This window comes from Amycolatopsis sp. NPDC047767 (assembly GCF_040704195.1).
Lineage (GTDB): Bacteria > Actinomycetota > Actinomycetes > Mycobacteriales > Pseudonocardiaceae > Amycolatopsis.
The window spans coordinates 1-56765 of the sequence record NZ_JBEYSJ010000006.1 but is presented as its reverse complement, the minus strand read 5'-3'; the positions used below and the strand labels follow the sequence as shown (position 1 = coordinate 56765).

Annotated in this window: 56 protein-coding genes, 3 tRNA genes and 1 pseudogene (1 of these 60 running past the window's edge); 40 read left to right on the top strand and 20 right to left on the bottom strand. The window is 70.8% G+C overall.

Going from position 1 to position 56765, the window contains the following annotated elements; translation table 11 throughout:
* Nucleotides 1-1031: the 5' portion of an alpha/beta fold hydrolase gene (locus tag AB0878_RS13165; RefSeq protein ID WP_366579466.1), read on the bottom strand. It extends 430 nt beyond the left edge of the window; 1031 of the gene's 1461 nt are visible here — the first part of the coding sequence; it begins with the start codon at nt 1029-1031; its stop codon lies off the left edge, out of view.
* Between the two features lie 123 nt (nt 1032-1154).
* Here AB0878_RS13165 and AB0878_RS13160 point away from each other — a divergent pair, with 123 nt between their 5' ends.
* The 5 genes from AB0878_RS13160 (at nt 1155) to AB0878_RS13140 (ending at nt 6122) form a co-directional block, all read left to right on the top strand.
* Nucleotides 1155-2303, top strand: coding sequence for a CaiB/BaiF CoA-transferase family protein (locus AB0878_RS13160; protein WP_366579464.1), 1149 nt, complete (start codon nt 1155-1157; stop codon nt 2301-2303).
* 47 nt (nt 2304-2350) lie between these two features.
* Nucleotides 2351-2860, top strand: coding sequence for an isochorismatase family protein (locus AB0878_RS13155; protein ID WP_366579462.1), 510 nt, complete (start codon nt 2351-2353; stop codon nt 2858-2860).
* 641 nt (nt 2861-3501) lie between these two features.
* Nucleotides 3502-4938: an MFS transporter gene (locus AB0878_RS13150; RefSeq protein WP_366579460.1), complete on the top strand. Its 1437-nt coding sequence runs from the start codon at nt 3502-3504 to the stop codon at nt 4936-4938.
* A complete protein-coding gene (locus AB0878_RS13145; protein ID WP_366579458.1) occupies nt 4935-5495 on the top strand; it encodes a TetR family transcriptional regulator in 561 nt (186 codons plus the stop codon). The genes AB0878_RS13150 and AB0878_RS13145 overlap by 4 nt, the downstream gene beginning before the upstream one ends.
* A gap of 69 nt (nt 5496-5564) precedes the next feature.
* Nucleotides 5565-6122 (top strand): DUF4232 domain-containing protein, encoded by a 558-nt coding sequence (locus AB0878_RS13140; RefSeq protein WP_366579456.1) that lies wholly within the window; start codon nt 5565-5567, stop codon nt 6120-6122.
* A gap of 7 nt (nt 6123-6129) precedes the next feature.
* Here AB0878_RS13140 and AB0878_RS13135 read toward each other — a convergent pair whose 3' ends face one another.
* The gene (locus AB0878_RS13135) at nt 6130-7209 is read right to left on the bottom strand and encodes a mandelate racemase/muconate lactonizing enzyme family protein (RefSeq protein WP_366579454.1); all 1080 of its coding nucleotides are present in this window, start codon (nt 7207-7209) and stop codon (nt 6130-6132) included.
* A 1-nt stretch (nt 7210) separates the two neighbouring features.
* Entirely contained in the window at nt 7211-8071 is an 861-nt protein-coding gene (locus AB0878_RS13130) for a fumarylacetoacetate hydrolase family protein (RefSeq protein WP_366579452.1), read from the bottom strand.
* Nucleotides 8072-8207: 136 nt separating this feature from the next.
* Between AB0878_RS13130 and AB0878_RS13125 the strand changes: the two genes are divergently transcribed.
* Both AB0878_RS13125 and AB0878_RS13120 read left to right on the top strand, forming a co-directional pair.
* Nucleotides 8208-9425, top strand: a complete 1218-nt coding sequence (locus AB0878_RS13125) for an FAD-dependent monooxygenase (RefSeq protein ID WP_366579450.1) — start codon at nt 8208-8210, stop codon at nt 9423-9425.
* Entirely contained in the window at nt 9422-10453 is a 1032-nt protein-coding gene (locus AB0878_RS13120) for a cupin domain-containing protein (protein WP_366579448.1), read from the top strand. The genes AB0878_RS13125 and AB0878_RS13120 overlap by 4 nt, the downstream gene beginning before the upstream one ends.
* 4 nt (nt 10454-10457) lie before the next feature.
* Here AB0878_RS13120 and AB0878_RS13115 read toward each other — a convergent pair whose 3' ends face one another.
* On the bottom strand, nt 10458-10919 hold the full coding sequence (locus AB0878_RS13115) for a MarR family transcriptional regulator (protein WP_366579446.1): 462 nt from the start codon (nt 10917-10919) through the stop codon (nt 10458-10460).
* Between the two features lie 347 nt (nt 10920-11266).
* Between AB0878_RS13115 and AB0878_RS13110 the strand changes: the two genes are divergently transcribed.
* On the top strand, nt 11267-12670 hold the full coding sequence (locus tag AB0878_RS13110) for an FAD-binding oxidoreductase (RefSeq protein WP_366579444.1): 1404 nt from the start codon (nt 11267-11269) through the stop codon (nt 12668-12670).
* A 16-nt stretch (nt 12671-12686) separates the two neighbouring features.
* Here AB0878_RS13110 and AB0878_RS13105 read toward each other — a convergent pair.
* The 4 genes from AB0878_RS13105 to AB0878_RS13090 form a co-directional block, all read right to left on the bottom strand.
* Nucleotides 12687-12761, bottom strand: a tRNA-Val gene (locus tag AB0878_RS13105).
* 26 nt (nt 12762-12787) lie between these two features.
* Nucleotides 12788-12859 (bottom strand) — tRNA-Val (locus tag AB0878_RS13100).
* A gap of 92 nt (nt 12860-12951) precedes the next feature.
* The gene (locus tag AB0878_RS13095; protein WP_366579442.1) at nt 12952-13602 is read right to left on the bottom strand and encodes an NAD(P)H-dependent oxidoreductase; all 651 of its coding nucleotides are present in this window, start codon (nt 13600-13602) and stop codon (nt 12952-12954) included.
* 23 nt (nt 13603-13625) lie between these two features.
* A complete protein-coding gene (locus tag AB0878_RS13090) occupies nt 13626-14318 on the bottom strand; it encodes a DsbA family protein (RefSeq protein ID WP_366579440.1) in 693 nt (230 codons plus the stop codon).
* A 110-nt stretch (nt 14319-14428) separates the two neighbouring features.
* Between AB0878_RS13090 and AB0878_RS13085 the strand changes: the two genes are divergently transcribed.
* Complete coding sequence (locus AB0878_RS13085; RefSeq protein WP_366579439.1) at nt 14429-14854, top strand: helix-turn-helix domain-containing protein; 426 nt, start codon at nt 14429-14431, stop codon at nt 14852-14854.
* 31 nt (nt 14855-14885) lie between these two features.
* Here AB0878_RS13085 and AB0878_RS13080 read toward each other — a convergent pair whose 3' ends face one another.
* Nucleotides 14886-16073, bottom strand: a complete 1188-nt coding sequence (locus AB0878_RS13080) for an MFS transporter (protein ID WP_366579438.1) — start codon at nt 16071-16073, stop codon at nt 14886-14888.
* Between the two features lie 119 nt (nt 16074-16192).
* Here AB0878_RS13080 and AB0878_RS13075 point away from each other — a divergent pair, with 119 nt between their 5' ends.
* Nucleotides 16193-16513, top strand: a complete 321-nt coding sequence (locus tag AB0878_RS13075) for a transcriptional regulator (protein ID WP_255638418.1) — start codon at nt 16193-16195, stop codon at nt 16511-16513.
* A 19-nt stretch (nt 16514-16532) separates the two neighbouring features.
* On the opposite strand, the gene AB0878_RS13070 is transcribed toward AB0878_RS13075, so the two are convergent.
* Nucleotides 16533-16970 (bottom strand): helix-turn-helix domain-containing protein, encoded by a 438-nt coding sequence (locus tag AB0878_RS13070; RefSeq protein WP_366579436.1) that lies wholly within the window; start codon nt 16968-16970, stop codon nt 16533-16535.
* 79 nt (nt 16971-17049) lie between these two features.
* Here AB0878_RS13070 and nthB point away from each other — a divergent pair, with 79 nt between their 5' ends.
* The 5 genes from nthB (at nt 17050) to AB0878_RS13045 (ending at nt 20371) form a co-directional block, all read left to right on the top strand.
* Nucleotides 17050-17715, top strand: coding sequence for a nitrile hydratase subunit beta (gene nthB, locus AB0878_RS13065; RefSeq protein ID WP_366579434.1), 666 nt, complete (start codon nt 17050-17052; stop codon nt 17713-17715).
* The gene (nthA, locus tag AB0878_RS13060) at nt 17712-18308 is read left to right on the top strand and encodes a nitrile hydratase subunit alpha (RefSeq protein WP_366579432.1); all 597 of its coding nucleotides are present in this window, start codon (nt 17712-17714) and stop codon (nt 18306-18308) included. The genes nthB and nthA overlap by 4 nt, the downstream gene beginning before the upstream one ends.
* Nucleotides 18305-18640: a nitrile hydratase accessory protein gene (locus tag AB0878_RS13055; RefSeq protein WP_366579430.1), complete on the top strand. Its 336-nt coding sequence runs from the start codon at nt 18305-18307 to the stop codon at nt 18638-18640. Before nthA ends, AB0878_RS13055 begins: the two co-directional genes overlap by 4 nt.
* Before the next feature lie 146 nt (nt 18641-18786).
* Complete coding sequence (locus AB0878_RS13050) at nt 18787-19629, top strand: fumarylacetoacetate hydrolase family protein (RefSeq protein ID WP_366579428.1); 843 nt, start codon at nt 18787-18789, stop codon at nt 19627-19629.
* A 55-nt stretch (nt 19630-19684) separates the two neighbouring features.
* On the top strand, nt 19685-20371 hold the full coding sequence (locus AB0878_RS13045; RefSeq protein ID WP_366579426.1) for a GntR family transcriptional regulator: 687 nt from the start codon (nt 19685-19687) through the stop codon (nt 20369-20371).
* A gap of 54 nt (nt 20372-20425) precedes the next feature.
* On the opposite strand, the gene AB0878_RS13040 is transcribed toward AB0878_RS13045, so the two are convergent.
* Together AB0878_RS13040 and AB0878_RS13035 are read right to left on the bottom strand one after the other, a co-directional pair.
* Nucleotides 20426-21007: an NAD(P)H-binding protein gene (locus AB0878_RS13040; RefSeq protein ID WP_366579424.1), complete on the bottom strand. Its 582-nt coding sequence runs from the start codon at nt 21005-21007 to the stop codon at nt 20426-20428.
* Between the two features lie 105 nt (nt 21008-21112).
* On the bottom strand, nt 21113-22339 hold the full coding sequence (locus AB0878_RS13035; protein WP_366579422.1) for an MFS transporter: 1227 nt from the start codon (nt 22337-22339) through the stop codon (nt 21113-21115).
* A gap of 119 nt (nt 22340-22458) precedes the next feature.
* Here AB0878_RS13035 and AB0878_RS13030 point away from each other — a divergent pair, with 119 nt between their 5' ends.
* A complete protein-coding gene (locus AB0878_RS13030) occupies nt 22459-23931 on the top strand; it encodes a PLP-dependent aminotransferase family protein (RefSeq protein ID WP_366579420.1) in 1473 nt (490 codons plus the stop codon).
* On the opposite strand, the gene AB0878_RS13025 is transcribed toward AB0878_RS13030, so the two are convergent.
* A complete protein-coding gene (locus AB0878_RS13025) occupies nt 23926-24744 on the bottom strand; it encodes an HAD family hydrolase (protein WP_366579419.1) in 819 nt (272 codons plus the stop codon). The genes AB0878_RS13030 and AB0878_RS13025 overlap by 6 nt on opposite strands.
* 149 nt (nt 24745-24893) lie before the next feature.
* Between AB0878_RS13025 and AB0878_RS13020 the strand changes: the two genes are divergently transcribed.
* A complete protein-coding gene (locus AB0878_RS13020; RefSeq protein ID WP_366579417.1) occupies nt 24894-25376 on the top strand; it encodes a carboxymuconolactone decarboxylase family protein in 483 nt (160 codons plus the stop codon).
* Nucleotides 25377-25431: 55 nt separating this feature from the next.
* Complete coding sequence (locus AB0878_RS13015) at nt 25432-26388, top strand: SDR family NAD(P)-dependent oxidoreductase (RefSeq protein ID WP_366579416.1); 957 nt, start codon at nt 25432-25434, stop codon at nt 26386-26388.
* A gap of 4 nt (nt 26389-26392) precedes the next feature.
* Here AB0878_RS13015 and AB0878_RS13010 read toward each other — a convergent pair whose 3' ends face one another.
* Entirely contained in the window at nt 26393-26866 is a 474-nt protein-coding gene (locus AB0878_RS13010) for a DUF2000 domain-containing protein (protein ID WP_366579414.1), read from the bottom strand.
* A 113-nt stretch (nt 26867-26979) separates the two neighbouring features.
* Between AB0878_RS13010 and AB0878_RS13005 the strand changes: the two genes are divergently transcribed.
* Nucleotides 26980-27438, top strand: coding sequence for an Lrp/AsnC family transcriptional regulator (locus tag AB0878_RS13005; protein WP_255638415.1), 459 nt, complete (start codon nt 26980-26982; stop codon nt 27436-27438).
* A gap of 29 nt (nt 27439-27467) precedes the next feature.
* On the opposite strand, the gene AB0878_RS13000 is transcribed toward AB0878_RS13005, so the two are convergent.
* Entirely contained in the window at nt 27468-28076 is a 609-nt protein-coding gene (locus tag AB0878_RS13000; RefSeq protein WP_366579412.1) for a CGNR zinc finger domain-containing protein, read from the bottom strand.
* A gap of 134 nt (nt 28077-28210) precedes the next feature.
* On the opposite strand from AB0878_RS13000, the gene AB0878_RS12995 reads away from it, so the two are divergent.
* Entirely contained in the window at nt 28211-28837 is a 627-nt protein-coding gene (locus AB0878_RS12995; RefSeq protein ID WP_366579410.1) for an NAD(P)H-dependent oxidoreductase, read from the top strand.
* A gap of 179 nt (nt 28838-29016) precedes the next feature.
* Complete coding sequence (locus AB0878_RS12990) at nt 29017-29826, top strand: polysaccharide lyase family 7 protein (protein WP_366579408.1); 810 nt, start codon at nt 29017-29019, stop codon at nt 29824-29826.
* Between the two features lie 68 nt (nt 29827-29894).
* Here AB0878_RS12990 and AB0878_RS12985 read toward each other — a convergent pair whose 3' ends face one another.
* A complete protein-coding gene (locus AB0878_RS12985; protein WP_366579406.1) occupies nt 29895-30584 on the bottom strand; it encodes a GntR family transcriptional regulator in 690 nt (229 codons plus the stop codon).
* Nucleotides 30585-30997: 413 nt separating this feature from the next.
* Between AB0878_RS12985 and AB0878_RS12980 the strand changes: the two genes are divergently transcribed.
* The 15 genes from AB0878_RS12980 (at nt 30998) to AB0878_RS12910 (ending at nt 48110) form a co-directional block, all read left to right on the top strand.
* Entirely contained in the window at nt 30998-32356 is a 1359-nt protein-coding gene (locus tag AB0878_RS12980) for an MFS transporter (RefSeq protein WP_366579405.1), read from the top strand.
* A gap of 14 nt (nt 32357-32370) precedes the next feature.
* Nucleotides 32371-33303 (top strand): dihydrodipicolinate synthase family protein, encoded by a 933-nt coding sequence (locus AB0878_RS12975; RefSeq protein WP_366579403.1) that lies wholly within the window; start codon nt 32371-32373, stop codon nt 33301-33303.
* A complete protein-coding gene (locus AB0878_RS12970; RefSeq protein ID WP_366579401.1) occupies nt 33300-34067 on the top strand; it encodes an SDR family oxidoreductase in 768 nt (255 codons plus the stop codon). The genes AB0878_RS12975 and AB0878_RS12970 overlap by 4 nt, the downstream gene beginning before the upstream one ends.
* A gap of 47 nt (nt 34068-34114) precedes the next feature.
* On the top strand, nt 34115-34564 hold the full coding sequence (locus tag AB0878_RS12965) for a MaoC/PaaZ C-terminal domain-containing protein (RefSeq protein ID WP_366579399.1): 450 nt from the start codon (nt 34115-34117) through the stop codon (nt 34562-34564).
* Nucleotides 34561-35817, top strand: a complete 1257-nt coding sequence (locus AB0878_RS12960) for a CoA transferase (protein WP_366579397.1) — start codon at nt 34561-34563, stop codon at nt 35815-35817. Before AB0878_RS12965 ends, AB0878_RS12960 begins: the two co-directional genes overlap by 4 nt.
* A complete protein-coding gene (locus AB0878_RS12955) occupies nt 35814-37226 on the top strand; it encodes a four-carbon acid sugar kinase family protein (RefSeq protein WP_366579395.1) in 1413 nt (470 codons plus the stop codon). Before AB0878_RS12960 ends, AB0878_RS12955 begins: the two co-directional genes overlap by 4 nt.
* The gene (gene denD, locus AB0878_RS12950; RefSeq protein WP_366579394.1) at nt 37223-38203 is read left to right on the top strand and encodes a D-erythronate dehydrogenase; all 981 of its coding nucleotides are present in this window, start codon (nt 37223-37225) and stop codon (nt 38201-38203) included. The genes AB0878_RS12955 and denD overlap by 4 nt, the downstream gene beginning before the upstream one ends.
* Before the next feature lie 66 nt (nt 38204-38269).
* On the top strand, nt 38270-39100 hold the full coding sequence (locus AB0878_RS12945; protein ID WP_366579393.1) for a class II fructose-bisphosphate aldolase: 831 nt from the start codon (nt 38270-38272) through the stop codon (nt 39098-39100).
* 229 nt (nt 39101-39329) lie between these two features.
* Nucleotides 39330-40484, top strand: a complete 1155-nt coding sequence (locus AB0878_RS12940) for an acyl-CoA dehydrogenase family protein (protein WP_366579391.1) — start codon at nt 39330-39332, stop codon at nt 40482-40484.
* A gap of 40 nt (nt 40485-40524) precedes the next feature.
* Nucleotides 40525-42126 carry a carboxyl transferase domain-containing protein gene (locus AB0878_RS12935; RefSeq protein ID WP_366579389.1) on the top strand — a complete coding sequence of 534 codons (1602 nt, stop codon included), beginning with the start codon at nt 40525-40527 and terminating at the stop codon, nt 42124-42126.
* A gap of 11 nt (nt 42127-42137) precedes the next feature.
* Nucleotides 42138-44156 (top strand): biotin carboxylase N-terminal domain-containing protein, encoded by a 2019-nt coding sequence (locus tag AB0878_RS12930; RefSeq protein ID WP_366579387.1) that lies wholly within the window; start codon nt 42138-42140, stop codon nt 44154-44156.
* Nucleotides 44153-44914 (top strand): enoyl-CoA hydratase-related protein, encoded by a 762-nt coding sequence (locus AB0878_RS12925; RefSeq protein WP_366579385.1) that lies wholly within the window; start codon nt 44153-44155, stop codon nt 44912-44914. The genes AB0878_RS12930 and AB0878_RS12925 overlap by 4 nt, the downstream gene beginning before the upstream one ends.
* A 1-nt stretch (nt 44915) precedes the next feature.
* Nucleotides 44916-45722 (top strand): TIGR03084 family metal-binding protein, encoded by an 807-nt coding sequence (locus AB0878_RS12920; RefSeq protein WP_366579383.1) that lies wholly within the window; start codon nt 44916-44918, stop codon nt 45720-45722.
* A complete protein-coding gene (locus AB0878_RS12915) occupies nt 45719-47497 on the top strand; it encodes an acyclic terpene utilization AtuA family protein (protein ID WP_366579382.1) in 1779 nt (592 codons plus the stop codon). Before AB0878_RS12920 ends, AB0878_RS12915 begins: the two co-directional genes overlap by 4 nt.
* Before the next feature lie 7 nt (nt 47498-47504).
* The gene (locus AB0878_RS12910; protein WP_366579380.1) at nt 47505-48110 is read left to right on the top strand and encodes a TetR/AcrR family transcriptional regulator; all 606 of its coding nucleotides are present in this window, start codon (nt 47505-47507) and stop codon (nt 48108-48110) included.
* 38 nt (nt 48111-48148) lie between these two features.
* Here the strand turns inward: AB0878_RS12910 and AB0878_RS12905 are convergent, their stop codons facing one another.
* Nucleotides 48149-49180 carry an LLM class F420-dependent oxidoreductase gene (locus tag AB0878_RS12905; RefSeq protein WP_366579378.1) on the bottom strand — a complete coding sequence of 344 codons (1032 nt, stop codon included), beginning with the start codon at nt 49178-49180 and terminating at the stop codon, nt 48149-48151.
* A 171-nt stretch (nt 49181-49351) separates the two neighbouring features.
* Between AB0878_RS12905 and AB0878_RS12900 the strand changes: the two genes are divergently transcribed.
* Nucleotides 49352-51019: an AMP-binding protein gene (locus AB0878_RS12900; protein WP_366579377.1), complete on the top strand. Its 1668-nt coding sequence runs from the start codon at nt 49352-49354 to the stop codon at nt 51017-51019.
* Nucleotides 51020-51104: 85 nt separating this feature from the next.
* Nucleotides 51105-51881 (top strand): enoyl-CoA hydratase/isomerase family protein, encoded by a 777-nt coding sequence (locus AB0878_RS12895; protein ID WP_366579375.1) that lies wholly within the window; start codon nt 51105-51107, stop codon nt 51879-51881.
* Nucleotides 51882-51918: 37 nt separating this feature from the next.
* Here the strand turns inward: AB0878_RS12895 and AB0878_RS12890 are convergent, their stop codons facing one another.
* Nucleotides 51919-52560 (bottom strand): TetR/AcrR family transcriptional regulator, encoded by a 642-nt coding sequence (locus tag AB0878_RS12890; RefSeq protein WP_366579374.1) that lies wholly within the window; start codon nt 52558-52560, stop codon nt 51919-51921.
* A 264-nt stretch (nt 52561-52824) separates the two neighbouring features.
* Here AB0878_RS12890 and AB0878_RS12885 point away from each other — a divergent pair, with 264 nt between their 5' ends.
* Nucleotides 52825-54156, top strand: a complete 1332-nt coding sequence (locus tag AB0878_RS12885) for an alpha/beta hydrolase (protein WP_366579372.1) — start codon at nt 52825-52827, stop codon at nt 54154-54156.
* Nucleotides 54157-54225: 69 nt separating this feature from the next.
* Here the strand turns inward: AB0878_RS12885 and AB0878_RS12880 are convergent.
* Together AB0878_RS12880 and AB0878_RS12875 are read right to left on the bottom strand one after the other, a co-directional pair.
* Nucleotides 54226-54292 (bottom strand) — tRNA-Ser (locus AB0878_RS12880).
* A gap of 782 nt (nt 54293-55074) precedes the next feature.
* Nucleotides 55075-56269, bottom strand: a pseudogene (locus AB0878_RS12875) (IS110 family transposase); the annotation flags it as partial.
* 129 nt (nt 56270-56398) lie between these two features.
* On the opposite strand from AB0878_RS12875, the gene AB0878_RS12870 reads away from it, so the two are divergent.
* Nucleotides 56399-56689, top strand: coding sequence for a transposase (locus tag AB0878_RS12870; RefSeq protein ID WP_366579370.1), 291 nt, complete (start codon nt 56399-56401; stop codon nt 56687-56689).
* Nucleotides 56690-56765 lie beyond the last annotated feature (76 nt).

Sequence of the window (56765 nt, the reverse complement as noted above, 5' to 3'; positions counted from 1 at the left end):
CCGAAGCCGGTGAAGTCCGGTTCGTTCCCGACGAGCGGCGGGTTCGTGCCGTCGCGCAGGGCGGTGAGGGTGTCGGCCATGGCAGGCCAGTGGGATTGCTGGTACGTCAGCACGGTGCGGAGGTTGCCGCCGCCGAAGGTGAGCGGTTTGCCGTCGGCGGTGACCTGGCGCGGGTGGGCGTCGAGGCCGGCGGCGAGGGCGGTGACGTCCGCGCGGATCTTCGCGGCGTCGGTGCCCAGGTGGTACTGGCCGTCGCGCGCGGCGAGCCAGGCGGCGAATCGGGAGAAGTTGGCTTCGGCCGCGTCGACCTGGCCGTCGTTCATCGTGCGGAGGCTGAAGTCGGGCGGCATGACGGAGTCGAGCAGCATGCGGTCGACGTGCTGGTCGTAGCGGCTGCGGTACACGGCGCCGAGAGCGGTGCCCCACGAAACCCCGAAGAAGCTGATCTTCTGCTCGCCCAAGGCGATCCGGATCTGGTCGAGGTCGCGCGCGACGACGTCGGTGGAGAGGCTCGCGATGAACTCCGGGTCGTACGCGGTGCAGCGGGCGTTCTGCTTGGCTGTCTGCTCGTAGCCCTGCCGGTACTGCTCGGCGGGCGGCGCGCTCGGGTCGGGGTTCGGGCCGTCTTCGGGCGCGATGTCGCATTCCTTGCCGTCGCTGAAGCCGACGCCGCGTGGGTCGAAGCCGACGATGTCGTGGTCCACGCCCATGCCCGCCACGGTCGTGTGGCTCAGGGTGACCGGCATGTCGAGCCCGGAGTTGCCCGGCCCGCCGGGGTTCACCACGATCACGCCCTGGCGCTTCTCCGGTGCCGTCGCTTTCAACCGGCTGACCATCAGATCGAGGCGGCGGCCGTCGGGGTGGGCGTAGTCGAGCGGGACGGAGACCTTCGCGCACTCGGTGCGCGCGTCGGTCTGGTCCCACTCCTTGATCAGGGTGCGGCACGGGGTCCAGGCGAGTGCCGCGGGCGTGGCCGCGACGACCGCCGGCAGCGCGACGACGATCGCCAGCAAGGGGACGAGCTTCTTCATGATGATCATGATCGCGGTGCGCGCGGCGGGCTGCCTCGGGCGATCGGGTCACAAACCCGGCCGATCGGCTGATGTGCGGTCCGGAGGTAGCCTGGCGCGACGGTCGCCGGCGAAAGGATTTCGATGCTGCCCCTGTCCGAAGTCACGGTGGTTTCCCTCGAACAGGCCGTGGCGGCGCCGTTCGCGACGCGGCAACTGGCCGACCTCGGCGCGCGCGTGATCAAGGTCGAGCGGCCGGGTTCGGGCGATTTCGCGCGGTCGTACGACGCCACCGTGCGCGGGCTGTCGAGCCATTTCGTGTGGCTCAACCGCAACAAGGAGTCGATCGCGCTGGACCTCAAGCAGCCGGGGCAACGGCGGGTGCTCGACGCGTTGCTGGAGCGCGCGGACGTGTTCGTGCAGAACCTTGCGCCGGGCGCGGCTTCGCGGCTCGGGCTCGGGCCGGAGGAGCTGCTGGCGCGGCACCCACGGCTGATCGTCTGCGGCATCTCCGGCTACGGCACCGACGGCCCGTATCGCGACAAGAAGGCCTACGACCTGTTGGTGCAGTGCGAAACCGGCGTCCCCGCGCTCACCGGATCGCCCGACGAACCGGCGAAGACAGGCATCCCGGTCGCGGATCTGGCCGGCGGGATGTACGCGTACAGCGGGATCCTTTCGGCGCTGTACGAGCGCGAACGGACCGGTCGCGGGCAGGCGTTCGAGGTGTCGCTGTTCGACGCGCTCACCGAGTGGGTCGGGTTTCCGCTGTACTACACGGTTTACGGCGGCACCCAACCGGCGCGAACGGGACTTTCGCACGCGGCCATCGCCCCGTATGGGCCGTACGTGTGCGGCGACGGCGAGACGATCTTCCTCGCCGTGCAGAACGACCGCGAGTGGCGGCGGCTGTGCGCCGACGTGCTGGGTCGGGCCGACGTCGCGGATTCCTTCGCCACCAACGACGAACGCTCGGCCCGGCGCGACGAGCTGCGGGTGGTGATCGAGGACGCCTTCGCGCCGCTGGACTCGGCGACGGTGCTCGCCCGCCTGGATGCGGCGTCGATCGCCAACGCACGGCTGCGGACGATCTCGCAGCTGGCCGAGCATCCGCAGCTGGCCGAGCGCGAGCGTTGGGGCACAGTGGATTCGCCGGTGGGGCCGTTGCGGGCATTGGTTCCGCCGGTGACGGTGGCGGGGCGGGAGCCGCGGTTCGACCCGATCCCGGACGTGGGGGAGCACACTTCGGCGTTGCTGGCGGAGCTGGGTTTTTCCGGGGGTATGCCGGACTGACGGTTTTTGCCGGCGTTTTTGTCGGGGGCGGGTGCGATGCTTCCGGCATGGTCCCCGTGCTGATCTTGATCGACGTCCAGAACAACATGCTCCTCCCGCCCGAACCGGTGCCTTCCGCGGCCACCGTCGCCCCGGCGATCGAAACAGTGCTTTCCCGCGCGCGTGCCGCCGGCGCGCCGGTGGTGCACGTGCGCAACAACGGCACCGACGACGATCCCGACGTACCCGGAACACCGGGCTGGGCCCTGGTCCACGACGTGCTCCCGGGCGAACACGTGGTGGACAAGACCACCCCCGACTCCTTCGCCGGCACCCCTCTGTCCACGCTCGTGCCCGCCGGCGCACCCCTCGTCGTTGCCGGCATGCAAAGCGACTTCTGCGTCCGCGCAACCACCCTGGAAGCCCTCCGGCGCGGCCACCCGGTCACCTTGGTCACCGACGCCCACGCCACCTACGACGGCTCCGTTCCCGCCGCCGAGGCCTCCGCCGCGGTCGCCGCCGAGCTGGCCGCCGCGGGCGCGTCGCTGACCTCGAGCGAGGTGGTCCACTTCGGCTGAAGGGGGATCGCGGCTGCCGGGTTGGGCATCGCGAGGTAGGGTAAGTCATCGGGTGATGACATCAACTGATGACTGAGGTGTGGCGCGATGTCCGACATGGGCGAGATGCGTGGAACACCCAGGCGGCTCGCTTCGTGCGCGCTGCCGGGGTGGGCCGGTGAGGTGCTGCCGCGCGGGCTTTTGCCTGGTGGGCGGTGGTTGCCTGGGCGATCCGGATGCGGTCTCGGCGACTTGGCGGACGCGCGGGCAGCCTGTGTGTGCGCTGCGGGTTTGTCGTGAGCGGCCGGCAGAAGCCGCCCGTACGCGGCTCGGGCGAGGTGCCGGAGTGCGGTGTGCCCGCGGCCGATGACGCACCACGGCGCTCCGCGAGCGCCGCCGATTCGCAGGTGCGCGGCCCGGGCGCGGCGCCGGAGTTGGGCAGCTCGGCGCTCGGCCCGGACAGAAGGCGGGCCGAGCGCGAGGTGGCGGAACCTGCCGGGGCTGAGTGGCAAGTGCGCGGCCGGGGATGGGGCGGGCCGGCGTTTGGTGTGTCAGGTGGGCGGGCCCTGGGTGCCGAGGGAGAGGCCGCCGGGCGCAGCAGCGCTGAGGAATCGGCGCGGGGTCCGGAGCCGGCGTCGGAGTGGGGCAGCAGTGTTCGTGAGGTGCCCGGCGCGGGGGCCGGCCGCGCGGCGACCGACGTGGCCGAGAGCGGCGCGGCACAGCGAACCGCGCGGGGGTTGGTGCCCACGCTGGTGTTCCTCGGGCTCGTCGTGGCGGTGATCAGCAGTCTGGGGGCGCCGCTGATTCCGGCGGTGGCTGTGGTGCACCGGGTGTCGTTGGGGGATGCGCAGTGGTCGTTGACGGTGACGTTGGTGGTCGGGGCGATGGTGACGCCCGTGATGGGGCGGCTGGGGGACGGGCCCGCGCGGCGGAGCGTGATGCTGGCCGGGCTGGGGCTCGTGGTGATGGGGTGTGTGCTGGCGGCGTTGCCCTTCGGGTTCGTGGCGTTGCTGGTGGGGCGGGGGTTGCAGGGAGCGGGGCTGGGGCTGACGCCGCTGACGATCGTGGTGGCGCGGGAAGCGTTGGTGCCCGCGAGGGCGAGGCCGACGATGGCGGTCCTGTCGATCACGACGGTCGCGGGGGTCGGGCTCGGGTATCCGGTGACCGGGCTGATCACGGAGCTGGGTGGGCTGCAGGCGGCGTACTGGTTCGGGGCCGTGGTGGCCGCGGTTGCGTTGGTGGCGGCGATCAGGGTCTTGCCCCACGCCGGGAACGCCCAGGCGAAGCGGCTGGACGTGCCGGGGGCGATTTTGCTGGGCGTGGGGCTTGGCGCGTTGCTGCTGTGGATCAGCAAGGGTGAGGAGTGGGGCTGGGGTTCGGCGGCGTCGATCGGTTCGGTGGTCGTCGCGGTGGGCGGGCTCGTCGCGTGGGTGTGGCATGAGGGACGCAGTGGCCACCCGCTCGTGGAGCTGCGGTTGCTGCGGCTGCCGGGGGTGCTGGCGGCGGACGTCGCGGCATTGCTGTCGGGCACGGGGATGTATCTGCTGACGTCGTTGATGGTGCAGTTCGTCCAGACGCCGCCGGCCGACGGCGGGCTCGGGGGGTCCGTGGTGGTGGCGGGGCTGGTGTTGCTGCCGTTCTCGATCGGGAGCCTGCTCGCCAGCCGGATCGCGGCGCCGGTGATCCGGCGGGGGTGGGGGCGCGTGCTGATTCCCGGGGCTGCGCTGGTCGGGCTCGTGAGTGTCGGCGCGTTCGGCTTCGTGCGGCACGACTACGTGGTGCTCACCGTCGTCATGGCGGCCACGGGGCTCGCCGTCGGCACGGTGTTCGCCGTGCTGCCCGGCATGATCACGCGCGGGGCGCCTCCGCACGAGACGGGCAGTGCGATGAGCTTCAACCAGGTGCTGCGCTACGTCGGCTACTCCACCGGCAGCGCCCTCAGCGCCGCGATCCTCGTCGCGCACACGCCGGACGGGCAGCACTTCCCGAACGCCGTCGGCTACACGGTCGCGGCCTTCGCCGGGGTGGCGGTGTGGGTCCTGGCCGCGGCGTTCGGCATGCTGCTGCCCGGAAAAACGACCGAAGGAGCGCGCCGATGACGGACCGACCCACCCCGCGGCGACGGGATGCCGGGAGAACGCGGGCCGCGCTGCTGGCGGCCGCGGCGGAGTTGTTCGCGGAGCGCGGGTACGCGCAGGCCACGATCCGCGACATCGGCGAGCGTGCGGGCGTCGATCCGGCCATGATCGCGCGGTACTTCGGGGGGAAGGCGCAGCTGTACGTCGCCGTGTTGCAGGAGGAGACCGGCGACGAGGAGCTGGCCGACCTCGGGGACGCCGAGCGGTTGCGCGGGCTGGTCGGGCGCGCAGTGCGGCAGGGGCCGGGGCCGTTGTACCAGGTTGCGCTCCACCCGCACGACGACGTGAAGGCCAACGAGTTCTCCCGGGAAGAGCTGCATCGGCGGATCGTGACACCGCTCGCGCGCCGGCTGGCCGCCGAAGGTGTCGAGCAGGCGCAGGCGCGCGCGGAGTTGCTGACGGCGGCGTTCGCCGGGGTGCTCATCGGGCGGACGTCGGGTGCGCTGCCGGAGCTCGCGGCGCTCGACGAGGAGAGCCTCGCGGCCTTGGTGACGCGGCTCGTGTCCTCTATGGAGTGAACCCACCGGAACCTGTTTCGGGGTCGGCCGTCCTGGGTAGTGAGGAGCCGTCCACGAAGGGGAGTGCACATGCGGGGTAAGACGATCGCCGCGGGGATCGCGGTGGTGTTCACACTGACGGCCTGTTCGAGCACCACACCACCACCGCCGCCGGCCCACACCGCGCCGGTGAACGCGGACAAACCCGCCGTCCAGCACGAAACCCAGCAGTCCTTCCACGCCGAGCTCACCATCCAGGACCAGGGCCTCGGCCTGCTCGCCCTCGAGAACACCGGCAAGGACCCCGTGACGATCCAGGGCTGGCCGGCGCTGCAGTTCCTCGCCGCCGACGACTCGCCGCTCAAGGTGCCCACGAAGAACGTCGACATCCCCGGTGCGGGCCCGTCCATCACGCTGCGCCCGGGCACCAACGCGTTCGCCGGCGTCAAGTGGGAGACGGGTGACAAAGGCAGCCCTGACACGTTCGTCGCGACCACCCTCAAGCTCACCCCGCCCCACGGCACGAGCGCGACGGTCGTCGACGTGATCGGCACGGACGGCAAGAAGGTCGGCTACCCCGAGTTCGACGTCACCTCCGTCAAGGTCGGCACACTGCAGCCCAGCACCCAGGGCGTACTCGTCTTCTGACCACGCCTCACCGGACGCGCAGATCGTCCAAAGCGGACAGATTCCACCGCATCCCGTGACCCGGACGATCCGGCGGGGACACGCGTCCGTTGTGGACGGCCAAGGTCTCCTGCAGTACGTCGTCGATCAGCGGGAAGTGTTCCACGTACGGGCAGTTCGGCACGGCTGCCGCCAGATGGACGTGCAGTTCCGGCAGGAAGTGCGGGCTCAGCGTCGCGCCGAACGCCTCCGCGACGGCCGAGATCCGCATCCATTCGGTCACGCCACCCGTCAGCGGCACGTCCGGCTGTAGCACCGAAGCGGCGCGCGCATGCAGGTACGCCGCGAACTCGAACCGCCCGTGCAGGTGCTCGCCGACGGCGACGGGCACCGGCACGGCGGCGGCCAGCGTCGCGTGGCCGGTGACGTCGTCGGACGAAAGTGGCTCCTCCAGCCAGTAAACGCCGAGGCCCGCCAGCCGGGCCGCGGTCCACAACGCGGTCGGCAGGTCGAGGCGTTCGTTGGCGTCGATCATGATCCGCACGCCGTCGCCCACGGCCTCGCGCACCGCGCGCACGCGGGCCACGTCTTCTTCCGCCCGCCGAGCGCCGACACGCAGCTTCACGGCGTGGTAGCCCTCGTCGAGGTACGCGCGCGTGCCGTCCACCAGCTGCTGCACCGACATCGCGTGTGTGGCCCGGCCGCTGCCGTAGATCTCGACGTCGTCGTGGTGCGCGCCGAGGAAGCGGAACAACGGCAGGCCTGCGCGGCGGGCACGCAGGTCCCACACCGCGATGTCCACTGCGGACAGTGCGGGCAGCGCGAGCCCGCGGCCGAGCCGGTGCGTGTCGTCGCGCACGCGTTGCCACACCTGTGGCCAGTGGTCGAGATCGGCGCCGACGACGTGGTCGCGGACCGTGCCGGTGAGCAGTGCGTGCACTCCGTCGGCGCCGCCGGTGAGCGCGTAGGTGAACCCGGTGCCGGTCGCGCCCTCGTCGTCGGTGACGGTGACGAGCAGGAGGTCGACCTTGGTCGCGCCGGAACCGCCGCGGCCGGCGCCGAGCGGAATCCGCGACCACGCCGTGGTGACGTCGGTGATCAAGGGCATGTCAGTCCTTTCCGGACGGACGGGTCCCGGTGGGCGAAACCGTGCCGTCGGAACCGGCCACGGTCACGGTGAGCGTGCCGATGCTCGACAGCGTCACGGAAACCTCGTCGCCCGCGCTCAACGGCCCGACCCCCGAAGGCGTGCCGGTGGCGATCACGTCGCCGACCTCCAGCGTCATCACCGTCGAGATGTAGGAAACCAGCTTCGCGACGCTCCAGATCAGGTGGCGGGTGTTCGACGACTGCCGGTGCACACCGGCGACCGTGCAGTCGAGGTCGATCGCGTCGGCCGCGTCCGCCTCGTCGGTGGTGACCAGCCACGGGCCGAGCGGGGTGAACGTGTCGAAAGACTTGCGCGTCGACCGGTCCTCCCCGCCCCGCATGGTGATGTCCAGCAGGCCGGTGTACGCGACGACGTGGTCGAGCGCCTCGGCTTCGCTCACGTTCCTCGCCCGCTTGCCGATCACCGCCGCCAGTTCGCCTTCCTGGTCCACGCGCCGGTCGGCGTAGGGCAGCCGGACCACACCGCCGTGCGCGATGATCGACGACGGCGCCTTGAGGAACACCGCGAGGTCGCTGATGTCGACCTTCAGCTCCATTTCGGACTTGTGGTCGCGGTAGTTCACCGGCGCCGCGACGATTTTCGACGGGTCGGGCACCGGTGCGTCCAGTGAAACCTCGGCCAGCGCCACGCTGTTCGTCGCAGAGGGCGCGGGCAGTGAGTCACGGACCTCGGCCCACCGGGCGAGCAACCGGCGCATCGCGCCCGGCTCGCCGTACCCGCCGGCCAGATCGCCGAGATCGACCACCCGGTCGTCGGCGAGGTAGCCGACCCGCCCGCCGTCGTAGGTCACCAGTCGCATGCGTGTCCGTCCCGTGGCCGGGGGCGGCCCGAGAAGCCGCCCGCTGAAAATTCCATCTGTACACGGACGGTATGACCCGGCCGGGCAGGAGTCAAGCCATTGACAGGCGGGGAAGCCGTCTGCGACATTCGTCAGCATGCTGACGAAAAGTTCCTCGCGACGCGGCGGGCTGCTGGTGCTGGGTGGTGGCATCGGGGGCTTGGCCGCCGCGCTCGCCCTGGCCCGCGACGGCCACGCGGTGCGGGTGCTGGAGCAGGCACCCGAGTTCGCCGAGATCGGCGCCGGCCTGCAGGTCGGCCCCAACGCGTCCCGTGTGCTCGACCGCCTGGGCGTGCTCGAAGCGGTGACGCGCGACGCGTTCTTCCCCCGCAGCCTGGTGCTGCGCGACGCGATGACCGGCGAACGCATCACCTCGCTCGACACCGAAGCGTCGTTCGAAAGCCGTTTCCGCCACCGGTACTTCGTGACACACCGCGCTGACCTGCACCGGGCTCTCCTGGACGCCTGCCTGGCCACCGGAAAAGTCGAGCTTCTGGCGGACAAGCACGTCGTCACCGTGCGACCCGACGCCACCGTGGACTGCGCCGACGGCTCCCGCTACGAAGCCGAAGCGCTCATCGGCGCCGACGGTCTGCACTCACCGACCCGCGCCCTGCTCATCGGCGACGGCGAACCCGAGGACTGCGGTTACGTCGCCCACCGCGGCACCGTGCCCGTCGAGGAGGTCACCGGCGGCCTCACCGAGCCCGACAGCATGGTGATCTGGGTCGGCCCCGGCCTGCACCTCGTGCAGTACCCCGTGCGCAGCGGCAAGCTGTGCAACCAGGTCGCCACCTTCGACACCCGTCGGTACCCCGCGCAGCACGGTGATCTGAGCCGCCAGCTCGACGACGCTTTCCGCGGCACCTGCCCCGAGGTCGCCCGCGGCATCGCGCTGATCGACCGCTCGCGGCGCTGGGCGATGCTCGACCGGCCACCCGCGACGGGCTGGAGCCAGGGCCGCGTGACGCTCGTCGGCGACGCCGCGCATCCGATGCTGCAGTACCTCGCGCAGGGCGCGTGCCAGGCGATCGAGGACTCCGTCGCGCTCGCCGACAGCCTCGCCGCGCACGACGACGTCGAGACGGCTTTCCTTGCCTACGAGCGCATCCGCGCCCCGCGAACCGCCCGCGTGCAGACCACCGCCCGCACCTGGGGTGACCTTCTGCACCTCGACGGCGTCGGCGCGTTGCTGCGCGCCCATGCGCTCAAACCCCGCGCCGCCGACGACTTCGAGATCGTCGACTGGCTCTACGGATTCGACCCCACCAGCACCCAGCCCGCCCTCGCGGCGGCTCGAAGGAGGACCTCATGACCGTGACCACCGGCGAGGCCTACGAGCAGCTGGCCGCGCAGAGCGTCGGCACGCTCTGGCGCCACCTCGGCGACCTGTTCCCGGCCGAACCGCCCAGGCGCGCGGTGCCGTTCCGCTGGGACTACCGCGGCCTGCGCCCATACATGCTGCACTTCGCCGACGCGCTGTCGATCGAGGAAGCCCAGCGACGCGTGCTGATGCTGATCAACCCGGGGCTGCGGCAGGAATCCGCGACGGTGACCGGTCTCTACGCCGGGATCCAGATCATCCTGCCCGGCGAGCAGGCGCAGGCGCACCGCCACTCCGCCAACGCGTTCCGCTTCATCATCGAGGGTTCCGGCGCTTACACGACCGTGTCCGGCGAACGCGTCCACATGCACCCTGGCGACCTGCTGCTGACGCCCGGCTGGCACTGGCACGACCACTACCACGAGGGCGAGGGCCCGATGATGTGGCTCGACGGCCTCGACTTCCCGCTCGTCAACTCGCTCGACACCCAGTTCTTCGAGCTCCACTCCGAGACCGCGCAGAAGGTTTCCGTGCCCGACGGGCTTTCCTCGGCGCAGTTCATCCACGGCCGCCTGAACCCCGCGTGGATCGCCGAGCGCAGCGCGAACTCGCCGATCGGCAACTACCCGTGGGTCGAGACCTCGCGCGCGTTCGAGGCGATCGCGGACAACGCCGACGGCAGCGACGTCGACGGCGTGGTGCTGGAGTACACGAATCCCTGGACCGGCGGTCCGGTGATGCCGACGGTGTCGTGCCGCATCCAGCGGCTCGTCCCCGGCTTCCGCGGCGAAGCCCGCCGCCACACGGCCGGCACGATCCTGCACGTCGTGCGCGGCGAGGGCACCACGATCGTCGACGGCCATGAGCTCACGTGGGGGGAGAAGGACATCTTCGTGGTGCCGTCGTGGGCGACCTACCAGCACGTGAACTCGTCGAAGTCGCAAGACGCGGTGCTGTTCTCGTACTCCAACGAGCCGGTGGTGCGGGCGCTCGGCCTGTATCGCGAAGAGCTGCTGTGAGCGCTCAGTCCTGGTAGTCCAGCAGGCCGCGGTGGTGTTCCAGCAGCGACTTAAGGCTGTCGACGAGCTGCTTGCGTTCGGTGGTGTCGAGGCCTTCGAGCATCCGGTCGTTGACCTCCACCGCGCGCTCGGTCGCCTCGGCGTACAGGGCGCGCCCGGCGCTCGTCAGCCGCACGACGCGGCGGCGGGCGTCTTCGGGGTCCTTCACCTGGCTGACCAGCCGCCGGGCGACGAGCCGGCGGATCACGTCCGCGGCCGTCGAGCGGTCGAGGCGGGCGCGGGAGCGCAGCGTCGTCTGGTTCAGCGGGCCCTCGTGGGCCAGCGCGTGCAGCACCGCGAACTGCGGCGAGGTGAGGCCGCCGGGGAACACGTCGGACCAGATGGCGACGTGCAGCTGCTGCGTGGTGCGCAGCAGGTGCCCGATCATCCCGTAGAGGTCGAACTCGACCGGATCGGACTTCGCCATCGCCGAACACCTCCGCCCGCGGACCGGTCGTCCGGATACGGACGAACTCGGGGTGAAGGATACAAGCCGCCTGCTCGGCCGGCGGACGCCGCGCTGAGGCCGGCCGTCGCGGATGAAGCCGCGGTGCGGCCGTGGACGCGGCACTTCGATGCGCTGGAGGTGCGGAACTCCGGAGTGTTGCGGGGAATCACGGGCTGGGTCGTCGCGACCGCCGGCCCCCGACGGGGATGCCCCGGCCCCGTGAGGTGCCCCATCGTCCCTTCGCGACGGTGACCTGCGTCGCAAGTCTGATTCGCGTTTCACGGGCCCGGTGAGGCTGGGGCCGTCGAGCGCGAGAGGCGAAGCGGATGAGCCCTTACGAGACGGCGGCGTCGGAGTCGCTGACCCCGGCCGAGGTCGCCGGGCTGTCGAGGCGGCTCACCGGTCCCGTCGTGCTGCCCGGCGACGCGGGGTTCGAGGCCGAGTGCGCGACCTTCAACCTGGCCACGCCGCTGCGGCCCGCCGTGGCCATCGGGGCGGTCACCGTGGCCGATGTGCGGGAGGCGGTGCGGTTCGCGGCCGACCGGGCGCTGCCGATCGCCGTGCTCACCACCGGGCACCAGGTCGTGAGCCGGGCGCGCGGCGCGGTGCTGGTCACACTGTCGCGAATGGACGCCGTGGAGGTAGACCCGGTGGCCGGGATCGCGCGGGTGCAGGGCGGCGCGCGCTGGAGCCAGGTCACCGAACGGGCCGGCGAGAGCGGGCTGGCGGGCGTGAGCGCCGCGTCACCCACGGTGGGGGTCGTCGGCTACCACCTCGGTGGCGGGCACAGCCCGATTCTGGGGCGGACGCACGGATACGCCGCCGACCACGTGCGCGCGTTTCGGCTCGTCACGGCCGACGGTGCCGTGCGCGAGGTGACCGCGGACGCCGAGCCCGAGCTGTTCTGGGGCCTGCGGGGTGGCAAGGGGAACTTCGGCGTGGTCACGTCGATGGAGTTCTCGCTGTTCCCCGTGCGGTCCTTCTACGGCGGCGGCTTGTTCTTCGCCGGAGAGCACGCCTTGACGGTCCTGCACGCCTGGCGGGAGTGGGTGACGGCGCTGCCGCGGGAGGTGTCGTCGTCGATCGCCTTCCGGCGCCGCTCGCCGGCGGCGGAGTTGGTGGTCCACGTGCGCTTCTCGTCCCTGCGCCCACCCGTTGAGGCCCAAGCCGCGCTGGCGCCGCTGCGGGCCGTCGCCCCGGCCGTGCGCGACACCGTCGCCGAGACCGCGTACCGCGACGGTCACCGCCTGCACCTGGACCCGTCGGCGCCCGTCGGGTGGCTGCAGCGCGCGGCGGCCCTGCGGTCGTTCCCGGCCGAGGCGGCCGACGCGCTCCTCGCCGTTGCGGGTCCGGATTCCGGCACCTCGCTGCGTTCCGTGGAGCTGCGGGCGCTGGGCGGGGCGCTGGCCGACGAGCCCGCCGTGCGGAACGCCGTCGCCGGTCGCGGTGCGCCGTGGGCCCTCGTCGGGGCCGGCGCGGCGGAGGTTCAGCTGGACGTCCTGGTCGAGACGCTCGCGCCGTGGACGCAGGACGAGCGGAACGCCAACCTGCTGTCCCAGGCCACAACCCCCGCCGAGGTTCGCGCCGCGTACGGCTCAACGCGCTACGAGCGGCTCGCGCGGCTCAAACGGCGCCACGACCCGCAGAACCTCTTCCGCGTCAACCACAACATCGCGCCGGCGGCCGGCCCGTCCGTGCCCTGGACAGCACGATGGCCCCGGATCGAGTGATCCGGGGCCATCGTGGTGGTGGGCGATACTGGGATCGAACCAGTGACCTCTTCGGTGTGAACGAAGCGCTCTCCCCCTGAGCTAATCGCCCTCCAGGTGAGTCCACATCGGACTACGTGCGCGATACTGGGATTGAACCAGTGACCTCTTCCGTGTCAGGGAAGCGCTCTCCCGCTGAGCTAATCGCGCGCTGCGGGAAACCAGCTTAGCGAACCTCCCACGCAGCCTTCCACCGGGGCCACCCTTCCGGCCGACGGTTACGAACGGAAGCGTGAACATCACTAACCGTGACAAACGAGCTCGTTGAGCTTCTCGGCGTGCCGGCGGGCGAGGTCGTGGGATTCGGCGAGGGACTCCTCGTGCAGGTGCAGCAGTGGGCGCAGTTGGTCGACGGTGGGGGCGAAGGTCAGCTCCGGCGTGATGAAGTGCACGTCGAGTCCGAAGAGGACGGTGTCGCTGAGGATGGTGTGCAGGGCGGGCACCAGGTGGTCCTTGCCGTGCTGGGGAGCGCCCGGGCCGTAGCCCCCGCCGCGGGCGGAGACGACGACCGCGGGGCGCCCGGCCGTGGGGGCGGCGCCCGGGCCGAGGCCGATCGTACGGCCGGGGACCATGACCTGGTCCAGCCAGGCCTTGAACACCGACGGGATCGAGTAGTTGTACATCGGCACCGCGAACAGGTACGCGCTCGCGCCGAGGAACTCGCCGACGAGCTCGTCCTGCAGCGCCGCGGCGGTGGCCTGCTCGTCCGTGCGGTCGCCGGGCGCGACGGCGCGCGCCGTGATGCCGGCGGCGTCGAGGTGGGCGACCGGGCTGTGGGCGAGATCGCGGGTGACGACCTCACCGGTCCAGGTCTCGGTGAAGGTGTCGGCCACGCGCCGGGAGAACGACGTCTCCGGGGTGGCCGAAGCGTTGACGCGCAAGAGGTACGACATGGGTCTCTCCGGAAGTTGAGGGGTCAGGCGGAAGGGGAGGTGCAGCCGTCGGGTGTGCACACGTCACCCGCGCCGAGCGGGGCGGGCCGGCGGGCGTCCCAAGCCGTCCGCAGGGCCGACACGAGGTCGTCGGTGGAGACGGCGCCGGCGAGAGCGTGGGTGCCGCCGAGGACGAGGAACGGTGTGCCGCGCGCGCCGAGGCGCTGGGCCATGTCCTGGTCGGCCAGTACGCGGGCGCGGTAGCGGTGGCTGTCCAGCGCGTCCGCGGCGGCGTCGACGTCCAGGCTGGCCTCGACGGCGAAGTCCAGGACTTCCGCGCGGGTCCACAGCTTGCGGGCGTGGCCGAAGTGGGCCTGGAACATCGCGGTCCAGATCTCGTCGCCACGCCCCTGTTCGGTGGCGAACGCGAGCAGCTCGTGCGCCAGGTCCGTCGGCCCGAGCGTGCGGTCGAGGACGTGGTACGGCGTGAGGCCCTCGGCCTGCGCGAGGAGCTCCAACGGCCGCAGGACGTCGTGCTCGACCTGCGGAACGCCGTGCTCGACGAGCAGCTGCCGCTGGCTGACGCCTTCGCGCGGCAGATCCTGGTGCAGCTGGAACGAACGGTGCACCAGGCGCACCTCGGCGCCGTGCTCGAACCGCTCGAGTGCGAGGTGCAGCCGGTGGTTCATCAGCCCGCAGTACGGGCAGACGACGTCCGACCAGAATTCGGCGTCCACTGTGGTCCCTTCGAGATCCGCTTTCCACCGATGGTGCAACAGATCCGAGGGGCTTACAAAAGGCACATCGATGTGCGTGCCCGGGCCGGGCGAAGAGCTACTGTGGAGGGGTGAGAACCGTGGGAACCGACGTGCGGCTGAGGGTCGCGCAAGTGCCCGAGCCGTGTGCGCACTGGGCGAACCGCGACGCGGACTTCGTGCGCGAGGTGCTCGACCTCGTCGGGGACAAATGGAGCGTGCTGCTGCTCGGCACGCTGGCGAGCGGCCCGTTGCGCTACTCGGACCTGATCGCCGCCGTGCCGGCGATTTCGCAGCGGATGCTGACCTTGACGCTGAAACAGCTGCAGCGCGCCGGGTTCGTCGACCGGACCTCGCACCCGGAGGTGCCGCCGCGCGTGGAGTACACGCTCACGGAGCTGGGTTCGTCGCTGCTGTCGGCGGTGCTGGCGCTCGGCGCGTGGTCGACCGAGCACCAGGCGCAGGTCCGCGGGAACCAGGCGGCGTTCGACGCGGGGGAGTCGCGGCCGCCCGAGTGACCCCGGACGGCGACGGGGTCACTCGGACTTCTCAGTGCTCGGCCGCGGCGGGAACCGGGGCGGCCGGAGCCGGCCGGCGGGTGTGGACGAACCGGGCCGACACGATCGACGCGACCAGGCCCAGTGCGAGGAAGATCAAGCCGAACGGACCGAGGTTGTACGCGCCGAACGCCGCGATCCCGGCCGCGCCCGTGAGCCCCGAAGCGGCCGTCGCGAGGTAGGTGGCGGAGGCGTTGAGGCCGATGCTCACCGGCGCGTGCTCGGGCGAGACCTCGATGAGCCGGTGCTGCAGCGGCACCAGCGTCGCCCAGCCGCAGACGCCCCAGACGAACAGCGCGACGGCCGCCGTGGCGAAGGTGCGGCTGCTGAAGGGAAGCAGTGCGAAGTCGATGCCCACGACCACGACCGCCACGGCGATGATGCGCTGGCCGGAGATGCGGTCGGTGAGGTGCCCGGCCGTGACGCTGCCGACGGTGGCGCCCGCGCCCCAGAGGAACAGCAGGATGGCGAGCGCGATGCCGTTGCCGCCGGTGGCGCGGTCGAACGATTCGCCGACGAACGTGTAGTCGGTGAACAGGCCGGTGAACACCAGCAACGTCGTGAGCAGCGTGAAGCCGATGCGCGCGTCCTTCATCGTCGCCAGCCGCTCGCGCAGCCCGGCGACGTGCGCGGCGGGGACGGCGGGCAGCAGCACGGTGACGCCCACGGCACCCAGCACGGCGAGTGCGGCGACGAACCACAACGTCGTCTGCCAGTTGGTCTGCGAGCCGATCACGGTGCCGATCGGCGCGCCCAGCGCGGTCGCGGAGCTGAGGCCGGCCATGACGACGGCGAGCGCGCGCCCGCGTTGGTGGGGCTCCACCAGCGACGCCGCCGTCGCGCTGGCGGTGGGCGTGAACATCCCGGCGCCGAGGCCGGCGATCACGCGGCTGGCGAGCACCAGCCCGTAGAGGGGCAGGGTGGCGGTGAGGACGTTGCCGACCGCGAGGATCAGCAGCCCGGCGATCAGGAGCCGTTTGCGCGGCCAGTGTGCGGTGGTGGCGGCGATGATCGGCGACGACACCGCGTAGGTGAAGGCGAACATCGTCACCAGGAGGCCGGTCGCGGCGGCGTTCGTGTGCAACGAGCGCGAGATCTCGGGCAGGATGCCCGCGATCACGAAGCCGTCCGTTCCCACGGCGAACGTCCCCAGGGCGAGAACGAGCAGGCGTCGGTACACGGGGGATCCCTTCGAGGAAGGTTTGATGTACGTCAAACCATAAGAAGGTGAAACGGCTCTCGTCAAGGATGGTTTGATGAATCTGGTACCGTTGTGACTGAGGTCGCCGAGGAGGTGCTGTGGCTCGCTACCTGGAGGAACCGGCTGTCGCCGACATCCGGTTCGACGACGTGCTCAACGCGATCGCCGACGACGCGCGAATGCGTGTATTGGTCACGCTCGCCGACGGCGAGTTCCACCCGTGCGGGCCGGAAGGCCTGCTGGCCGCGCTGCACAAGTCGACGTTGTCGCACCACAAGAAGGTGCTGCGCGAGGCCGGGCTGACGCGGACGAAGCTCGAAGGCCGCAACTACTTCGTGTGCCTGCGCCGCGAAGACCTCGACGCGCGGTTCCCGGGGTTCCTCGACGCCGTGCTCGCCGGTCTGGCCGAGGTGTACTGATCCGTCCGAAGTGGACGGTTTACTTGAGCACGCGGGTGTCGTCGGCGTGGATCGGCGTGCCGTCGGGTGTCACGTAGGTGAGCCGCGGAATCGGCTCTTCCGTCTCGCGGTCCACCAGCAGCACGTGGTCCTCGTCGGGTTCGTACGCGTGGTCCTGGCCCCATTGCCGCAGGCTGACCACGAGGTCGAACAGGTCTTCGCCGCGCTTCGTCAGCACGTACTCGCGGTAGGCGCTGCCGTCCGAGGCCGGCTCGACGGACAGCACGCCGGCGTCGACGAGGTTGCGCAACCGGTCGGCGAGGATGTTCTTGGCCACCCCGAGGTTGCGCTGGAACTGCCCGAACCGGCGGATGCCGTCGAACGCGTCGCGGATGATCAGCAGCGACCACTTGTCCCCGACGAGGTCCACTGTCCGCGCGACGGGGCACCGCGGGCTCGTCCACGTGCGCTCGCTCACCGCGGCCACCTCCGGTTGCTGTTTGAAACCACCCTGGTTAGTCTGGTTGCAGTTTACTACCAGTTGGAGAGGTGGTGTCTTGGACGGGATCGCCGACCTCGGCGGCACCGAGGGCTGGGGCCCCGTGCCTCCGCCGCGGCGCGACGAGCCGGTGTTCCCCGAACGCTGGAACGCCCGGGCTTTCGCGCTGGGCGCGCTGGCCTGGCGCGCGGCCGACGCCAACCTCGACGCCTTCCGCCACGGCCTCGAACGCCAGGACCGCGACGCCTACCTCGGCGAAGGCTACTGGGGCCGCTGGCTCAACGCCGGCGAGCTCGTGCTGCTCGACAGCGCGCTGCTCGCGCCCGGAGCCGTCGACGCCCGGGCTCGCAACCTGGCCGGTGACCACGTCGAAGAGCCCACGCTTCCCGTGCCGCACAAGCCCGGCTATGCGCCGACGGCCGAGGGTTCCCTGCGGGTCCTCGATGTTCCGCCGGAGTTGGCGGCAGGTGACCGCGTCCGCACGAAAACGACGGCGCCGCCCGGGCACACGCGGCTGGCCGGGTACGTGCGCGGGCACGTCGGCGTCGTCGAGGTCGTGCAGCCGGCTTCGGTGCTGCCCGACACCAATGCCCACTTCGTCGCGGAGAACCCGCAGTACGTCTACACGGTGCGCTTCGCTTCGCGCGAGCTCTGGGGCGCGGACAGTGAGCCCTTCGACGTCACCGTGGACCTGTTCGCCTCGTACCTGGAGAAAATCGCGTGACTGCTGAAGAAACCGCCGGACGGCCGTCGGCCGCGCTGCGCACGGAGGCGCTCGAACAACTGCTCGTCGAACGCGGCCTGATCGACCCGGCTGTGGTCGACCGGCTCATCACGACGTACGAGACGAACATCGGTCCGCTCAACGGAGCCAAAGTCGTCGCGAAGGCGTGGACCGATCCGGCGTACCGCGAACGCCTTCTGGCCGACGGCACGGCCGCCACGAAGGAACTCGGGTTCGGCGGGCCGCAGGGCGGGCACATCGTGGTGGTCGAGAACTCCGCGAAGGACCACAACGTCGTCGTGTGCACGCTGTGCTCCTGCTACCCGTGGCCGCTGCTGGGCTTGCCGCCGAGCTGGTACAAGGACCCGGCCTACCGTGCGCGGGTGGTCCGCGAGCCGCGGAAGGTGCTGTCGGAGATGGGATTGGAGCTCGACGCGGACGTGCGCATCACCGTCCGGGACTCCAGCAGTGAGGTGCGCTGGCTGGTGCTGCCGGAACGCCCGGCCGGCACGGAGAACCTGACCGAGGAAGAACTCGTCGAGCTCGTCACGCGCGACGCGATGGTCGGCGTGGCCAAAGTGGCGGCCCTGTGAGCGCGCCGTTGAGCGTCGACGGCGTTGCCGCGCCGCCGCGGGCCAACGGCGAGCTGCTGTTCGCGGCCCCGTGGGAGAGCCGCGCGTTCGGGCTGGCGGTGTCGCTGTACGAAGCCGGCGCGTTCGAGTGGCCGCGCTTCCAGGCGGCGCTCATCGCGCGCATCGGTGCGTGGGAAGCGGACCGGGCCGGCGACTGGAGCTACTACCACCACTGGCTCGCCGCGCTGGAAGACGTCCTCGTCGACACCGGTGCGGTCCCCGGCGGCGAGGTCGCCTCGCGCGCCGAGGCGCTCGCGCTGCGTCCGACCGGCCACGACCACCCGCACTCCTGACCGGTGGTTTTTCTGACGGTGTCGTGGATCACCAGCTCCGACGATGGACTGGCAAAGTATCGATATTTTGCTACTCTGCCGATGGGGTCGCTCGTGACCGGTGCGCACAGCCCCGCTGACTTTCTTGGCAGACAAGGAAAATCGCCATGCGCTACGGAAACATCAATGGCCGGGTCGCCCTGATCTCCGGCGACCTCGCCCTCGACGTCGAGAAGGCCAGCGACGGGTTGTTCGGCCCGGACCCCGACGGCGTCTACGAGAACTGGGACGGGTTCGCCGCGTGGGCGCGCGGGCAGTCCTTCGAGGACGCGGTGCCGTTCACCGACGCCGAGGTCGGCCCGCCGGTGCTGCGCCCGGCGCAGATCTTCGCCATCGGCCTGAACTACGCCGCGCACGCGTCCGAAGCGGGCATGCCGGCCTCGGCGACCGCGCCCCCGGTGTTCACGAAGTTCGTCACGAGCATCACCGGCCCGTACGACGCGGTGCGGCTGCCCAGCGCGTCGGTCGACTGGGAGGTGGAGCTCGTGGTGGTGATCGGCAAGCGAGCCGAGGGCGTCACCGAGGAGCAGGGCTGGGACCACGTCGCGGGCCTCACGATCGGGCAGGATCTGTCCGAACGCGACGTTCAGCTCGCCGGCGCGGTGCCGCAGTTCTCGCTCGGCAAGTCCTACCCCGGCTTCAGCCCCCTCGGTCCCGCGATCGTGACACCCGACGAGCCGGCCGACCGCGACGACCTCGCGCTGAGCTGCTCCGTCGGTGACGAGGTGCTGCAGGACGGCCGCACCGGCGACCTCATCTTCTCGGTGCCGGCGCTGGTTTCGTACCTGTCGTCGGTCCTGCCGCTGCTGCCGGGTGACGTGATCTTCACGGGAACGCCGGCCGGCGTCGGGATGGGCCGGGACCCCAAGCGCTACTTGGTCCCCGGTACCACGCTGGTCAGTGAGATCGAGGGCATCGGCCGGCTGCGCAACGACCTGGTCGCCGACTGACGCGGACTTCCGTTGTGGCCGTGGAATATCGATTCCGAACTGGACTGTCCGAGTGGTGACGAAACCTGCTGCGAGCCGGACCGGGGAAGTCTTCGAGACGCTGCGGGCCGACCTCCTCGGCGGCCGCTTCGAGCCGGCGCAGCGCATGAAGTCCCAGGAGCTGAGCACGCGCTTCGGCGTGAGCATGTCCGTGGTGCGCGAAGCGCTGACGCGGCTGGCGGAACAGGGACTGCTGGTTTCCACGCCGCAGCGCGGGTTCACCGTGCGCCCGCTGTCCGTCGGCGATCTGGCGGACCTCACGAAGGTCCGCGTGCAGATCGAGTCCCTGGCGCTGCGGCAGTCGTTCGAACTCGGCGACATCGGCTGGGAGACGTCGGTGCTCGGCACGCACCACGCGCTCGACCGCACGCCGGTGACCCTCGAAGACGGTTCCTACAACGAAAGCTGGACGCTGGCCCACCGCGACTTCCACCGCGCGTTGCTGGCCGGCAGCGGCAGCCCGCGGCTCGAGGCGATCGCCACGTCGTTGCGTGACAGCGCCGAGCTCTACCGCCGTTGGTACTCGGCGCTCACCGACGACCACCAGCGTGACGTCGCCGGCGAACACCGCCGCCTCAAGGACTTCGCGCTGAACCGCGACGCCGAGCCGGCCGTGGAGCTCCTGGTGGCCCACATCGAACGCGCGCCGCGGGCGTTGATCGCGTACGCGCAGGAGAACGGGTCGGACTCGACGTTCGCCTGACAACGCGCCGGCCGGGCTGACCCGGCCGGCGCGTTCTCGGATCGATTTCCCGAGTCAGTCGACGATCTTCACGACACCCGTCGGCGCGTCGAGCGCTTCGACCGTGAGCTCGGCCGCGCGGTCGAGGCTCACGCGAGGCTCGGCGGGCAGTGCACCCTCGTTGTAGGTGCCGGGGCCGTAGAACTGGCCGTAGCTCAGCACCACACCGCCTTCGGCCAGCACCGACTGCTCGAGGTCCTTCACCGCGACGGCGTCGGGGCCGTCGGGCAGCTGCCACGCCACGCTCTGCGCGAGGATCTTCGGCGTGCCGGCCGCGCGCGCGGCCGCAATCAGGTTGCGGTTGCCCTCGGTGCGGATGCGGGCGTTGCGCTCGGTGTGGTCGGCGATCTTCGCGAAGTCGTCGGGCAAGTCGGTCAGCTCGTTGAGTACCACGTCCGGCTTGAAGTCGCGGACGGCCTGCACGAGCGCGTCGCGGTCGAACACGTCGCACAGGATCGCGACGGCGCCGAGGTCGATCAACGATTCCATCTTGGCGGCCGACCGCGTCATCGCGCCGACCTGGTGCCCGGCCTCGACCAGCCGCGGGATCAGCCGCTGTCCGAGCACACCGGAAGCGCCGGCGAGGAAAATCTTCATCATCTCTCCTGGTTCTGCGAATTGTCTGGCATCAACCACGCTACGTGTCATTTGGCACGGGCCCGTGGTCCATTTCTACCGTAGAACTGTGGGCCAATCGGGCACTTACGCCACTGCCGGAGCAAGGCGGGCCGCCGACAGCCGGTCGGCGCCCCACACCAGCAGGGCCACCAGGCTGAACCCGGCGCCGAGGACGCAGACCGCGGTCCAGCCCCACGCGCTGTACACCGTGGTCGCCGCGACGGCGCCGCCGCCGAAACCCACGGAGTAGTAGGCCATGTTGCTGCCGATGAGGCGGCTGCTCGCGTTCGGGTCGAGGCCCACGATGAGGTGCTGGTTGGTCACGTGGATGGCCTGGCCGGCGAAGTCGATCACGATGATCCCGACGACAAGGGGGATCAGCGACTTCGGCAGCCACGCGATCGGCAGCCAGGACACCGCGAACAGCACGAGCGTGATGCCGGTGACCCACTGTGCCCGGCCGCGGTCGGCCAGGGAGCCGGCGCGGGCGGCACCGAACGCGCCCGCGGCGCCGACGAGGCCGAACAGCCCGACCGCCGACGTCGACAAGTTCCACGGCTCGGCCGAAAGCGGCAGCGCCATCGAGCCCCACAGCGCACCGAAGCCGGCGAACATGAACAGCGTGATCAGGCTCCGCACGCGGAACACGCGCTCGCGCACGGTCAGCGTGACGATCGACGTGATCAGCTTGCGGTACGAGACCGACGGCCGGTCCGGCAGCTCCGGCGGCAGCCGCAGGCCGAGCACGACCGCGACGCCGAGCATCAGCACCGCCGACACGACGAACACCGAGCGCCAGCCTAACGCGTCGGCGAGCAGGCCGGCCACGGTCCGCGCGAGCAGGATGCCGATCACGACGCCGCTGGTCACGATGCCGAGCACGCGGCCGCGCGATTCGGGGCTGGCCAGCACGGCGGAGTAGGCGATGATCACCTGCTGCACCACCGTCGCGAGGCCGACGACGCCGCTGGCGATGAAGAACACCACCGAGTTCGGAGCCACGGCCACGCCGAGCAGCGCCAGCGCCGCGATCACCGAACCGACGGGGATCAGCACGCGGCGGTTGAGCAGATCACCCAGTGGCACCAGCAGGATCAGGCCGGCGAAGTAACCGACCTGGGTCACGGTCGTCACGAAGCCGAGCCCGGCCGCGCCGACGCCGAGGTCGCGGCCGATGTCCTCCAGCAGTGGCTGGGCGTAGTAGATGTTCGCCACCGCGATGCCGCAGACGACGGCGAGCAGGACGGCGAACCCGGTGCTGATGCCGGGGCGTGGTGGTCCGGGGGTTTTCCGGACGTCGACGGAGGTCATGGCGTTCCTAAGGGGTTTCGGGCCATAGTGGTAGTAAATAGCAACCAGATTGGTGGCCCGCGCGCTGGGCTCAAAACCCACGCTAGGGTGCGATTGGGCCAGGTGTATGGTCCATTTCCATGGCGGGAACACGGGCCACTTCACCCGAGGGCAGGCGCTCTGCCGAGGGCCTCGGCGCCGATCTGCACCTCGACCACCTGGACCTTCGCGGCCGCCACGGCCTGCGGACGTCGCTGATGGACGCGTTGCGCGAAGCCGTGCGCTCGGGCCGGTTGCTGCCCGGCGCGCAGCTGCCTTCGTCACGCACGCTGGCCGCCGACCTGTCGATCGCGCGCAACACCGTGGCCGACGCGTACGCCGAGCTCGTGGCCGAAGGCTGGCTCACCGCGCGGCAGGGTTCCGGCACGCGTGTCGCCCGCCGGGCGGAGCCCCGCCGGACACCGACGCCCGGCTCCGACCGCGTCGCGCTCCGTCGTCCGACGCCGATCCGCACGTCGGACACGCGGTTCAGCCTGCTGCCCGGCAACCCGGACCTGGCGAGTTTCCCGCGCGCGCAGTGGCTCGCGGCGTCCCGGCGCGCGATCATGGCCGCGCCCCACGAAGCCCTGGGTTACGGCGACCCGCGCGGCCGCGTCGAACTCCGCACGGCACTGGCCGACTATCTGGCGCGCGCCCGCGGCGTTTACGCGTCGCCCGAACGGATCGTGATCTGCGCGGGATTCGTGCACGGGCTGCGGCTGATCGGCAGAGTGCTGCGGGCGCGCGGGGTCGGCACGGTCGCCGTCGAGACCTATGGCGTGCCGCAGTACTACGACCTGCTCACCGAAACCGGCCTGGAAACCCCGGCGTTGCCGCTGGACGAGGACGGCACGTGCACGGAGGGGCTGCGTTCGCTCGACGCCGGCGCGGTCCTGCTCACCCCCGCGCACCAGTACCCGACCGGCGGCGCGCTGCGTCCGGACCGGCGCGCGGCCGCGGTCGACTGGGCTCGGTCGACGGGCGGGCTGGTGCTCGAAGACGACTACGACGGGGAGTTCCGGTACGACCGCCAGCCCGTCGGTGCGTTGCAGGGCCTCGATCCCGAGCGCGTCTGCTACTTCGGCACGGCGAGCAAGTCGCTGGCGCCGGGGCTGCGGCTCGGGTGGCTCGTGCTGCCGCGCTCGGTGACGCCCGAGGTGATCGCCGCGAAGGGTCACGTCGACTGGGCGCCGGGCTCGTTCGACCAGCTGACGCTCGCCGAGTTCCTCACCTCCGGCGACTACGACCGGCACGTCCGCGCGATGCGGCTGCGCTACCGCCGCCGGCGCGACCAGCTGGTGGCGGCCGTCGCCGAGCACGCGCCGGGAATCCGCGTTTCCGGGATCGCGGCGGGGTTGCACGCGGTGCTCGACCTTCCGCCGGGCACCGAGCGTTCGGTGATCACCGCGGGTGCGCGGGTGGGGCTGGCGCTCGACGGGCTGGGCGACTTCGCGCATCCGTCGGTGCAGGCCGACAGCGGGCGCGACGGGCTGGTCGTCGGGTACGCGACGCCGTCGGACAGCGCGTGGTCGGGGGCGTTGGCGGCGTTGTGCTCGGTGCTGCCGCGGTCATAGCGTGGCGAGCACCTGCGCGAGGCCGTCTTCGAGCACGGTGCCGGTGAGCTCGCCCGCGGCGGCGATCAGCTCGGCGGGGGACTGTCCCATCGCGACCCCGCGCCCGCGTTCGGCGGCCCACGCGAGGAGCTCGATGTCGTTGTGGCCGTCGCCGACGGCGAGCACGCGGTGCCGGGGGACCGCGAGCTCGGCGCGGACGCGTTCGGCCGCCGCGGCCTTGTTCACGCCCTCGGCGGCGAGGTCGAGCCACGGGGTGCAGGCGAGGGCGAAGCTCACGTTCCGCAACCGCATTTTCGAGACCAGGGCGAGAAAATCGGCCATGTCGTGCCCCGGCGCGAACGCGACGACACGGGTTGCCTTCGTGGTCAGCAGCGCTTCGAACGGCACCGCGGCCTGCGCGTCGTCGAGGCCGGTCGTGCCGTCGGGGAACGGTTCGGTGCAGCGGTAGCGGCCCACCTCGTCCTCGACGGCGAAGCGGGCGCTCGGCAGGTGTGTGCGGATGGCGAGCAGCGACTCGGCCGGGTCGAACGACTCCACGTGGTGGCGCCGGAAGCCGGATCCGGACTCGCGCAGGGTGACGGCGCCGTTGGAGCAGACCAGGAACCGCGGCGTGATGCCCAGGCGGTCGAGGACGGGGACGGTGCTCACGGCGGAGCGGCCGGTGGTGAGCACCACGTGGTGCCCGGCGGCGTCGAGCCGGCGGACCTCGGTGACCACGGCGTCGCTGAGGGAACCGTCCTCGCGGATCAGGGTGCCGTCGATGTCCAGCGCGACGAGCCACGGTCCGGTGTCCTTCCAGGACGGTGCGGTCATGACGGGGATCCTCCGGGGAGTCGGTTCTTCCCACTGTAGGGACGTTTCCGGGGCTGTCCACTGTGCACTGCGCCACCCGCGATTGGCCCACGATCGGCGGCCGGAATTGGACCACTTGCGCGCGGGCACCGGCGCTTAGCGTGGATCCCATGACGACTGAACGCCTGCCCGAGCACACCCCGCGCCTGGATTGGATGAAGCTCGCCCCCGACGTGTTCAAGGCGATGCTGCGCCTGGACACCGCGGCGAAGAAGCACCTCGACGAGAGCCTGGTGAACCTGGTCAAGATCCGCGCGTCGCAGCTGAACCACTGCGCGTTCTGCCTCGACATGCACAGCAAGGACGCGCTGGCGGCCGGCGAGTCGGCCGAACGCATTCTGCAGCTGGCCGCGTGGGCCGAGTCGAAGCACTTCTACACCGCGCGCGAGATCGCGGCGATCGAGCTGACCGAGGCCGTCACCGTGCTCACCGAAGGCTTCGTGCCCGACGAGGTCTACGCGAAGGCGGCGCAGCAGTTCGACGAGACCGAGCTCGCCCACCTCATCGCGGCGATCACGACGATCAACGCGTTCAACCGCTTCGGCGTGTCGACCCGCATGGTGCCGGGTCACTACACGCCCGGCGCGTCCTGACCCGCCGGTCCGCTTCACTCACCGTCCACACTGGACCTGTACCGCGAAGGACCCCATGGCCACCATCACCACCCCGTTCGGCGCGCGAGCCACGGCCGCCGAGGTCCTCGCCGGAGTGGACCTCACCGGCCGTCGCGTGATCGTCACCGGAGGGGCTTCCGGACTCGGCGCCGAGACCGTCCGCGCGCTCGCGGCGGCCGGCGCGCACGTCACCATCGCCACCCGCACGCCGGCTCACGCCAAGCAGCTCGTCGAGGAGTTCCCCCGCGTCGACGTCGCGGCGCTCGACCTCGCCGACCTCGGTTCGGTGCGGGCCTTCTGCGCGCAGTGGCAAGGGCCGGTCGACGCGCTGGTCGCCAACGCCGGCGTGATGGCGCTGCCCGAGCGCGAGGTCACCGCCGAGGGCTGGGAAATGCACCTGGGCATCAACTTCCTGGGCCACTTCGCGCTCGTCACCGGCCTGTGGGACGCGTTGCGCGCCGGCGGCGGAGCCCGCGTCGTCGTCCTCAGCTCGGGCGCGCACCTGCTGACGGACTTCTCCTTCGCCGACCCGCACTTCGAGCACCGGCCCTACGACCCGCTCGTCGCCTACGGCCAGTCGAAGACCGCGAGTGTGCTGCTCGCCGTCGGGATCAGCCGCCGCTGGGGCGGCGAAGGCATCTACGCCAACGCGTGCGCGCCGGGCGTCATCCGCACGAACCTCATGCGCCACCTCGCGCCGGACGCCCTGCGCCAGCTCGGCGCTCTCGACGACGACGGCAACGCCATCACCCCGGCGTACTTCAAAACCCCCGAGCAGGGCGCCGCCACGCCCACCCTGCTCGCCGCGTCGCCGCTGCTCAACGGCGTGGCCGGCCGCTACTTCGAGGACAACCAGGAAGCACCCACCATCGACGGCGGCGCGCACCTCGCGGCCGCCGGCGTCGACTCGATGGCAGGCGTCGCGCGGTGGGCCCTGGACCCCGTCGCGGCGGACCGCCTGTGGGACTACGCCTCGGCTGCCCTGCGCTAGCGGGTCACGGGAGCAACGGCAGCTTCCCGACGATCTTGGCCACGCGGTTGCGCGGGCCGACGATGCTCACCGCGTAGTAGCCGAGCTCCTCGCCGGTGCTTTCCTTCACACCGGCGAGGTAATCCGCGTACAGCAGCGTGTGCTGCGCGACCGCCGGCATGTCCGCCACGAAGCACCCGGGCGACGCCGCGGCCTTGGCACGGATGGTGCGCAGCGTCGGCCCGTCGGCGGCCAGCACCGAGCACCCCGTCCACGGCAGCCCGGGATGGGCCTGCCCGTCGGCATCCACGGCGTCTTCGCCGAGCAGCCCCGTGATGTTCGGCGCGGTCGCCGCGGCCGCGCAGATCGCCGCGTTCACCGCGCGCCCCGGCGGCAGACTTCCGTCGACCACGACCACCCACTTCAGGCGAGCCGCCCGCGTCGACACGGTCGCGACCTCGTCCGGAGTGAACCCGATCGGCGAACTTTCCTCGGTCAAAGCCGGACCTCCCTGGCTGTTCGTACTGCTGTTTCTCCAGCAAGCTAGACGAACAACCAGCGGAATCGCCTACGATCCGTACAAGTATCGGACTGGGCCCCTTGGAGGCGGACGTGGACGAACTTGATAAGGCGATCCTGCGGGAACTGCAGTCAGACGTCCGGAAGACCAACCGCGACGTCGCCGCCGCCGTCGGCGTCTCGCCCACCACCGCCCTCGACCGCACCCGCGCGCTGCGCCAGCGCGGCATCATCCAGGGCGCGACCCTCGACGTGAACCTGCCCGCCATCGGCCGCTCGGTGCAGGCCCTCGTCGCGGTCCGCGTGCGCCCGCCGTCGCGCCGCGTCATCGAAGGCTTCCGCAACTGGGTCACCACGCTGCCCGACATCCTCGGCCTCTACGTCACCACCGGCACCGAGGACTTCATCCTCCACGTCGCGGTCCCCGACAACGCCAGCCTGTACGCCTTTGTCATCGACAAGCTCACCGCGCGCCCCGAAGTGGCCGACGTCCGCACGTCGATCGTCTACGAACACCTGCGTAACACCCGCATCACTCCGGTGGAACGCTGAAAACCCGTTCGCCCGTCGGTGATCCGCGCCTACTGGACGTCCTTCGTGGCCCGAGCCCGGAAGTCACGCACTTTGGCCCGGTTCCCGCACGTCGCCATGGAGCACCAGCGGCGGCGGTGGGCTTTGGTGCGGTCGTAGAACCACAGGGGGCACTCCGGGCCTTCGCAGTTGCGGACCAGGGAGCGATCGCCGTGGACGAAGAGGTCGGCGGCGGCTTCCGCGGCGGGCGCGAGGAGCGACTGCGGGGTGGTCCACGTCCACCGGTCCTCCAGGTCGAGGTCGGCGCCGGAGCCGACGACCTGGCGGTTGTGGCCGCTGGTGGCGAAGACGGCGTTCAACGCGGCCAGGAACGGCTCGTCGGGTGCCGTGGGGTCGCCGTCCGCCCAGGCCCGGACCACCGGGCGCAGCCGCTCGCGCAGGGCGACGGCTTCGAGGGCCGCGGCGTCGAGCTCGTCGGCGGAGAAGTGGTCGAGCACCGCGGCCCGGTCCTGTTCGTCGATCAGGCCGGTGAGTTCGAGCCACCGCACGAAACCCGCGCCGTCGGGGATCAGCTCGGCGCTTTCGGCGGTGGCGGCGGTGTTGAGGAACGCGAGGGCCGGATGGTCGCTCAACCCGAGCAGGGGCAATTCCGGCTCCATCGGCCCTCCTTTCCTGTCCGTCCGTTCCGCCTTCGTTGACAGGCTACCGGGCCCGCTGTAACTGTTGATCTGCTCTTTTACCGGTTACAGCCGTCGCCCCGGACCGGTGGGCAAACACATCAGGAAGGCTTGTCATGACAACCGTTCTGCACATCTCGGCCAGTCCGCGAGGTGCCGCGTCGGACTCGGGTGCGCTGGCCGCGGCGTTCCTGGAGTCGTACCAGGACGCCCACCCCGGCACGGTCGTGAAGACGCTGGACCTCTGGGACGGCTCGCTGCCGCAGTTCGGACCGGCCGGCGCGAGCGCCAAGCTCGCCGTGTTCGCCGGCGGGGCACCCGAAGGCGAGCAGGCGCAGGTGTGGGCGCAGGCGCAGGCGCTCGCCGACGAGTTCACCTCGGCCGACGCCTACGTCTTCAGCATTCCCATGTGGAACTCGGGCGTGCCGTACGTCTTCAAGCAGTGGGTGGACATCATCACCCAGCCCGGCATGGTCTTCGGTTTCGATCCGGCCGCCGGTTACTCGGGTCTGGTCCACGGCAAGAAGGCCGCGACGATCTACACCAGCGGCGTCTACTCCGAAGGTGTCCCGATCCAGTTCGGCGCCGACTTCCACTCCACCTACGTGAAGGACTGGCTGCGTTTCATCGGCGTCACGGACGTCACCGAGATCCGCTTCCAGTCGACCATCTTCACGGGCACCCCGGCCCAGGACCGCGACGCGGCCCTGATCGCCGCGCGTGACGCGGGCAAGGCCTTTTAGCGTGTTCCGGTAATCGGGACCCGGCGGTCCGTCGCCTTGCGGGGACGGACCGCCGAGGTGCGTCGGGCATCATGTCAATCCTTGACTTGATGCGATCACAACCTTAACGTTTCCTTTCGCCGCCGGGTTTCCGCAACATTAATTCACATATCTGAATAAATGGCACAGAGGTCCCCACCGTGCGAAAGGAAACTGCGATGCGCATGCGCGCCGCGCTCGTCGTGCTGGCGATTCCCGCTTTCGTGGCTGCAACCGCGTTGTCCGCGGAGGCAGCGCCGGCCACCGTACAGTCCGTGCTGGGCAGCCCGTCCGTGGCTCCTGGCGGCAACTTCGACCTGTCGACCTGGCAGCTGCAGGAGCCGGTCGGCTCACCGGGCTCGCCGACCACCATCTCGTCGTCCCGGCTGCAAGGGCCCAACGGGTTCCAGGACAGCTATTTCTACACCGACACGCGCGACGGCGCGATGACGTTCTGGGCGCCGGAAAAGGGCGTCACCACCCCCAATTCGAACTACGCCCGATCCGAGCTTCGGGAGATGAACCGCGACGGTTCGGCTGCCAACTGGTCGCTGAGCGGCTCGCACAAGCTCAACGCGACGCTGCGCGTGGTGTCGGTGACGTCGAACGTGTGCGTCGGCCAGGTCCACCTCGGCACCGGCGGCTCGTCGACGAAACCGTTGCTGGAGCTGTACTACCGCTCCAGCGGCGACATCGTGCTGGGCACGGAGAACTCGCCCGACGGCGGCCAGACCCTGCACACCGTCGGCCACGTCGCGGTGGGCAAGACCTGGACCTACACGATCGGGATCTCCGGCGGCAACACCATCGACCTCACGGTGAACGGCAGCACGACGCACTACAGCATCCCGTCGTCGTTCAAGGCGTACAAGCAGTACTTCAAGGCCGGCTCGTACAACCAGTCCTCGTCGAGCAGCACGACGAAGGGCGCTCGCGTCGCCTTCTACGGGCTGACGATCTCGCACAGCTGACCGACACGGAAAACGGCGCCGCCGGGGCGAACCCGGCGGCGCCGTTTTGCGTGTCGTGGTTTCCCTTGCTACGAACGAACCTCGGCTTCGTCCACTGCCGACGTCGAGATGCTCCGGATGAGCCGGTCCCGCGCGGAAGCCATGTGGTCGGCCAGGAACTCGCTGCACGCGGCGGAGTCGCCGCGGGCGATGAGGTCGACGATGGGCGCGTGGCGGTCGTAGGCCATGTTGGCGCGGGCCGAGTCCGGGCCCGCCGCGAGCATCGTGATGCGCGCCAGGCTGCTGATGCCCTCCCACGACTGCAGCAGCAGCTGGTTGCCGGACAGCCGGCACATGGTGCCGTGGAACTCCAGGTCGGCGTCGAGGTCCGCGGCGAGGGACTCCGGCCGGCGGAGCCGCTCCAGGCGGTCGGTCAGCTCGGTGACGACCGACGACCGGTCGGGCCGCTCGCACAGCCGCCGCGCGGCGATCGTCTCCAGGCCGAGGCGGACTTCGAAGAGGTCTTCGACCTCCTGGGGTGACACCTCGCGCACGGACACCCGGCCGCGTGAGTCCTGCACGGCGAGCCCCTCCTGCTGGAGCTGCCGCAGCGCCTCGCGAAGCGTTGCCCGGCTCACCCCCAGCGAAGCGCTGAGGCTGACCTCGGCCAGGTGGGTTCCCGCGGGAATGTCCCCGCCGAAGATCGCCGTGCGCAGCAGGTCGACGGTCGACTCGCGCAGCGTGGTCCTGATCGGCTTGCTCGTGATGTTGATGGACACGCCACTCTCCCCGTTCGGACCGGCACCACGTGTGATCGCGGGCGGCCGGTAGCAGTCTAGCGGAAAACTGTTGCTTGACGGACTGTCGACATGCCGACAGGATGTACCGAGCCGGGCCACGAGCCCGGCCACCACGGCCGACGACGCAGCTGCCTCGCCGGCGGCGACGATCAGGAGACCGGGTTTGACCAGCGACAACGACACGAACCGGCCTGGGGCGTCCGCGCCCGGCTGCCGGTTCCCGTGGCCGCGCGCCACCCGCACCCCGATTCGGGCCGCGTCCCACCGACCGGAGCACGGCGCCCCAACGCGGCACCCCTCGACCCCCTCGCGGCTGACCTCCGCCGCCGCTCGCCCCCACCCCGTCCCCGGCCCCACCCGGCGTTCCATCGCAAGGAAGCGAGAAACGACCCATGACAGAGACTGAGCCCGCCGACCCGGCTCTCAAGGCCGACGGCGCCGCCACCCCGCGGCTCTCCCGCCGGCAGCACCGCCGCGTGATCATCGCCAGCGTTTCGGGCACCGTGATCGAGTGGTACGACTTCACGCTCTACGCCGTCGCCTCGTCGCTGATCTTCGGCCCCGAGTTCTTCCCCGGCGCGGGTCCGATCGGCTCGGTACTGGCCTCGTTCGGCACGTTCGCCATCGGCCTGGCCGTGCGGCCACTGGGCGGTCTGCTGTTCGCGCACTACGGCGACCGCGTCGGTCGCAAGCCGATCATGCTGACCACCGTGCTGGTGATGGGCCTGTCGACCACGTTGATCGGCGTGTTGCCCACGGCCGCGCAAGCAGGAGCGCTGGGTGCCTGGCTCCTGGTCCTGATGCGAGTGCTTCAGGGGCTGGGTGTCGGGGCCGAGTTCGCCGGCGCCGTCACGATGCTGAACGAGAGCTCACCGGAGTCCAAACGCGGGTTCTCCAGCGGGTTCGCCTCCGCCGCGAACTACGCGGGCACCACGATCGCGACGGTCACGTTCGCGTTGCTGGGCCTGCTGCCCGACGACGTCCTCCAGGGCTGGGCGTGGCGGATCCCGTTCCTGGCCACGATCGTCGTGGTGCTGGTCGCGGTGTACGTGCGGACGAAGGTCGAGGAGACCGCCGCGTTCCAGAGCGCCGTGCAGCGCAAGGTGATCAAGCGCCTGCCGCTGGGCAACGTGATCCGCGAGAAGCCGCGCGAACTGCTGTGCATGGCCGCGATCTACTGCTTCATCATCCCGTGGTCGTACACGATCCAGACCTTCGGCCTGACCTACCTGACCTCCACGGTGAAACTGCCCAAGGAGGTCGCGCTGACCTGCCTGGTGATCGGGTACGTCGTCCTGATGCCGGGCATGGTGTTCAGCGGAATACTGGTAGACCGGTTCGGACCGAAGAAACTGATGCTGTGGGGCTGTGCCGGCGGTGCGGTGTTCGCGTTCCCCGTGTTCTTCGGCATGAACTCCGGCTCGCCGGTGCTGACGACGATCGTGGTGATCTGCGGCCTGATGGTGAGCCAGGGCCTGCCTTCGGCGGCGTCGAGCGTGATCGTCACGCGGGCACTGCGGACCGAGTACCGCTGGTCGGGCATCACCGTCTGCCGCGAGATCCCCGCCGCCGTCGTCGGTGGCACCGCGCCGCTGGTGTCGGTCGGGCTCCTCACCCTCGGCGACGGCCGGCCGTGGTACATCGCGACCTACCTGGTCGTGCTCACCGGGCTGGGCCTGCTGGGTGTGCTGGCCATGCCGAAGTCCGTCTACCAGCGCAAGACCACGGGCGAAGCAGCCCCGATCCTCTGAAAGGGAACCTGAAGATGTACAAGGTGTTCACGGGCGTCATCCCGGCGTCGCTCATGCCCTTCACCGCCGGCCTCGAGATCGACGAGGTCAACTACCGCAGGCACCTGCGCGACCTGGCGGACACCGACGGGGTCACGGGCATCGCGATCAACGGCCACGCCGCCGAGGTCTCCAGCCTGACTCCGGCCGAACAGGAGGAAAGCCTGCGGATCGCGGTGGACGAGGTCGGTGACCGGGTCGACATCCTGTGCGGCGTCGCCGACGCGGACACCGCCCGGGCCGTCGACACGGCGCGGATGGCGCAGGAGGGTGGCGCCGACGGGCTGCTGGTGTTCCCGTCCAGCGTGTTCGGTCTCGGCATGCGCCACCGCCGCGAGGTCGCGGTGGCGCACTACGCGGCGATCGGCGCGGCCGTCGAGCTGCCGATGGTGCTCTTCATCGACGCCGCCGGCGCGTCGACCACTTTGGACGCCGCCCTGATCACCGAGCTGTGCGAGCGGGTCCCGAACATCACGGGGATCAAGGACTGGAGCGTCGACATCCTGGCGTACGAGGCCAACCTGCGGGCCGTTCGCGCGTTGCCGCGGCGGGTGTCGATGCTGACCAGCTTCAGCCGCGCGCTGCTGCCCTCGCTCGCGCTGGGCGGCGACGGCATCCTCAGCGGGCACGGTTCGATGATCGCCGACCTGCAGGTGGAGCTGCTGCGCCATGTCGAGGCCGGTGACCTCAAGGCCGCGCGCGAGGTGGTGGAACGGATCCACCCGCTCACCGAGGTGTTCTACGCCGAGCCGGTGCTCGACCAGCACAACCGGATGAAGGTCGCGGTCGCGATGCTCGGCCGGATCGACGAGGCCCACGTGCGCCCGCCGCTGCTGCCGATCGCCGCCGAGGAGCGCGCCGTGATCGCCGACGTGATCAAGGGCCTGCCCACCGGGGCCGCGAAGTGAGCGCCGGGTTCGCCGTCGTCACCGGCGGCGCCGGCGGGATCGGCCGGGCGGTCGCGGCCGTGCTCGCCGAGGGCGGGCAGCCGGTCGTGCTGGCCGACCTGGACGGGGCCGCCGCCGAAACCGCGGCCAAGGACCTGGCCGAACGCGGGCACCGGGCGCTCGGCGTGGCCACCGACGTGCGGGTGCGCGCCGACGTCGAGCGCGCCATCGAGGCCGGCCGCGCGGAGTTCTCCTTGCCGCTGACCACGTTCGTGAACAACGCCGGCTACACCGAGCTGTCCGACCCGCTGGAGATCACCGAACAACAGTGGGACGCGATCATGACGGTGAACGCCCGGGGTGTCCTGTTCGGACTCCAGGCCGCGAGCGCGGCCATGGGTGAGGGCGGCGCGATCGTCAACGTCAGCTCGTCCACCGCTCGCGGGCCGTACGTGCCCTCGGCGCACTACGCGGCCTCGAAGGCGGCGGTGCTGAGCCTGACCATGACGTTCGCCGCGCGGCTGGCCTCGCGGCGCATCCGCGTCAACAGCGTGGCACCGGCCATTGTGGACACCGACCTGTGGGACGGCTTCGACGCGCAGATCGCCGCCAAGGAGGGCCTGCCGCTCGGTGAGGCGAAGCGCACGCGGATCGAGCAGATCCCGATCGGGCGCGCGGGCACGCCCGAGGACGTGGCGCGTGCCGTCGCGTTCCTCGCCGATCCCGGCAACGGCTTCGTCACCGGCGAGTGCCTGCACCTGACCGGCGGCTCCTTCATGCAGTGACCCCCGCCGAGAGCAAAGCCGTACCAGCAGAACCGAAGGGCAACGACGTGACCGACGACATCCCATTCGCACCCGGGCTCCGGATCGGCGACCGGGTGGAGTTCCGCAAGACGATCAGCGAGTCCGATGTGTACCTCTACGCCGGGATCACCGGCGACTTCGCCGCCAACCACGTGGACGAGCTGTTCATGCAGAGCACCCACTACGGGCGGCGCATCGCCCACGGCTCGCTGCTCGTCGGCTTCACCTCCACGGCGTCCACGCTGATGTCGAACCGCACGCCGGCGCCCTCGGTTTCGGCCGGCTACGACCGCATCCGCTTCACCGGCCCGGCGTTCTTCGGCGACACGCTGATCACCGACTACGTGCTCACCGCCGTCGACGAGAGTCGCAAGAGGACGTTCGCCGACAGCACCATCCGCAACCAGAACGGCGACGTGTGCGCGGTCGCCGTGCACATCCTGCAGTTCATCGACGCCCCGGGAGCCCAGCAGTGAAACCACCGTACGCCGGGGTGCGCATCCTCGACCTGACCCAGCTGGAGCAGGGCCCGTCGGGCACGCAGGTGCTCGCCGACTTCGGCGCCGACGTCATCAAGATCGAGCGGCCGGGCGCCGGCGAGATCGGGCGGCGGATGAAGCCGGCCGAAGCCGGTGGCTACAGCTCGTTCTGGGCGGCCAACAACCGCAACAAGCGCAGCCTCAGCCTCGACCTCAAATCGCCCGAGGGCCGGCGGGTGTTCACCGAGCTGGCGAAGACCGCCGATGTCGTGGCCGCCAACTTCCGGCCCGGCGTGATGGAACGGCTCGGCTTCGGTTACGAGCAGCTCGCCGCGATCAACCCGCGCATCATCCTCGCGCTGGCCTCGGGCTACGGCCAGGACGGCCCGTACCGCGACCGGCGCGGCCAGGACCTCGCCGCGCAGGCGCTCGGCGGGATCATGGCGCTCACCGGCGACGCCGACGGCCCGCCGCGGCCGGTCGGCACCTACGTGGTGGACTACATCGCGGCCATGCACTTCGCGCAGGCGATCATGGCGGCGCTGGCCGCCCGCGAGCAGAACGGCGTCGGCCAAGTGGTGGACGTCTGCCTGCTCAACGCGGCCGTCGCCATGCACCTGCAGGAGGGTTCGGCCTACCTGAACGACCCGGTGCCCGTGCCGCGGCCGCGGCCGAACATCGCGCACTCGCGCAACACCGCGCTGTACGGCACGTACGAAACCGCGGACGGCCGGGCGATCGTGATCATCGCCGACATCTTCATCGACGAGCCGTGGCAGCGCGTCTGCCGCGCGCTCGAGATCGGCGACGAGACCGCGCAGGACCCCCGGTTCACCACGATCGCCGGCCTCGAGCAGCACCCGGACGAGGCCACGGCGGTGCTGCGCGAGGCGTTCGCCCGGTTCACCCGCTCGGACGCGGAAGCGCGGCTGCTCAAGGAAGACGTGCTGTGCGCGCCGGTGCAGGCGTACGACGAGGTGTTCACCGACCCGCAGGTGCTGTTCAACGGGATGGTGGTGGAGACCGAGATCGAGGGCGTCGGCAAGCGGCGCATCGTCGGCCAGCCCGTGCGGCTGCTCGGCACCCCGGCCGACCCCGCCCGGATCGCGCCGCCGCGCGTGGGCCAGCACAACGAGGAGATCCTCGCCGAGCTCGGCCTGTCCGCGGCGGAGATCGACGAGGTGCGCGCGGCCGGCGCGATCGGTGACGAGAACGAGCGCCGCGGCCGCGGGGAAGGGGACGCCTGGTGAGCTCGCGCCCCACCGAGGAACTCACCCTCCCGCCGGTCCGGCGGGTCCCCGCTTCGGCCGTCCGCCAGGCCCTGACCGGGGCACGGCAGGTCGCCGTGCTCGACGACGATCCCACCGGCACGCAGACCGTGCGCGACCTGCCGGTGCTGACCCGGTGGACGGTCGAGGACATCCGCTGGGCGCTGCGCCGGGGCCGGGCCGGGTTTTTCGTGCTCACCAACACCCGCAGCCTCGCGCCCGACGCCGCGGCCGCCCGCGACCGCGAGGTCGCCGAGGCCTGCCTTGCCGCGGCCGAGCTGGAAGGCGTGCGGCTCGCTTTCGCCAGCCGCAGCGATTCGACGCTGCGGGGCCACTTTCCGCTCGAGACGGACGTGCTCACGGAAGTCGTCGCCCAGCACGGCCAAACGGTCGACGGCGTGCTCCTCGCACCGGCCTATGTGGACGCCGGACGCGTCACGATCGGCGGGGTGCACTGGCTGCGCACCGCCGAGGGACTGACGCCGGCGGCCGACAGCGAGTTCGCGCGGGACGCCACCTTCGGCTACCGCTCGTCCCGGCTGGCCGAGTGGGTCGAGGAGAAGAGCGGCGGCCGGATCACCCGCGGGGACGTGGCCGAGCTGACGCTCGACGTAATCCGCCCCGGTACGGACGAAACGGTGGCCGCCCGGCTGACGGACACGCGCGACGGCCGCGTGGTCGTGCTCGACGCCGACGAGGACGACGACCTGAGGGCCACCGTGCTCGGGATCCTGGCGGCCGAGGCCGGCGGAAAGTCGTTCCTGTACCGCGTCGGCCCGTCGTTCGTGCGGGCCCGCGTGGGGCAGGACGCGCAGCCGCCGATCGACGATGACACGCTCGCGCGGCTCGTCGGGCCGGGCCACGGGCTCGTGGTCGTGGGCTCGCACGTCGGGCTCACGACCCGGCAGCTCGACCACCTCGCGCGGCAGCGCCGGTTCACCACCGTGGAGCTCGACGTGCCGACGCTGCTCGACGAAACCCGCGCCGAGCAGCACCTGCGCGACGCCGTCACCACCGCGACGGAGGCCCTCGCCGAAACCCTCGTGGTGCTCAGCACTTCGCGCACGCTGGTGACCGGCGACGACGAGGCCCACAGCCTGGAGATCGCCCGCCGGGTCAGTGCGGCGCTCACGCGGGCGGCGGGGGAGATCGTCGCTGCGCGCCGACCGTCCTATGTGGTCGGCAAGGGCGGCATCACCTCGTCCGACGTGGCCACCGGGGCACTCGGCATCGACCGGGCGTGGATCCGCGGCTCGCTGCTGCCGGGGATCGTCTCGCTGTGGGAACCGGCTTCAGGGCCGGCGCAGGGGCTGCCGTACGTGGTCTTCGCGGGCAACGTCGGCGGCGAGACGTCACTCACCGAGGTCATCGAACGTCTGGAGACGGCATGAGCACCCGCATCGTCATCACCGGCGGCGCCGGGTTCCTCGGCGCCGTCCTCGCCCGCCGGCTGCTCGCGGCCCCGATCGCCCTCGGCGGTGCGGCCCCCGAAGAACTCGGGGAGCTGGTCCTCGTCGACCTGTTCGAGCCACCGGCCGACCTCGTCGCCGACTCCCGCGTGCGCGTGCTGACCGGCGACCTCAGCGCAGCCTTGCCCGGGCTCGGGCCGGTCGACGCGATCTTCCACCTGGCGGGGGTGGTCAGCGGCGCGGCCGAGGCCGACTTCGACCTCGGCATGCGCACCAACCTCGACGGCACGCGGGCGTTGCTCGACTACGCGCGTGGTCTCGACACGCCGCCGGTGCTGGTGTTCTCCAGCTCGCTGGCCGTGTTCGGCAGCGACCCGGCGATCGGGCCGATCGGCGACGTCGACGACGACACACTCCCGCGGCCGCAGGCCAGCTACGGCGTGCAGAAGTTCATCGGCGAGCAGCTCGTGGCCGACTACACGCGCAAGGGCTTCGTGCGCGGCCGATCCGTGCGGCTGATGACGGTGTCGGTGCGGCCGGGCAAGCCGAACGCGGCCGCGTCGAGCTTCATGTCCGGCATCATCCGCGAACCGCTGGCCGGGCAACGCGCCGCTTGCCCGGTACCGCCGGACACGCCGATCGCACTGTCGTCGCCCCGCAAAACCCTCGACGGGCTGCTGCTCGCCGCGCAGGCCGACGACACCACCTGGGGCAGCCGCACCGCGATGAACCTGCCCGCGCTCACCACCACGCCGAAGGACATGGCCGCGGCACTCGACCGCGTGGCCGGCACCGGCACCAGCGACCTCATCGACTGGACCGACGACCCGGCCGTGGGCGCCATCGTGCGCAGCTGGCCCGCCCGGTTCCACACGCCGCGCGCCGAAAAGCTCGGCCTGGAACCGGAGCTCTCCTTCGACGACATCGTTCAGGCCTACCTCGACGACCTCGGACGCTGACCCGGCCGGGACCGTCCTTCGCGGACGGTCCCGGCCCCTCTCACCCGGAAGTGGAGCTTTCGACCGATGCGAGCGGCACTCGACGCCCTGGTCACCCGCAGACTCGCCGGCCAGTCGGCCATTCCCGCGTTCACCTGCTACGGGGCGGACACCGCGCTGGCGGTGGTGAGCGCCGCGGAGGAGCAGGGCCTGCCCGTGATCCTGCTGGTGGCGCCCTCGGCCGCCGAGCCGCGCCTCATCCGGACGCTGCGCGCGATCGCCGACGCGTCGGCCGTGCCGGTGTGCGTGCAGCTCGATCACGCGAAGGACGAGGCGTTGATCCGCTCGTCGATCGACGCCGGCGTCGATGCCGTGCTCGCCGACGGCTCTCATCTGCCGCCTGAGGAGAACGCGGCGTTCGTCCGCGCGGTCCTGGCTTTCGCCGCGCCGCGCGGCGTCGTCGTGGAAGCGGAGCTCGGCAGCGTGCCCGGCGACGAGGACCGCGCGGAAGCCGTCGAGGTGGCCGGCAAAACCGACCCCGCGCAGGTCGGGCCGTTCCTCGCGACCTCGGGGGCCCAGCTGCTCGCGTGCGGCGTCGGCAACGTCCACGGCCGCTACCGCGGCGCGCCCGCCCTCGACTGGCCGCGGCTGGCCCGCATCCGCGCCGAGGCCGGCACCGTCCCGCTCGTCCTGCACGGCGCGTCCGGCCTGCCGCCCGCCGACCTGCGCCGCTGCGGTGCCGCCGGCGTCGGCAAGGTGAACGTCAACACCGAACTCCGCACCGCGATGCTCGCCACCCTCGAAGCGGGTGTCGGCCCGGCCCGCGCGTCCGGCGAGGACATGCTGACGCTCACCCGCTCGGTGCTCACCACGGCGACCGGCGTCGCCCGCACCGTGCTCGAAACCCTCGGCGGTTAGCGCGGTCAGCCCGGCCCGGAGACGAACGCGGTGCCGCCCAGGCAGGCCTCCGCACAAAAGTTATCCGTCATTCACTGAATTCGACGGCCGGTGAACACCCCCGGCCTTCACCGAAGTGAACGGCCAGCTGGTCAAGTACCCTTCGACGTCCTCGCTTGCCAAAGCGTCCGTAGTGAACCACTATGCACTAGGGTGCAGCTCGCCGGTACGGACGGACGAAGGAGTCGGTGTGGACTTTCAGGAGGCCTCGGAACACAGGGATCTCCGGGACACGGTGCGGGCGATCGCCGCGAAGTTCGGGCCGGAGTACTACGTCCCGCGGGCCGAGGCCGGCGAGCCCACCTCCGAGCTGTGGGCCGAGCTGGGGCGCAACGGGTTCCTGGGGATCAACCTGCCGGAGGAGTACGGCGGCGGTGGCGCCGGGCTGGCCGAGCTGGCGATGGTGTGCGAGGAGACCGCGGCCGCGGGCTGCCCGTTGCTCCTGCTCATGGTGTCCGCCGCCATCTCGGGCGAGATGATCGCCGACTACGGCACCGCGGAACAGAAGCAGCATTGGCTGCCGCGCATGGCTTCCGGTGAGGCGAAGGTCGTTTTCGGCATCACCGAGCCCGACGCCGGGTCCAACACCCACCGGGTGTCGACCGTCGCGGTGCGGGACGGCGACGACTTCGTCGTCAACGGCACCAAGCACTACATCTCCGGCGTCGACGAGGCCGAGGCCGTCCTGCTCGTCACGCGCACCGGCCGGGACGAGACCACCGGCCGCGCCCGGCTGTCGCTGTTCCTCGTGCCCACCGACACCCCCGGGTTCGTCGCGACGCGGCTGCCGGTGTCCGCGAAGCTGCCGGAGAAGCAGTTCGTGCTGCACTTCGACGACCTGCGCCTGCCCGCGAGCGCGCTGGTCGGCGAAGAGGGCAACGGCTTCCACCAGGTCTTCCACGGGCTGAACCCGGAGCGCATCACCGGTGCGGCCGTGTGCGTCGGCATCGCCCGCCACGTGCTGGCCCAGGCCGCGGACTACGCGTCGACCCGGGCGGTCTGGGACGCGCCCATCGGCGCGCACCAGGGCATCGCGCACCCGCTGGCCAAGGCGAGGATCGAGACCGACCTGGCCGCGTTGATGACGGCGAAGGCGGCCTGGCAGCACGACCACGACGAACCCGCGGGCGAAGCCGCGAACATGGCCAAGTACGCGGCGGCCGAGGCGGCGGGAGCCGCTGTGGAAGCGGCGATCCAGACGCACGGCGGCAACGGCTTCGCCACCGAATACGGCCTGCTGCCGTACTGGGGAATCGCGCGCCTGCTGCAGGTCGCGCCGGTGAGCCGGGAGATGGTCCTGAACTACGTCTCCCAGCACAGCCTCGGGCTGCCCCGGTCGTACTGAGCCCGAGACAAGCGAGCCGAGAGAAACGGACCACCGCGAGATGACCACCGTGTTGCGGTCCGCGTTGAACACCGCGGACGAGACCTTCCAGACCAACCTGAAGCACCAGAAACAGGTGCTGGCCGAGCTCGACGAGCAGATCCAGGCGGCCATCGCCGGCGGCGGGCCCCGCTACCAGCAGCGCCACCGCGACCGCGGCCGGCTGCTCGTGCGCGAACGCATCGAGCTGCTGCTGGATCGGGACGCGTCGTTCCTCGAACTGTCGTCGCTGGCGGCGTGGGGCACGCAGTTCCCGGTCGGGGCCTCGGTGGTGACGGGAATCGGGGTCGTGTCCGGCGTCGAGTGCGTGCTGATCGCGCACGACCCGACCGTGCGCGGCGGGGCGATGAACCCGTACTCGCTCAAGAAGACGTTGCGAGCGCTGGAGATCGCCCGGATCAACCGCCTGCCGGTGATCAACCTGGTCGAGTCCGGCGGCGCCGACCTGCCCACGCAGTCGGAGCTGTTCGTGCACGCGGGCAAGATCTTCCACGACCTCACCGAGCTGTCGTCCCTGGCGATCCCGACGGTCGCGCTGGTGTTCGGCAACTCGACCGCCGGCGGCGCCTACGTGCCCGGCATGTGCGACTACGCGGTGATGGTCGACGGCCAGGCCAAGGTATTCCTCGGCGGCCCGCCGCTGGTGAAGATGGCCACGGGCGAAGACGCCGACGACGAGGAGCTCGGCGGTGCCGCCATGCACGCCACGGTTTCCGGGCTGTGCGACTACTTCGCGGCCGACGAGCGCGACTGCATCCGCATCGGGCGCCAGATCGTCGCCGAGTTCGGCTGGCGCAAGCTCGGCCCCGGGCCGACGCTGCCGGCCGACGAGCCGCTCTACGACCCGGAAGAACTGCTGGGCATCGCGCCGTCGGACATCAAGGTGCCGTTCGACCCGCGCGAAGTGATCGCGCGGGTGGTCGACGGGTCCCGCTTCGGCGAGTACAAACCCTTGTGGGGCACCAGTCTCGTCACCGGCTGGGCGTCCGTGCACGGCTACCCGGTGGGCATCCTGGCCAACGCGCGTGGGGTGCTGTTCAGCGAGGAAGCCAAGAAAGCCAGCGAGTTCATCCAGCTCGCGAACCAGACCGACACGCCGTTGCTGTTCCTGCAGAACACCACGGGCTACATGGTGGGCAAGAACTACGAGCAGGGCGGGATCATCAAGGACGGCTCCAAGATGATCAACTCGGTCGCCAACAGCAAGGTCCCGCACATCACGGTGAACCTGGCCGCGTCCTTCGGCGCCGGCAACTACGGCATGTCCGGCCGGGCGTACGACCCGCGGCTGATGTTCGCCTGGGCCGGGTCCCGATTGGCGGTGATGGGCGCCGCACAGCTGGCCGGCGTCATGTCCATCGTCGCGAAGCAGTCGGCGGCGTCCGCCGGGCGCGAGTTCGACCTCCAGGCCGACGAGCGCAACCGCGCGGCGATCGAGGCGCAGATCGAAAAGGAGTCGCACGCCTTCTTCGTCACCGCGCGGCTCTACGACGACGGCCTCATCGATCCCCGCGACACCCGCACCGTGCTCGGCATCGCGCTGTCCGCCGCGCACTCCAACACCGTCGCCGGCCAGCGTGGCTACGGCGTCTTCCGGATGTGAGGACCACCTTGATGACCAGCCGGACCACGCCGGGCACCCGTCCGATCCGGAAGCTGCTCGTGGCCAACCGTGGTGAGATCGCGGAACGGGTGATCCGCTCCGCGCGAGCCCTGGACATCGCCACGGTCGCGGTGCACTCCGACCCCGACGCCGACGCGCTGTTCGTCGAGGCCGCCGACGAAGCCGTGCTCCTGCCCGGCGCCGCTTCGGCCGAGACGTACCTGCGCGCCGACCGCATCGTCGAAGCCGCACTGGCCACCGGCGCCGATGCCGTCCACCCCGGGTACGGGTTCCTGTCCGAGAACGCCGAGTTCGCCCGGCGCTGCGCCGACGCGGGGCTGGTCTTCGTCGGGCCGCCGGTCGCGGCGATCGAGGCGATGGGGTCGAAGATCGCGGCCAAGGAGCTGATGGCCGCGGCCGGCGTCCCCGTTCTGCCCGGCGCGACGATCGACGACGACGCCGAGGTGGACGCCGCGACGGTGACGGAGATGGCCGAGGACATCGGCTTCCCGCTGCTGGTCAAGGCCGCGTTCGGCGGCGGCGGGCGCGGAATGCGGATCGTGCGCGGGCCCGCGGAGGTCGTCGAAGCCGTGACGAGCGCGCGGCGGGAGGCGGCGTCGGCGTTCGGCAACGGGACGGTGTTCCTGGAGCGGTTCGTGGAGAATCCGCGCCACGTCGAGGTCCAGATCTTCGGCGACGCGCACGGCACCGTCGTGCACCTCTTCGAGCGCGAGTGCTCGATCCAGCGCAGGTACCAGAAGATCATCGAGGAAGCGCCGTCGCCGGCCGTCGACGAGGCGCTGCGCAAGCAGCTCGGCGACGCGGCCGTCGCCGCGGGTGCCGCGATCGGGTACACCGGCGCCGGCACCGTCGAGTTCGTGATGGCGCCGAACGGGGAGTTCTTCTTCCTCGAGGTGAACACACGCCTGCAGGTGGAGCACCCGGTCACCGAGGAGATCACGGGCCTGGACCTGGTGGCCTTGCAGTTGCTGGTCGCCGAAGGCGAGCCGCTGCCGGTGGAAGCGACGGAAGCCGGCATCACCGGGCACGCCGTCGAGGCGCGCCTCTACGCCGAGGACCCGGCGGCCGATTACCTGCCGGGCAGCGGAACGCTGCACCGGTTCCGGATCCCGGCCCTGCCCGGGGTGCGCGTGGACACCGGGGTCCGCGACGGCTCGGTGGTCGGGACGCACTACGACCCCATGCTCGCCAAAGTCATCGCGCACGGGCGCACTCGTGCCGAGGCGGTGCGCAAACTCGCCCGAGCGCTGGCGGAGGCGCAGATCCACGGCCTGGTCACCAACCGCGACCTGCTCGTGGCCGTCCTGCGCGAACCCGGGTTCGCCGCGGGCGCGACCGACACCGGGTACCTCACGCGCCACGATCCCGCCACGCTGATCGGCGAGCCCGGCAAGGAGACGGTGACCGTGCACGCGCTGGCCGCGGCCGTGGCGGGTCAGGCCGACCGCCGCGCCCAGGCCGAGGTGCAGCGGGTCGTCCCGACCGGGTGGCGCAACGTCGCGAGCGCCCCGCAGCGCGCCGAGTACCGCCTCGGAGACGCCGACGTCGACGTCACCTATCGCTTCACCCGCCAAGGCCTGGACGCGCAGGTGGACGGATCCACTGTGGACGGTCTCACGATCCTCGAGGCCCGGCCGGGCCGGGTGGACCTGCGCGTGGCCGGGGTCCGGCGCACGGTCCAGGTACACCAGGTCGGCGACACCGTGTACTGCGACAGCGTGCTGGGCGCCACCACGTTCACCGAGCGGCCCCGGCTGCCCGAACCCGGCACCGACGCCGCCCCCGGGTCGTTGCTGGCGCCGATGCCCGGCACGGTCGTCCGGGTCGTCGCGGAGCAAGGGCAGCACGTGGCGGCCGGCGGGGTGATCGTGGTGTTCGAGGCGATGAAGATGGAGCACTCCGTGCGCGCGCCGGTCGCCGGGATCGTGGCCGAGCTGTCCGTCCAGTTGGGACAGACCGTCGAATCGGGCGAGATCGTCGCCGTCATCACCGAAGAGGAGGCCGGATGACCCCCGTGCGCTACGAGGTGACCAACGGCGTCGCCTGGCTCACCATCGACCGCCCCGAAGCGCGCAACGCGCTGAGCGAAGCCGTCCGAAAAGGACTGTTCGACGGCGTGCACCGGTTCAACGCCGACGAGGACGCGAAGGTCCTCGTCCTGACCGGGGCCGGCGACAAGGCCTTCTGCGCCGGCGGTGACCTCAAGGAGATGAACGCGACCGCGCTGACCGTGCCGCCCCCGGACTTCCTTCCCCAGTTCGGGCGCAACGTCGACGTGCCGAAGCCGACGATCGCCGCGGTCAACGGGATCGCCTACGGGGGCGGGTTCCTGCTCGCCCAGCAGTGCGATCTCGTGGTGGCCGCCGAGCACGCGCGCTTCGCCGTGTCCGAGGTCAAGATCGGCCGCGGCTCGCCGTGGGCGGCGCCGTTGTCGTGGCTCGTGCCGCCGCGCATCGCGCTGGAGATCCTCCTGACCGGCGACCCGGTCAGCGCCGCCAAGGCGCAGCAGTACGGGCTGGTCAACGACGTCGTTCCGGCGGCCGACCTGCGCGAACGCACGCAGCAGCTGGCCGAGCGGATCGCGGCCAACGCCCCGCTCTCGGTGCTCGCCGCCAAACGCACCGCGTACCTGTCGGCCGCCCACCACCGGGCCGAGGCCTACGAGCTCGCCGAGCAGATCTGGGAACCCGTGTATCTGTCGGAAGACGCGCAGGAGGGGCCGCTGGCCTTCAAAGAGAAGCGCACGCCGGTCTGGCAGGGCCGCTGACATGGGCGTTTCGATCGAGCAGGTGCTCGACGACCTCGTCGCCGAAACCCGGGTGCTGCTGGATCTGGTGGCGGATCTCGACGACGCCGGGATCGCCACGCCGACCCCGGCCGTCGGCTGGACCGTCCGCGACCAGCTCACCCACCTCGCCTACTTCGACGAGACCGCGACCCAGGCCGCGGTCGACCCGGCCGCGTTCCGCGTGGCCGCGGATGCCCTGGTGGCCGGAGGCATGGATTTCCCCGACCGGGTCGCCGCCGAGCACGCGACGCTGCCCGCGGCCGACGTCCGGGCCTGGCTGGCGCGCACGCGCCGCGAGTTCGTCACCGTCTTCCGCGGCCTCGACGCGAAAGCGCGGCTTCCGTGGTACGGCCCGGACATGAGCGCGTTGTCCTCGGTCACCGCGCGGCTCATGGAGACCTGGGCGCACGGGCAGGACGTCGCCGACGCGCTGGGCCGCGACCGTGAGCCGACCGACCGCCTGCGCCACATCGCACACCTCGGGGTGCAGACCACGGCGTTTTCGTTCACGCTCAACGGAAAGCCCGCGCCGCCCGAGCCGATCCGGATCGAGCTGACCTCGGCGTCCGGCGCCGAGTGGACGTGGGGCCCGCCCGAGGCGGCGGACCGCGTCGCCGGGACCGCGCTCGACTTCTGCCTCGTCGTCACCCAGCGCCGGCACCGCGACGACACCGCTCTCGCCGTCACCGGTCCGGTCGCGACCGAGTGGCTGTCCGTCGCCCAGACCTTCGCCGGGAGCCCCGGGACCGGGCGGGCACCCACGAGCCACGCAGGAGGACCATCGTGACCACGACCGGCGGCCGCGCCGTGCGCATCGGCAACTGCTCCGGCTTCTACGGCGACCGGCTGCAGGCCGCCCGCGAGATGGTCGAGGGCGGGCCGATCGACGTGCTCACCGGCGACTACCTCGCCGAGCTGACCATGCTGATCCTGTGGAAGGCCAAGCAGAAGGACCCGGCGACGGGCTACGCGAAGACCTTCCTCACCCAGGTCGAGCACGTGCTGGGCACCTGCCTCGACCGCGGTGTCCGGATCGTGTCGAACGCCGGCGGCCTCAACCCCGCCGGGCTCGCTTCGGAGCTCGGCGCGCTGGCCGAACGGCTGGGCCTGCACCCGCGCATCGCTTACGTCGACGGCGACGACCTCGTGCCCCGGCTCGACGAGCTGCAAGCGGCCGGCCACGCCTTCGCGCACCTCGACACCGGCCGGAAACTGGCCGACGCCGGAGTGCGCCCCGTATCGGCGAACGCCTACCTGGGCGCCTGGGGGATCACCGAGGCACTGCGGGCGGATGCGGACCTCGTCGTGACCGGGCGGGTCACCGACGCGTCGGTGGTGGTCGGCCCGGCGGCGTGGTGGCACGGCTGGACCCGCGACGACGCCGACATCCACGACAAGATCGCCGGCGCGATGGCCGCCGGTCACGTGATCGAATGCGGACCCCAGGCCACGGGCGGGAACTACGCGTTCTTCGAGGAGGTCACCGACCGCCGGTACCCGGGGTTCCCCATCGCCGAGATCGAGGCGGACGGCTCCAGTGTGATCACCAAGCACGCCGGCACGGGTGGGCTGGTGTCCGTGGGCACCGTGACCGCGCAGCTGCTGTACGAGATCGCCGAGCCGGCGTACCTCGGGCCGGACGCGGTGGCCCACTTCGACACGCTCGAGCTCGTGCCCGACGGCGAGCACCGCGTGCGGATCCGGGGTGTGCGCGGCAGCGCGCCGACCGACCGGCTCAAGGTGGCGCTCAACTACGAGGGCGGGTTCCGCAACTCGATGACGCTCGTGCTGACCGGCACGCGCATCGAGGAGAAGGCGGCCTGGGCCGAACAGCAACTGGTCGAGCTGCTGGGCGGACGCGAGCGGTTCGCCGAGTTCGACGTGCAGCTCCTGCGGTTCGACCACCCCGACGCCGCGACCAACGCCGAGGCCACCGCACACCTGCGGGTGACGGTGAAGGATCCCGACCGGCGCAAGGTCGGGCGGGCGTTCTCCAACACCACCATGGAACTCGCGCTCGGCGGTTACCCCGGCTTCCACACGACGACGCCACCGTCCGCGGAGAGCGCGTACGGCGTCTACTGGCCGACGTTGATTCCGGCGGCCGAGGTGGCGCACCGCGTGACCCTGCCCGACGGCACCGTGCGGACCGTTCCGCACAGCCCGGTCACGGCGGCCGCCCCGGAGCCCCCGGAACCGTCGCCCGCTGAGCTTCCGGCCGGTCCCACCCGACGGCTGCCGCTCGGGACGATCGTCGGAGCCCGATCCGGGGACAAGGGCGGCAACGCCAACATCGGGGTGTGGGCCCGCACCGACGAGGAGTACGCGTGGCTGCGCGGCTACCTCACCGTCGCGCGGGTGCGGGAGCTGATCCCCGAGGCCGCCGATCTGGAGATCCGCCGGTACGAGCTCGCAAACCTGCGCGCGGTCAACCTGGTGATCGTCGGCATCCTGGGTGCGGGGGTCGCCTCGGCGACGCGGCCCGACCCGCAGGCGAAGGGGCTCGGCGAGTACCTGCGCAGCCGCCTAGCGGACCTCCCGGAACACCTGCTGCGGAGTTAGGTCCACAGTGGACGAGACGCGCACACCGCGACGGGACCCGGACCGCAAGGCCCGGATCCTGGCCGTCTCGGCCGAGCTGATCTCACGCCATGGCTACCACGCGGTCGGCCTGGCCGAGATCGGCGCGGCGGCGGGCATCGTGAGCACCGGGGTCTACCGGCACTTCCCGAGCAAGGCGGCGATCCTGACCGCGCTCCTGTACCGCGTGATGGAGCTGCTCGACTCCGCGGCGGCCGAGATCCTGGCCACGGCACCGGACGAGCGCACCGCCGTGACCGAGCTGGTGCGCCACCACGTCCGCGTCGCCGTGGAGGAGCGGCGCATCATGCAGGTCTACCACTGGGAGGCGCGCAACCTCCCGGCCGAAGACCTGCGCCGGTTGCGCCGGGCCCAGCGGGTCTACCTGGAGGGCTGGTCGGCCGCACTGCTGCCGCTGCGCCCGCACCTCACGGACGGCGAGGCGCGCGCCCTGGTGCACTCGGCGATCGGCTGCGTGCAGTCGGTGCTGTTCCACCACTCGGGCTTGCCCGCCGACCGCCTCACCGACCTCCTCCGCGGCGCGGCGCACGCCTGCCTCGGAGTCCCGCCGGTCGAACCGGAGCCGAGCGCGTGAGCCGGGGCCGCGGTTCGCGACGCGGGGCGCCGGGGCGGTCAGCCGAGGACGGCTCGGGCCACGGCGGCGAGGTCGTCCGGCAGCCCTTGCACCGCGAGCGAATCGACCACTGTGGACTCCCACCGGCCGAGGTCCTCGCGGATCTTCCCGGCCGGCCCGACGAGGGCGACTTCCTCGACGAGCGCCGTCGGGATCGCGGCCGCGGCGACCTTCTTCTCGCCGCGCAGGTAAAGGTCCTGCACGCGCGCCGCGACGTCGGCGTAGCCGGAACGGGCGAAAACGTCGTGATGGAAGTTCGCGCCCCGCGCACCCATGCCGCCCATGTACAACGCGAGTTCCGGACGGACGCGGTCGGCCGCGCGTTCGACGTCGTCGTCCACCACGACCGGCACCGTGGCGATCACCTCGAAGTGCCCCGGGCGCCCGCCGGGCCGGCGGGAGAAGCCGGCTTCGAGCGCGGCGCGGTAGAACGCGTCGGCCGAGGGGGAGAAGAACATCGCGTGCCACCCGTCGGCGATTTCGGCCGCGAGCGCGACGTTGCGCGGGCCTTCGGCGCCCAGCTGGATCGGCAGGTCCGGCCGCAGGTGGTGCAGTGTCGAGCGCAGCGGCTTGCCGAGCCCCGTGCCGGACGGCAGGGGAAGCCGGTGGAACTCCCCGTCGTAGGCGAGCGGGTCTTCGCGGCTCAGGACCTGGCGGACGACGTCGACGTACTCCCGGGTGCGCGCCAGCGGCCGCGGAAAGGCGACACCGTGCCAGCCCTCCGACACCTGCGGGCCGGAGGCGCCGAGGCCGAGCACCACGCGTCCGCCGGAAAGGTGGTCGAGGGTCGCGGCCGCCATCGCCGTGGCCGCGGGGGAGCGCGCCGGGATCTGCGCGACGGCCGTGCCGAGGCGCACGCGGGTCGTGCGAGCGGCACACCACGCGAGCGGGGTGAACACGTCCGAGCCGTAGGCCTCGGCGAACCAGATCCCGTCGAAACCGAGGTCCTCGATCTCCCGGACACGCTCGTCCCACCGCGGCGGCACTCCGCGGAAGAACTGTCCGACGTTGACGCCCACGGGAATCGGCATTCCGGCGACCTCCTGGTCACTTCCTTGGTGAGTGCATCGTTGTTCACTAGAAGCTTCCAGGCAAGCTGCACTGATCGGGTAACGATGTGAATGGCTAGTGACTTTGGTCTTGCCAGTGCGCGCGGCAAGTTGGATGCTGTGCGGCGTCAGGCATGCGGCAAGGAGGCTGGTGTGGACCTGAACGGGAAGATCGACGTCACGACGTTGCGAGGCCGCCGCGCGGTCAACCGCTGGGAACGGACATCCGTCGGGGACGTGTTCGAACGCCTGACGTGGAGCTACCCCGACCAGGTCGCGATCACCGGACGGCCGGGCGCGTACGGCGAGGAACGGTTCGCCTCCGTCACCTACCGCCAGGCCGACGAGATCGCCAACCAGCTCGCCCACGCACTGGCCGCGCGCGGCCTCGAACCGGGCGCCCGGGTCGCGCTCTTCTGCGAGAACTCCGTCGAGGCGTACCTGGCCAAGATCGGCATCGCGAAGGCCGGCATGGTCGCCATGCCGATCAACCCCGCACTGGCCACCGACGTTCTCGAGTACCTGATCGGCCAGGCCGAGCCGGCGGCGGCGATCGTCGACGCCGAGCTGTGGCCGCGTGCGCAGCCGGCGTTCGAGGCCGCCGGCCTGCCGGTCGCCGCGACGATCACCATCGGTGGCGGCCCGGTGGCGGGCAGCCCGACGTTCGCCGAGTTCCTCGCGGGCCGGCCGGCGACCGAGCCGGACGTCGAGATCCACGGGGACGACATCTGGCAGCTGCTCTACACCTCGGGTACCACGGCGATGCCGAAGGGCGCGATGATCTCGCACTCGGCCAGCCACCTCGCGGCGCTGAACTTCTCCGTCTCGCTGACGCGCGGGCTCCGCGTGGAGACCGAGGTGAAGGTGATGACCTACCTGCCGATGATCTACCACGTCGGGGACCAGGTGTTCACCTTCTCGGCGTTCCTCGCCGGCGGGTCGCTCGTCCTCGGCCGCCGGCCGGTGCCCGATCAGGTCGCCGTGGCCATCGCGCAGGAACAGCCGACCGCGCTGTGGGCCGGTTCGCCGCAGTTCGTCGCCGCGCTCACCGCCGAGGCCGAGAAATCCGGGCGCGACCTGTCCAGCCTCACCGTGCTGGTCTACGGCTGGGGCGCGCTTGAGCCGGCCGTTTACGAGACGCTGCAACGGAAAGCGCCCGGGCTGGTGGTGCTCGGCATCTTCGGGCAGACCGAGGCGATCGCGTGCCACCGGTTCTGGCCGGTGAAGTGGCCGGAGGTCTACGAGCGCTCGGCGCCCGCGTTGAACTACGTCGGTGTGCCCAGCCCGCTGCTCGCCTCCGACGTCGTCGACGAGACCGGCGCGTCGCTGCGCGACCAGCCGCAGGTTCCCGGTGAGGCGGTGTACCGCAGCCCGACCGTCACCGCCGGGTACTACCTGAACGAGGACGCGACGCGCGAAGCGTTCCGCGGCGGCTGGTTCCACTCCGGCGATAGCGCCGTGGTGGACGAGGACGGTCTGCGCGTGATGGTCGACCGGTTCAAGGACATCGTGAAGTCCGGCGGCGAAAACGTGTCCAGCCTGCGGGTGGAAGCGGTGCTGCACCGGCACCCGGCGGTCGAGAAGGCCGCCGTGATCGGCCTGCCGCACGAACACTGGGGTGAGGCGGTCACGGCCGTTGTCGTGCTGCGCGCCGGTGCGGACGCCGACGAAGCGTCGCTCATCGCGCACTGCCGCGCCGCGCTCGGCGGTTACGAGACGCCGAAGGCGGTCGTGTTCGAGGACTCCCTGCCCGAGACCGTCGGCGGCAAGATCCTCAAGTACAAGCTCCGCCACCGCCACGCCGGCCACTACCAGAGCTGACCCGACGTCGAGGGGGAGCTGATTCCTTGTCCGACCACGAAGCTCGCGCGGGTTCGCGCGGCTGTGTCCCTTGTGGAGAGTGGCGATGACCCTGGTCGACCTGTCCTTCCGCGACTCGATCGCGATCGTGCGGCTCGACCGGCCGGACCGGCTCAACGCCCTCTCCGACGAGCTGCTGGCCGACTTCGAGACCGCACTCGACCGCATCGACACCGAATCATCGTGCCGCGCGATCGTGGTCACCGGCAGCGGGCGCGCGTTCTGCGTCGGCGCGGACCTGCCCGAGGTGCTCAGCCGGCTCGACGGCGACCGGGAGACGATCCTCGCTTTCGTGCGGCGGGCCGGAAACGCCTTCAGCCGCTTGGAAAACTCGCCCCGGCCGGTCGTCGCCGCCGTCAACGGCCACGCGGTCGCCGGCGGGTTCGAGCTGGTCCTCGCCGCCGACGTCGTCGTCGCGGCCGAGGGCGCCCTCCTCGGCGACGGCCACGTCCGCTACGGCATGCTCCCCGGCGGTGGCGGCGCCGTCCGGATCGAACGCAAGCTCCCACCGAATGTCGCCCGCCGCCTGCTGCTCACCGGTGACCTCGAACCGGCCGAACGCTTCCGCGACTGGGGCCTGATCGAGGAAGTCGTCCCGGCGCCCCACCTGCTCGACGCGGCCCTCGCCCTCGCCCGCCGCTTCACCGCCCACAGCGCCCTCGCCCTGGCGGAGGTCAAACGCGTCGCCAACGCAGCCCGCGATCTCCCCACCGCCGACGCGCTCGCCCTCGAGTTCAAGACCTTCGCGGCCTACCTCGAATCCCCCGACCTTCGCGAGGGCCTGACCGCTTTCCGCGAACGCAAACGCCCGGCCGAGGACTGAGGGTTTCCGGCGCCCGAAACGGGCGGGCCGACCGGACTCACGCGCCTTGCTCGTCCGGCCATTCCTCGCCGGCCTCGACGACGACCGCGGGCGAAGCCGCGTCGAGGCCGAGACAAGCGTGAGCCGCTCCGACGAGCAGCGCCGCCAATTGCGGCACCGGCAGGCCCGAGTTGAAGAACAAGATGGACTGGATGCTGCCGATCGCCGCGTGGACCAGGACGCGGATCTCGCCGTCGGCCAGGTCGGTGCGCAGGGGCGCGACCGCGCCGACCCATTCCTCGATGTAGTGGCGCTGGGCGCGGCGCAGGCGGCGGAGGTCGTTCTCCGGCAGGTTACGCGCTTCGCGATGGTACACCTGGAGGATCCGGCGGTCGTGGATGGCGATGCGCACGTGGTTGCCGATGAGCTCGCTCACCGCGCGCCGGTCGTCGCCCGCTTCGTCCACGATGGACGAAGCGGCGGTGGACAGCTGGTCCATGACCTGTTCCAGCAGCTCGGCGAGGATCGCCGACTTGCTGTCGAAGTGCCGGTAGATGCCGGATCCCACGATCCCGGCGGCCTGGCCGATCTCGGCCATGCCCACGGTGTGGTAACCGTTGCGCGAGATCAGCTCCGCGGCCGCGGTCAGGATCCGGGCTTTGCGCGCGGGGTCGCGCCGAGGCCGTTGCGCCTCTTTCACCGGTACCTCCCTCCACAGCCGACGCTCCGATGGTACCTCGCAGGTGTGCGCCCCAGGCCGCCGCAGGGCGCGCATCACCCCTGCCGCACCGGGCGAAACAACCCGATCACGTGAATTGCGCCGCGTCGCGAGCGTGGTACTGTCCGCTAGCTAGTGAATCACAGTTCACTAGCTAGCGGTATCACTCGCTCACTGCCACCCTCCCTTCCATCAATGGGCTTCTGCCCGAACTGTCCTTGGTTCAGGATGACAATGAGGTCAACCATGACGGTCTTGAAGAACAACCATTCACTACGGCGATCGCGCGTGGCGACCGTGCTGGCGGCTCTCCTCATGGCCACCGCGAGCACCGTGGCGCCTGTCTCGGCCGCGGAAAACCCCGCCACAGACTGCAAGAACGTCACGGTTCCGGTGACCGCGGCGGGCCAGCCGGCCACCATCGCCGGCACGCTGTGCGTCCCGCCCGGCGCCACCACGGTGCAAATCCTCGTTCACGGCTGGTCCTACGCGCGGTACTACTGGGACCTGCCCTACGAGCCGGACACCTACTCCTACGTGCGGGCGGCCAACCGGCGCGGCTACGCGACGATGAACATCGACCGCCTCGGCGACGGCCAGTCCACCCACCCGCTGAGCGCGTTCGACACCTTCTACGCCGACGTCAGCACGGTCCACCAGGTCATCACCGCGCTGCGCGACGGCCGGCTCGGCACCCGGTTCGGCAAGGTGATCGAGGTCGGGCACAGCCTGGGCGGCATCCTCACGATGACCGAAGCGGGCCTGTACAAGGACGTCGACGCCATCATGCCGACCGGCATCGCCCACTCGCTCAACTACACCAACGTCGTCACCAAGATCATCGCCGACGACTACCCGTCCTCACTCGACCCGAAGTTCTCCGCGGCGGGCCTCGATCCCGCCTACCTCACCAGCTACCCGGACACCCGGCGCGGGTTCTACCTCGGCAACGCGACCTCGACCGACCAAGGCGTGATCGCGAAGGACGAGCAGCTCAAGGAAACCGGCAACCTGGTCGAACTGGCGACCCTGGCCGGCTACAACGTCCTGAACGTCGACCGCACGCTGAACATCCCGGTCTACACCGTCGTCGGCCGGCACGACCCGTTCATCTGCGGGCTGCTGGGCCCGAGCTGCTCGGATTCCCAGGCCCTGGCCGACTTCGAGCGTCCCTTCTACGGTCCTGGCGCGACAGTGCTGGCCGACGTCGTCCCGAACACCGCCCACGACCTGCAGCTGGAGAAGAGCGCGCCGGACAGCAACGCGCGCATGCTCGACTTCGCGGACAAGTACGTCGGCGCCGGCAACGCCGCGCGCGACAGCGCCCCCGGCGCGGCAGCCGCCGTCCCCACGCCGCCGAACCCCACCCCGAGTCTCGCGGCGAGGGCGGTCAACGCCACGGTCGTGCAAGCGGCCGTCCCGGCCATCGCCCTGCTTCAGCAGAGCAGCAACGTCGTCCCCGGCCTCGGTGACAACCAGGACCCGATCCCCGGCATGTCCCAGGCCCTCTCCACGCTCGGCAACCTCACCGACACCCTCGTCGGCACCTTCCCGGAAGAGCTGATCGGCGGCATCTGACCGGTCCGCGAAAATGAAATCGGCGGTTCTCACTCGCGAGTGAGAACCGCCGATCGTGTCTGAAGAATGTGCCCTTGGCAGGATTCGAACCTGCGACACCTGCCTCCGGAGGGCAGTAAACGCGGTCTCTCACGGCCTCTACCTGCGACTATAGCCTCACGGTTTCGCGTGGGAACCCCTCCAGTCCCACCGGTCGACGGAGCTTCGCACCACGTCCGGTGCCACGAAAATTCGCCTTCGGGCTCGGGCGTGTCGCAGTCGTGGCCGAGGGTCGGCGGCCCTTTTTTCGTGTGGCGACGCTTTTTGACCCCTTCTGGGAAAAGTCCCTAGTGGATCCGGTGCGAAGCGCACTTCGAGAGCCGTCGGCAACGGAAGGTCGAGGCCTGGAACCAGCGGCACGAAGCCGAGCGTCGAGCGACCGGAAAGACACCTCATCCGAGTGATCTGATCAACCATCCGTAACCCGGTGGCCCGGGATTTCCGGCAACCGGACACGGGTTAGCCGTCGCGCGATCACCGCGTACATGCGGCCCGAACCCGAGCCGGACCCGCATAGGGCCGCCGGAGACAGGGCTGGCGGCACCGTCCAGTCACCACGGTGGCGTGCACGAGACCACTGCGCCAGCGCGGGGGCCTGAACCAGGCTGACGGGGCCTTTACTGGAAGTCGCGGCTGCTGGTATCGAGGCTCTTGAGGTCGAGTGGGGTGACCTGGTCGGCGACGAGGGACACGGTGCCTTGTCCGACTTGGGCGATGCTGCGCACGAGTAGTGCGGAGTTGTTGAGCCAGGTGTTGCGGCATTTTCGCCATAGCCCGACTGACACGACGACGTTGCACATGCCGGTTTCGTCTTCGAGACCTCCGATAGTTCGTTGGGTCAAGTCGCCAGCTCGGGGTGTGGGTGGGGAATGTGTGATGCTGGTTGTAGAGCTGGCGCTGGTGCAGGCAGTGATGCAGCTGGCCGAGCATGCGGTTGAACAGGTGTCGCAGTGCGGCGCCGTGGCGGTCGCCGTGTTGTTTGCGGCGTTGGTAGTGGGCGCGTGCTGGTGGGGCGTTGGTGATGGCCATGAACGCCCAGAGAAAGCCAACGGTGTTCAGGCGGTTGTTCTTTACTAGGCGTCGGGTCACGGTGTGGGTTCGCCCGGATGCTCTGGTGACTGGTGCGGATCCGGCGTATGCCTTGAGCCCTCGGGCGGCGGCGAAGCGAGTGCGGTCGTCGGCGATCTCTGCGAGCAGTCGCACCCCGGTGACATCGTCGAGGCCAGGGAAGCTGGTGCTGATGGTGTAGTCGGGGTGTTTATGGATTCCCGCCACGGCCGCTGCGGTGAGGGCGTCGACGTTCTCGCACTTGGTATTGAGGCGGGCGAGGAGCGCCCGGGCCTGCGTGCCGAGGGCTTGTTCGATCAGGCGGGGCTGGCGTAGTTGGGGCGTGCGCAGCAGTTGCTGGATCTCGGCGGCGCGGGCCTCGACGCAACGTCGGCGCCCGACCCGGCGTAGCGCTGCGACGATGCGCCGCTTGGTCAGCGTTGTGGCTTGGCCCGGAGTTGGTGCAAGCGTGAGGACTTCGCGCGCCTCAGGATTGGTCAGGTTAGTGGCGCTCACTTTGGCGAAGGCCGCGAGAAAGCTCGGGTAGTACTCACGCAGCAGCGACCGCAACTCCTGCAAGGCTTTGGTGCGGCGCCAGGTGGCGTCTTGGGCTGCGCGAGCGAGGACCGCGATGGCACGAACGAGCTCGGTGTCGGATGGCAGTGGCCGATGCATGTGCGCGTCGGTGCGCAGGATGTTCGCCAGTGCCATGGCGTCGATGTGATCAGACTTCTTGCGAGCCACTGAGTGGCGTTCGCGGTAGCGGGCGACGGCCATCGGATTGTTTGCGTAGACAGGGCACCGGCTTTCGCGCAGGGCGGAGACAAGTAGGCCCCGCGGTGTCTCGATCGCCACAGGGATCGGGGATTCGGGGGTGTTGCCGGCGTCGGCTAGTAGCCCCACCAACTCGCCGAAGCCCTTCCGGTGAGTCGCTGATGCGGCGCTTGGCGACGAGCGTGCCGTCGACGTCGACCAGCGCGATATCGTGATGTCCCACAGCCCAATCGATTCCGCATGTTATGGGCACGGACACCTCCTTTCGTTGGAGGAACGGTGATAGTGGTTAGAGACCTGCCGAGAACGCGCGGCACCCTAATGACAAGGTGGGGTGTACCAAGGATCTTGGACAGGACCTCCTGTCTGAGAGGATGGGTGTATGCCCGAGCAGCGTCGGAGATTCAGCGCTCAGTTCAAGGCCGAGGCTGTGCAGATGGTGATCGAGACCGGTAAACCTGTCGCCGAGGTCGCCCGGGATCTCGACATCAACGCCGGCGCACTGGCGAACTGGGTCAATGCGTGGCGGCGCGAGAACCCTGGACCTGCGCGACCGGTGAGCCCGTCCGAGCATGCCCGGGTCGCGGAGATGGAAGACGAGATCCGCCGGCTGCGGATGGAAAACGAGTTCCTGAAAAAAGCCGCGGCCTTCTTCGCGCGGACCTCGCAGTAGCCGAGCGCTGCGCGGTCATCGATGCGGAGAAGGCCCACTATCCGATCACCTGGATGTGCCGGTTACTACGGGTGCC

Coding starts and splice junctions, on each gene's coding strand:
- AB0878_RS13160 (WP_366579464.1), top strand. CDS start 1,155: ATGCTGCCCCTGTCCGAAGTCACGGTGGTTTCCCTCGAACAGGCCGTG.
- AB0878_RS13155 (WP_366579462.1), top strand. CDS start 2,351: ATGGTCCCCGTGCTGATCTTGATCGACGTCCAGAACAACATGCTCCTC.
- AB0878_RS13145 (WP_366579458.1), top strand. CDS start 4,935: ATGACGGACCGACCCACCCCGCGGCGACGGGATGCCGGGAGAACGCGG.
- AB0878_RS13140 (WP_366579456.1), top strand. CDS start 5,565: ATGCGGGGTAAGACGATCGCCGCGGGGATCGCGGTGGTGTTCACACTG.
- AB0878_RS13135 (WP_366579454.1), bottom strand. CDS start 7,209: ATGCCCTTGATCACCGACGTCACCACGGCGTGGTCGCGGATTCCGCTC.
- AB0878_RS13130 (WP_366579452.1), bottom strand. CDS start 8,071: ATGCGACTGGTGACCTACGACGGCGGGCGGGTCGGCTACCTCGCCGAC.
- AB0878_RS13125 (WP_366579450.1), top strand. CDS start 8,208: ATGCTGACGAAAAGTTCCTCGCGACGCGGCGGGCTGCTGGTGCTGGGT.
- AB0878_RS13120 (WP_366579448.1), top strand. CDS start 9,422: ATGACCGTGACCACCGGCGAGGCCTACGAGCAGCTGGCCGCGCAGAGC.
- AB0878_RS13115 (WP_366579446.1), bottom strand. CDS start 10,919: ATGGCGAAGTCCGATCCGGTCGAGTTCGACCTCTACGGGATGATCGGG.
- AB0878_RS13110 (WP_366579444.1), top strand. CDS start 11,267: ATGAGCCCTTACGAGACGGCGGCGTCGGAGTCGCTGACCCCGGCCGAG.
- AB0878_RS13095 (WP_366579442.1), bottom strand. CDS start 13,602: ATGTCGTACCTCTTGCGCGTCAACGCTTCGGCCACCCCGGAGACGTCG.
- AB0878_RS13050 (WP_366579428.1), top strand. CDS start 18,787: ATGCGCTACGGAAACATCAATGGCCGGGTCGCCCTGATCTCCGGCGAC.
- AB0878_RS13040 (WP_366579424.1), bottom strand. CDS start 21,007: ATGAAGATTTTCCTCGCCGGCGCTTCCGGTGTGCTCGGACAGCGGCTG.
- AB0878_RS13035 (WP_366579422.1), bottom strand. CDS start 22,339: ATGACCTCCGTCGACGTCCGGAAAACCCCCGGACCACCACGCCCCGGC.
- AB0878_RS13030 (WP_366579420.1), top strand. CDS start 22,459: ATGGCGGGAACACGGGCCACTTCACCCGAGGGCAGGCGCTCTGCCGAG.
- AB0878_RS13025 (WP_366579419.1), bottom strand. CDS start 24,744: ATGACCGCACCGTCCTGGAAGGACACCGGACCGTGGCTCGTCGCGCTG.
- AB0878_RS13020 (WP_366579417.1), top strand. CDS start 24,894: ATGACGACTGAACGCCTGCCCGAGCACACCCCGCGCCTGGATTGGATG.
- AB0878_RS13015 (WP_366579416.1), top strand. CDS start 25,432: ATGGCCACCATCACCACCCCGTTCGGCGCGCGAGCCACGGCCGCCGAG.
- AB0878_RS13000 (WP_366579412.1), bottom strand. CDS start 28,076: ATGGAGCCGGAATTGCCCCTGCTCGGGTTGAGCGACCATCCGGCCCTC.
- AB0878_RS12995 (WP_366579410.1), top strand. CDS start 28,211: ATGACAACCGTTCTGCACATCTCGGCCAGTCCGCGAGGTGCCGCGTCG.
- AB0878_RS12980 (WP_366579405.1), top strand. CDS start 30,998: ATGACAGAGACTGAGCCCGCCGACCCGGCTCTCAAGGCCGACGGCGCC.
- AB0878_RS12975 (WP_366579403.1), top strand. CDS start 32,371: ATGTACAAGGTGTTCACGGGCGTCATCCCGGCGTCGCTCATGCCCTTC.
- denD (WP_366579394.1), top strand. CDS start 37,223: ATGAGCACCCGCATCGTCATCACCGGCGGCGCCGGGTTCCTCGGCGCC.
- AB0878_RS12945 (WP_366579393.1), top strand. CDS start 38,270: ATGCGAGCGGCACTCGACGCCCTGGTCACCCGCAGACTCGCCGGCCAG.
- AB0878_RS12935 (WP_366579389.1), top strand. CDS start 40,525: ATGACCACCGTGTTGCGGTCCGCGTTGAACACCGCGGACGAGACCTTC.
- AB0878_RS12930 (WP_366579387.1), top strand. CDS start 42,138: ATGACCAGCCGGACCACGCCGGGCACCCGTCCGATCCGGAAGCTGCTC.
- AB0878_RS12925 (WP_366579385.1), top strand. CDS start 44,153: ATGACCCCCGTGCGCTACGAGGTGACCAACGGCGTCGCCTGGCTCACC.
- AB0878_RS12920 (WP_366579383.1), top strand. CDS start 44,916: ATGGGCGTTTCGATCGAGCAGGTGCTCGACGACCTCGTCGCCGAAACC.
- AB0878_RS12905 (WP_366579378.1), bottom strand. CDS start 49,180: ATGCCGATTCCCGTGGGCGTCAACGTCGGACAGTTCTTCCGCGGAGTG.
- AB0878_RS12895 (WP_366579375.1), top strand. CDS start 51,105: ATGACCCTGGTCGACCTGTCCTTCCGCGACTCGATCGCGATCGTGCGG.
- AB0878_RS12885 (WP_366579372.1), top strand. CDS start 52,825: ATGACGGTCTTGAAGAACAACCATTCACTACGGCGATCGCGCGTGGCG.
- AB0878_RS12870 (WP_366579370.1), top strand. CDS start 56,399: ATGCCCGAGCAGCGTCGGAGATTCAGCGCTCAGTTCAAGGCCGAGGCT.